General features: G+C 54.0%; 59 protein-coding genes, 2 pseudogenes and 1 CRISPR repeat array (1 of these 62 running past the window's edge). Of the genes and pseudogenes, 36 read left to right on the forward strand and 25 right to left on the reverse strand.

Annotated features, from left to right (window positions below; all coding sequences use genetic code 11):
* Positions 1 to 53: 53 nt before the first annotated feature.
* A CRISPR array of direct repeats spans positions 54 to 449; the repeat unit is 36 nt; unit sequence GTTTCCATTGATTCGGCTGGGAGCAAGTCCCAGCAC.
* A gap of 277 nt (positions 450 to 726) precedes the next feature.
* From ACK4HN_RS03755 to tyrS, 4 genes are all read right to left on the reverse strand, one after another.
* Positions 727 to 1,449: a cytochrome c biogenesis protein CcdA gene (locus ACK4HN_RS03755; RefSeq protein ID WP_409877256.1), complete on the reverse strand. Its 723-nt coding sequence runs from the start codon at positions 1,447 to 1,449 to the stop codon at positions 727 to 729.
* 4 nt (positions 1,450 to 1,453) lie between these two features.
* Positions 1,454 to 4,138: a M16 family metallopeptidase gene (locus ACK4HN_RS03760; protein WP_409877257.1), complete on the reverse strand. Its 2,685-nt coding sequence runs from the start codon at positions 4,136 to 4,138 to the stop codon at positions 1,454 to 1,456.
* 62 nt (positions 4,139 to 4,200) lie between these two features.
* Positions 4,201 to 4,530, reverse strand: a complete 330-nt coding sequence (locus tag ACK4HN_RS03765) for a hypothetical protein (protein ID WP_409869051.1) — start codon at positions 4,528 to 4,530, stop codon at positions 4,201 to 4,203.
* A 67-nt stretch (positions 4,531 to 4,597) separates the two neighbouring features.
* Positions 4,598 to 5,824: a tyrosine--tRNA ligase gene (gene tyrS, locus ACK4HN_RS03770; RefSeq protein WP_409869056.1), complete on the reverse strand. Its 1,227-nt coding sequence runs from the start codon at positions 5,822 to 5,824 to the stop codon at positions 4,598 to 4,600.
* A gap of 162 nt (positions 5,825 to 5,986) precedes the next feature.
* On the opposite strand from tyrS, the gene ACK4HN_RS03775 reads away from it, so the two are divergent.
* The 6 genes from ACK4HN_RS03775 to gap all read left to right on the forward strand — a co-directional run bounded on the left by ACK4HN_RS03775 (position 5,987) and on the right by gap (position 12,646).
* Positions 5,987 to 7,918 carry a transglycosylase domain-containing protein gene (locus tag ACK4HN_RS03775; RefSeq protein ID WP_409869050.1) on the forward strand — a complete coding sequence of 644 codons (1,932 nt, stop codon included), beginning with the start codon at positions 5,987 to 5,989 and terminating at the stop codon, positions 7,916 to 7,918.
* Between the two features lie 199 nt (positions 7,919 to 8,117).
* A complete protein-coding gene (locus tag ACK4HN_RS03780; RefSeq protein ID WP_409851608.1) occupies positions 8,118 to 8,645 on the forward strand; it encodes a transcriptional repressor in 528 nt (175 codons plus the stop codon).
* The gene (locus ACK4HN_RS03785; protein ID WP_409869049.1) at positions 8,642 to 9,538 is read left to right on the forward strand and encodes an LD-carboxypeptidase; all 897 of its coding nucleotides are present in this window, start codon (positions 8,642 to 8,644) and stop codon (positions 9,536 to 9,538) included. Before ACK4HN_RS03780 ends, ACK4HN_RS03785 begins: the two co-directional genes overlap by 4 nt.
* A gap of 126 nt (positions 9,539 to 9,664) precedes the next feature.
* On the forward strand, positions 9,665 to 11,212 hold the full coding sequence (locus ACK4HN_RS03790) for an NAD(P)H-quinone oxidoreductase subunit N (protein ID WP_409869048.1): 1,548 nt from the start codon (positions 9,665 to 9,667) through the stop codon (positions 11,210 to 11,212).
* Between the two features lie 52 nt (positions 11,213 to 11,264).
* Complete coding sequence (locus ACK4HN_RS03795) at positions 11,265 to 11,600, forward strand: rhodanese-like domain-containing protein (protein ID WP_409869047.1); 336 nt, start codon at positions 11,265 to 11,267, stop codon at positions 11,598 to 11,600.
* A 23-nt stretch (positions 11,601 to 11,623) separates the two neighbouring features.
* Positions 11,624 to 12,646 carry a type I glyceraldehyde-3-phosphate dehydrogenase gene (gene gap, locus ACK4HN_RS03800; RefSeq protein WP_409869046.1) on the forward strand — a complete coding sequence of 341 codons (1,023 nt, stop codon included), beginning with the start codon at positions 11,624 to 11,626 and terminating at the stop codon, positions 12,644 to 12,646.
* Here gap and ACK4HN_RS03805 read toward each other — a convergent pair.
* Entirely contained in the window at positions 12,643 to 13,278 is a 636-nt protein-coding gene (locus tag ACK4HN_RS03805; protein ID WP_409869045.1) for a lysophospholipid acyltransferase family protein, read from the reverse strand. The genes gap and ACK4HN_RS03805 overlap by 4 nt on opposite strands.
* Positions 13,275 to 14,165, reverse strand: a complete 891-nt coding sequence (gene fabD, locus ACK4HN_RS03810) for an ACP S-malonyltransferase (protein ID WP_409869044.1) — start codon at positions 14,163 to 14,165, stop codon at positions 13,275 to 13,277. Before fabD ends, ACK4HN_RS03805 begins: the two co-directional genes overlap by 4 nt.
* 106 nt (positions 14,166 to 14,271) lie before the next feature.
* On the opposite strand from fabD, the gene rpsP reads away from it, so the two are divergent.
* The 4 genes from rpsP to ACK4HN_RS03830 are packed head-to-tail and all read left to right on the forward strand — an operon-like array spanning position 14,272 to position 16,107.
* A complete protein-coding gene (gene rpsP / locus ACK4HN_RS03815; RefSeq protein ID WP_149819178.1) occupies positions 14,272 to 14,523 on the forward strand; it encodes a 30S ribosomal protein S16 in 252 nt (83 codons plus the stop codon).
* 3 nt (positions 14,524 to 14,526) lie between these two features.
* Positions 14,527 to 14,898 carry a KH domain-containing protein gene (locus ACK4HN_RS03820; protein WP_409869043.1) on the forward strand — a complete coding sequence of 124 codons (372 nt, stop codon included), beginning with the start codon at positions 14,527 to 14,529 and terminating at the stop codon, positions 14,896 to 14,898.
* Positions 14,899 to 14,901: 3 nt separating this feature from the next.
* On the forward strand, positions 14,902 to 15,075 hold the full coding sequence (gene rpsU, locus ACK4HN_RS03825; RefSeq protein ID WP_011055893.1) for a 30S ribosomal protein S21: 174 nt from the start codon (positions 14,902 to 14,904) through the stop codon (positions 15,073 to 15,075).
* A gap of 9 nt (positions 15,076 to 15,084) precedes the next feature.
* On the forward strand, positions 15,085 to 16,107 hold the full coding sequence (locus ACK4HN_RS03830) for a PhoH family protein (RefSeq protein WP_409851586.1): 1,023 nt from the start codon (positions 15,085 to 15,087) through the stop codon (positions 16,105 to 16,107).
* Here ACK4HN_RS03830 and ACK4HN_RS03835 read toward each other — a convergent pair.
* Positions 16,052 to 16,774, reverse strand: coding sequence for a superoxide dismutase (locus ACK4HN_RS03835; RefSeq protein ID WP_409869042.1), 723 nt, complete (start codon positions 16,772 to 16,774; stop codon positions 16,052 to 16,054). The genes ACK4HN_RS03830 and ACK4HN_RS03835 overlap by 56 nt on opposite strands.
* Before the next feature lie 538 nt (positions 16,775 to 17,312).
* Positions 17,313 to 17,498 carry an NblA/ycf18 family protein gene (locus ACK4HN_RS03840; protein WP_297051737.1) on the reverse strand — a complete coding sequence of 62 codons (186 nt, stop codon included), beginning with the start codon at positions 17,496 to 17,498 and terminating at the stop codon, positions 17,313 to 17,315.
* 205 nt (positions 17,499 to 17,703) lie between these two features.
* Between ACK4HN_RS03840 and lpxD the strand changes: the two genes are divergently transcribed.
* On the forward strand, positions 17,704 to 18,720 hold the full coding sequence (gene lpxD / locus ACK4HN_RS03845; RefSeq protein WP_409869041.1) for a UDP-3-O-(3-hydroxymyristoyl)glucosamine N-acyltransferase: 1,017 nt from the start codon (positions 17,704 to 17,706) through the stop codon (positions 18,718 to 18,720).
* Between the two features lie 111 nt (positions 18,721 to 18,831).
* Complete coding sequence (locus ACK4HN_RS03850; RefSeq protein WP_409877258.1) at positions 18,832 to 19,791, forward strand: hypothetical protein; 960 nt, start codon at positions 18,832 to 18,834, stop codon at positions 19,789 to 19,791.
* Here the strand turns inward: ACK4HN_RS03850 and ACK4HN_RS03855 are convergent.
* The 3 genes from ACK4HN_RS03855 to ACK4HN_RS03865 all read right to left on the reverse strand — a co-directional run bounded on the left by ACK4HN_RS03855 (position 19,788) and on the right by ACK4HN_RS03865 (position 22,345).
* A complete protein-coding gene (locus tag ACK4HN_RS03855) occupies positions 19,788 to 20,930 on the reverse strand; it encodes a histidine kinase (protein WP_409877259.1) in 1,143 nt (380 codons plus the stop codon). The two genes, ACK4HN_RS03850 and ACK4HN_RS03855, sit on opposite strands and share 4 nt — an antisense overlap.
* Positions 20,931 to 21,044: 114 nt before the next feature.
* Entirely contained in the window at positions 21,045 to 21,371 is a 327-nt protein-coding gene (locus tag ACK4HN_RS03860) for a hypothetical protein (RefSeq protein WP_181494769.1), read from the reverse strand.
* Positions 21,368 to 22,345 carry a hypothetical protein gene (locus tag ACK4HN_RS03865; RefSeq protein WP_409877260.1) on the reverse strand — a complete coding sequence of 326 codons (978 nt, stop codon included), beginning with the start codon at positions 22,343 to 22,345 and terminating at the stop codon, positions 21,368 to 21,370. The genes ACK4HN_RS03860 and ACK4HN_RS03865 overlap by 4 nt, the downstream gene beginning before the upstream one ends.
* Before the next feature lie 162 nt (positions 22,346 to 22,507).
* Between ACK4HN_RS03865 and ACK4HN_RS03870 the strand changes: the two genes are divergently transcribed.
* The 8 genes from ACK4HN_RS03870 (at position 22,508) to ACK4HN_RS03905 (ending at position 27,190) form a co-directional block, all read left to right on the forward strand.
* Positions 22,508 to 22,801, forward strand: coding sequence for a TMEM165/GDT1 family protein (locus ACK4HN_RS03870; RefSeq protein ID WP_409869037.1), 294 nt, complete (start codon positions 22,508 to 22,510; stop codon positions 22,799 to 22,801).
* A 155-nt stretch (positions 22,802 to 22,956) separates the two neighbouring features.
* On the forward strand, positions 22,957 to 23,418 hold the full coding sequence (locus ACK4HN_RS03875) for a Fur family transcriptional regulator (RefSeq protein WP_409869036.1): 462 nt from the start codon (positions 22,957 to 22,959) through the stop codon (positions 23,416 to 23,418).
* Between the two features lie 5 nt (positions 23,419 to 23,423).
* On the forward strand, positions 23,424 to 24,068 hold the full coding sequence (locus ACK4HN_RS03880) for a pentapeptide repeat-containing protein (RefSeq protein ID WP_409851991.1): 645 nt from the start codon (positions 23,424 to 23,426) through the stop codon (positions 24,066 to 24,068).
* A gap of 113 nt (positions 24,069 to 24,181) precedes the next feature.
* Positions 24,182 to 24,343 carry a DUF454 family protein gene (locus ACK4HN_RS03885; RefSeq protein WP_409869035.1) on the forward strand — a complete coding sequence of 54 codons (162 nt, stop codon included), beginning with the start codon at positions 24,182 to 24,184 and terminating at the stop codon, positions 24,341 to 24,343.
* Positions 24,340 to 24,675 carry a hypothetical protein gene (locus ACK4HN_RS03890; RefSeq protein WP_409869034.1) on the forward strand — a complete coding sequence of 112 codons (336 nt, stop codon included), beginning with the start codon at positions 24,340 to 24,342 and terminating at the stop codon, positions 24,673 to 24,675. Before ACK4HN_RS03885 ends, ACK4HN_RS03890 begins: the two co-directional genes overlap by 4 nt.
* Positions 24,676 to 24,834: 159 nt before the next feature.
* Entirely contained in the window at positions 24,835 to 25,755 is a 921-nt protein-coding gene (gene folD / locus ACK4HN_RS03895; RefSeq protein WP_409869033.1) for a bifunctional methylenetetrahydrofolate dehydrogenase/methenyltetrahydrofolate cyclohydrolase FolD, read from the forward strand.
* A 10-nt stretch (positions 25,756 to 25,765) separates the two neighbouring features.
* A complete protein-coding gene (gene crtE, locus ACK4HN_RS03900; protein WP_409869032.1) occupies positions 25,766 to 26,689 on the forward strand; it encodes a geranylgeranyl diphosphate synthase CrtE in 924 nt (307 codons plus the stop codon).
* A gap of 54 nt (positions 26,690 to 26,743) precedes the next feature.
* Entirely contained in the window at positions 26,744 to 27,190 is a 447-nt protein-coding gene (locus ACK4HN_RS03905) for a divergent PAP2 family protein (protein ID WP_409869055.1), read from the forward strand.
* Between the two features lie 13 nt (positions 27,191 to 27,203).
* On the opposite strand, the gene ACK4HN_RS03910 is transcribed toward ACK4HN_RS03905, so the two are convergent.
* Positions 27,204 to 28,634, reverse strand: a complete 1,431-nt coding sequence (locus ACK4HN_RS03910; protein WP_409869031.1) for a mannose-1-phosphate guanylyltransferase/mannose-6-phosphate isomerase — start codon at positions 28,632 to 28,634, stop codon at positions 27,204 to 27,206.
* Between the two features lie 115 nt (positions 28,635 to 28,749).
* Here ACK4HN_RS03910 and ndhO point away from each other — a divergent pair, with 115 nt between their 5' ends.
* The 5 genes from ndhO (at position 28,750) to ACK4HN_RS03935 (ending at position 33,597) form a co-directional block, all read left to right on the forward strand.
* Positions 28,750 to 28,962 (forward strand): photosynthetic/respiratory NAD(P)H-quinone oxidoreductase subunit O, encoded by a 213-nt coding sequence (gene ndhO, locus ACK4HN_RS03915; RefSeq protein WP_409869030.1) that lies wholly within the window; start codon positions 28,750 to 28,752, stop codon positions 28,960 to 28,962.
* A 111-nt stretch (positions 28,963 to 29,073) separates the two neighbouring features.
* Positions 29,074 to 30,429, forward strand: a complete 1,356-nt coding sequence (locus tag ACK4HN_RS03920; RefSeq protein ID WP_409869029.1) for a folate/biopterin family MFS transporter — start codon at positions 29,074 to 29,076, stop codon at positions 30,427 to 30,429.
* On the forward strand, positions 30,426 to 31,892 hold the full coding sequence (locus ACK4HN_RS03925; protein ID WP_409877261.1) for a carotenoid oxygenase family protein: 1,467 nt from the start codon (positions 30,426 to 30,428) through the stop codon (positions 31,890 to 31,892). The genes ACK4HN_RS03920 and ACK4HN_RS03925 overlap by 4 nt, the downstream gene beginning before the upstream one ends.
* A 3-nt stretch (positions 31,893 to 31,895) precedes the next feature.
* Positions 31,896 to 32,369 (forward strand): CYTH domain-containing protein, encoded by a 474-nt coding sequence (locus ACK4HN_RS03930; protein ID WP_409869027.1) that lies wholly within the window; start codon positions 31,896 to 31,898, stop codon positions 32,367 to 32,369.
* Positions 32,370 to 32,415: 46 nt separating this feature from the next.
* Entirely contained in the window at positions 32,416 to 33,597 is a 1,182-nt protein-coding gene (locus ACK4HN_RS03935) for a M20 family metallopeptidase (protein ID WP_409869026.1), read from the forward strand.
* Here the strand turns inward: ACK4HN_RS03935 and ACK4HN_RS03940 are convergent.
* From ACK4HN_RS03940 to ACK4HN_RS03955, 4 genes are all read right to left on the reverse strand, one after another.
* The gene (locus tag ACK4HN_RS03940; protein ID WP_409877262.1) at positions 33,594 to 34,733 is read right to left on the reverse strand and encodes an LptF/LptG family permease; all 1,140 of its coding nucleotides are present in this window, start codon (positions 34,731 to 34,733) and stop codon (positions 33,594 to 33,596) included. The two genes, ACK4HN_RS03935 and ACK4HN_RS03940, sit on opposite strands and share 4 nt — an antisense overlap.
* A gap of 3 nt (positions 34,734 to 34,736) precedes the next feature.
* Positions 34,737 to 35,147 (reverse strand): hypothetical protein, encoded by a 411-nt coding sequence (locus ACK4HN_RS03945; protein WP_409869024.1) that lies wholly within the window; start codon positions 35,145 to 35,147, stop codon positions 34,737 to 34,739.
* Entirely contained in the window at positions 35,147 to 36,169 is a 1,023-nt protein-coding gene (locus ACK4HN_RS03950) for an ATP-binding cassette domain-containing protein (RefSeq protein WP_409869054.1), read from the reverse strand. Before ACK4HN_RS03950 ends, ACK4HN_RS03945 begins: the two co-directional genes overlap by 1 nt.
* 87 nt (positions 36,170 to 36,256) lie before the next feature.
* On the reverse strand, positions 36,257 to 36,427 hold the full coding sequence (locus ACK4HN_RS03955; protein ID WP_409869023.1) for a hypothetical protein: 171 nt from the start codon (positions 36,425 to 36,427) through the stop codon (positions 36,257 to 36,259).
* A gap of 43 nt (positions 36,428 to 36,470) precedes the next feature.
* Here ACK4HN_RS03955 and ACK4HN_RS03960 point away from each other — a divergent pair, with 43 nt between their 5' ends.
* The 3 genes from ACK4HN_RS03960 to ACK4HN_RS03970 are packed head-to-tail and all read left to right on the forward strand — an operon-like array spanning position 36,471 to position 40,100.
* Positions 36,471 to 36,740: a hypothetical protein gene (locus ACK4HN_RS03960; protein WP_409869022.1), complete on the forward strand. Its 270-nt coding sequence runs from the start codon at positions 36,471 to 36,473 to the stop codon at positions 36,738 to 36,740.
* A 38-nt stretch (positions 36,741 to 36,778) separates the two neighbouring features.
* Positions 36,779 to 37,858 (forward strand): PIN/TRAM domain-containing protein, encoded by a 1,080-nt coding sequence (locus ACK4HN_RS03965; protein ID WP_409869021.1) that lies wholly within the window; start codon positions 36,779 to 36,781, stop codon positions 37,856 to 37,858.
* Positions 37,859 to 37,892: 34 nt separating this feature from the next.
* Complete coding sequence (locus ACK4HN_RS03970; protein WP_409877263.1) at positions 37,893 to 40,100, forward strand: glycosyltransferase; 2,208 nt, start codon at positions 37,893 to 37,895, stop codon at positions 40,098 to 40,100.
* Between the two features lie 9 nt (positions 40,101 to 40,109).
* On the opposite strand, the gene ACK4HN_RS03975 is transcribed toward ACK4HN_RS03970, so the two are convergent.
* A complete protein-coding gene (locus ACK4HN_RS03975) occupies positions 40,110 to 40,355 on the reverse strand; it encodes a Uma2 family endonuclease (RefSeq protein WP_409869019.1) in 246 nt (81 codons plus the stop codon).
* A 259-nt stretch (positions 40,356 to 40,614) separates the two neighbouring features.
* Here ACK4HN_RS03975 and ACK4HN_RS03980 point away from each other — a divergent pair, with 259 nt between their 5' ends.
* Positions 40,615 to 41,193 (forward strand): DnaJ domain-containing protein, encoded by a 579-nt coding sequence (locus tag ACK4HN_RS03980; RefSeq protein WP_409869018.1) that lies wholly within the window; start codon positions 40,615 to 40,617, stop codon positions 41,191 to 41,193.
* Positions 41,194 to 41,200: 7 nt separating this feature from the next.
* Here the strand turns inward: ACK4HN_RS03980 and ACK4HN_RS03985 are convergent, their stop codons facing one another.
* From ACK4HN_RS03985 to ACK4HN_RS03995, 3 genes are read right to left on the reverse strand one after another with little or no spacing between them, the layout of a single operon-like run.
* Complete coding sequence (locus ACK4HN_RS03985; protein WP_409853451.1) at positions 41,201 to 41,695, reverse strand: hypothetical protein; 495 nt, start codon at positions 41,693 to 41,695, stop codon at positions 41,201 to 41,203.
* Between the two features lie 3 nt (positions 41,696 to 41,698).
* Positions 41,699 to 43,417: an urease subunit alpha gene (ureC, locus tag ACK4HN_RS03990; RefSeq protein ID WP_409869017.1), complete on the reverse strand. Its 1,719-nt coding sequence runs from the start codon at positions 43,415 to 43,417 to the stop codon at positions 41,699 to 41,701.
* Between the two features lie 52 nt (positions 43,418 to 43,469).
* Complete coding sequence (locus ACK4HN_RS03995) at positions 43,470 to 43,655, reverse strand: hypothetical protein (RefSeq protein WP_409869016.1); 186 nt, start codon at positions 43,653 to 43,655, stop codon at positions 43,470 to 43,472.
* Positions 43,656 to 43,729: 74 nt separating this feature from the next.
* On the opposite strand from ACK4HN_RS03995, the gene ACK4HN_RS04000 reads away from it, so the two are divergent.
* On the forward strand, positions 43,730 to 44,881 hold the full coding sequence (locus tag ACK4HN_RS04000) for a trypsin-like peptidase domain-containing protein (RefSeq protein ID WP_409869015.1): 1,152 nt from the start codon (positions 43,730 to 43,732) through the stop codon (positions 44,879 to 44,881).
* Between the two features lie 197 nt (positions 44,882 to 45,078).
* Here the strand turns inward: ACK4HN_RS04000 and ACK4HN_RS04005 are convergent, their stop codons facing one another.
* A complete protein-coding gene (locus ACK4HN_RS04005) occupies positions 45,079 to 46,092 on the reverse strand; it encodes a zinc-dependent alcohol dehydrogenase family protein (protein WP_409869014.1) in 1,014 nt (337 codons plus the stop codon).
* Positions 46,093 to 46,189: 97 nt separating this feature from the next.
* Between ACK4HN_RS04005 and ACK4HN_RS04010 the strand changes: the two genes are divergently transcribed.
* Entirely contained in the window at positions 46,190 to 46,912 is a 723-nt protein-coding gene (locus ACK4HN_RS04010; RefSeq protein WP_409869013.1) for an ABC transporter ATP-binding protein, read from the forward strand.
* On the opposite strand, the gene gmk is transcribed toward ACK4HN_RS04010, so the two are convergent.
* A complete protein-coding gene (gene gmk / locus ACK4HN_RS04015) occupies positions 46,909 to 47,484 on the reverse strand; it encodes a guanylate kinase (RefSeq protein ID WP_409877264.1) in 576 nt (191 codons plus the stop codon). The genes ACK4HN_RS04010 and gmk overlap by 4 nt on opposite strands.
* Before the next feature lie 76 nt (positions 47,485 to 47,560).
* Here gmk and ACK4HN_RS04020 point away from each other — a divergent pair, with 76 nt between their 5' ends.
* Genes ACK4HN_RS04020 through ureG form a run of 3 tightly spaced genes read left to right on the forward strand, consistent with a single transcriptional unit; the run spans position 47,561 to position 49,598 of the window.
* Positions 47,561 to 48,058, forward strand: coding sequence for an ExbD/TolR family protein (locus ACK4HN_RS04020; RefSeq protein ID WP_409870434.1), 498 nt, complete (start codon positions 47,561 to 47,563; stop codon positions 48,056 to 48,058).
* A gap of 9 nt (positions 48,059 to 48,067) precedes the next feature.
* Complete coding sequence (gene era / locus ACK4HN_RS04025; RefSeq protein ID WP_409870432.1) at positions 48,068 to 48,991, forward strand: GTPase Era; 924 nt, start codon at positions 48,068 to 48,070, stop codon at positions 48,989 to 48,991.
* 4 nt (positions 48,992 to 48,995) lie between these two features.
* Entirely contained in the window at positions 48,996 to 49,598 is a 603-nt protein-coding gene (gene ureG / locus ACK4HN_RS04030) for an urease accessory protein UreG (RefSeq protein ID WP_409870430.1), read from the forward strand.
* 92 nt (positions 49,599 to 49,690) lie between these two features.
* Here the strand turns inward: ureG and ACK4HN_RS04035 are convergent.
* Together ACK4HN_RS04035 and ACK4HN_RS04040 are read right to left on the reverse strand one after the other, a co-directional pair.
* A pseudogene (locus ACK4HN_RS04035) lies at positions 49,691 to 50,038 on the reverse strand (zinc ribbon domain-containing protein); the annotation flags it as partial.
* 242 nt (positions 50,039 to 50,280) lie between these two features.
* Positions 50,281 to 51,579 (reverse strand): annotated as a pseudogene (locus tag ACK4HN_RS04040) (4Fe-4S binding protein); the annotation flags it as partial.
* 209 nt (positions 51,580 to 51,788) lie between these two features.
* Between ACK4HN_RS04040 and typA the strand changes: the two are divergent.
* Both typA and ACK4HN_RS04050 read left to right on the forward strand, forming a co-directional pair.
* Positions 51,789 to 53,579 carry a translational GTPase TypA gene (gene typA, locus ACK4HN_RS04045; protein ID WP_409877266.1) on the forward strand — a complete coding sequence of 597 codons (1,791 nt, stop codon included), beginning with the start codon at positions 51,789 to 51,791 and terminating at the stop codon, positions 53,577 to 53,579.
* Complete coding sequence (locus ACK4HN_RS04050; protein ID WP_409849633.1) at positions 53,579 to 53,860, forward strand: DUF3593 domain-containing protein; 282 nt, start codon at positions 53,579 to 53,581, stop codon at positions 53,858 to 53,860. Before typA ends, ACK4HN_RS04050 begins: the two co-directional genes overlap by 1 nt.
* A gap of 5 nt (positions 53,861 to 53,865) precedes the next feature.
* Here the strand turns inward: ACK4HN_RS04050 and ACK4HN_RS04055 are convergent, their stop codons facing one another.
* Positions 53,866 to 54,830, reverse strand: partial view of an ABC1 kinase family protein gene (locus ACK4HN_RS04055; protein ID WP_409868277.1) — the 3' portion only. It continues 679 nt past the right edge of the window; the window shows 965 of its 1,644 coding nt (coding positions 680-1,644); the start codon falls outside the window, past its right edge — the gene reads right to left on this strand; its stop codon occupies positions 53,866 to 53,868.

Here is a 54,830-nt window from a genome sequence, read left to right on the forward strand (position 1 = left end):
GGAGCAAGTCCCAGCACGCACGCAGTAAGTATGAGTTTGTCGGCATCTATGAAGTTTCCATTGATTCGGCTGGGAGCAAGTCCCAGCACAAGTGTTGGACATCTGGATGCGATCCTTCATTGATAGTTTCCATTGATTCGGCTGGGAGCAAGTCCCAGCACGGGTTCTTTTGCCAGAACCCCATCCGTTTCTAAAGCGGTTTCCATTGATTCGGCTGGGAGCAAGTCCCAGCACTTCGCGGGTCGACGGCCGAATATTTCGTTCTGGGGCCGTTTCCATTGATTCGGCTGGGAGCAAGTCCCAGCACTCTAATATCAAGAATAAGGATCTGATCGTTTCTGCGTTTCCATTGATTCGGCTGGGAGCAAGTCCCAGCACTCGGAACTTAAAGCACTTGTTTAGCGATTACAGGTGTTTCCATTGATTCGGCTGGGAGCAAGTCCCAGCACTCCGCCCCTCTAAAAGGTGCTCTAGAAGCACTATAGCACAGATCATTTTCAAGCACCTAGAGGAGATGATTTTTTTGTTTGTGTAAAATTTTTAGATCGGCGGTGGTATGGTTGGCCAAACTCTCTTTGGAAGCCTGTTTCGGGAAAATTCAAGCACCTCTAAATCTGTTAGAAATTCCTCAAAGCCTTGAGGAGAGAAGATTTGAGAAAATTGCCAAGCTGAGAGAATATTTTTGTCCAGAGGTGCTTGCAAAAAAAATCCGAAGGCGCGCGATCGCTACAACCGAATGGCCAACGCAATGACCCCAAAGGCAATCAGAAACACGCCGCTCAACGTCGTGATCCAGCGTGACCACCGCCGCAGCGCCAGTAGCTTTTGCAATGCCCCACTAAACACCCCCACCAAGATCAGGGGCACCACGTAGCCTGTGGTGTAGGCCAAAAGCAATCCTGCCCCTACCCCTAGCTTTTGGGTGGTTGCCACCCACGCCAACAGAGTTGCCAGCACCGGCGTGCTACAGGGAGCAGCCACCAAGCCAAAGGTAGCCCCCAAGGTATAGGCCTGCACGCCCGCCGGGACACGATGCGGCAATTCCTCTAAGAAGCGACTGCGGGGAAATGTCAGCGGTAGGGCATTGAGCAAGTTTAAGCCCATGAGAATTGCCACGACACTGACAATCATCGTCAACCCCCACCCCACTTGACCGTAAATGCGACCCGCAACGGCAGCCACCATGCCCAGAACTGTGAGGGTACAAGCCAGCCCCAAGGCAAACCAAAGGGATTGACGCAGGACGGAGCTATTTTGCTTGGCCGCGTAGCCGGCAATGTAACCCACGGTTATCGGCAGCATCGAGAGGGTGCAGGGCGTCAGACTGGTGAGGAGTCCGGCAAGAAAGACAATCCCCACACTGAGGATGGTCAAATCATTCAGTTGAGCCGTCACCCATTGGTTGGCCCACTGTTCCAGTTGGTAGAGTCCTAGGCTGAGGCTGGCCATGGTTTTAGGGGCGATAGGAAACGGTGGAACCGGCAGTGACAATTACAAGGCGGTCTGGATCAATCAGGTCTTGCAGGGCTTGATTCACTTGATCCAATGTAACGGCCTGCAGGCGATCGCTAAACTGTTGTAGCTCCTCTGGCGGTAAGTCCACACTGGCATTTCCCAACAGCGTTCGTGCCACTACATCGACATTTGCCAACTCCACCATGTAGGTATTGCCGAGGCTGCGCTTGGCGGCATCGAGTTCAGCAGCGGTCAAGCCCTGATGGCGAGCTTCGCGCAGCAGTTGCCGGGTGGCGTCAATGGCCTTGGCAGTGTCCTCAGGGGCTGTTTGCAGTTGGATGACAAAAGGCCCGGCCTGGCGACCGGCACTAAAGAAGCTATAGATGCCGTAGGTTAACCCCTGGCGATCGCGAATCTCGGTGCCCAAGCGACTGGCAAGCGTATCTCCTCCCAAAATATGATTCATGAGCATTGCGGCATAGAAGCGGGGATCGCGGCGATCAATCCCCGGTGTGCCCAGATAGGTTATCGCTTGGCTTTTACCAGGAATTACCGCATTCTTAAAGAGGGTGTGAGCCGGGGGCGAGACCGGCGGAAACGACAGGGAGAGGGGATCCCCTTGGGATTGCCATGAACCCAAAATTGCATTGAGGCGCGATCGCACCTCCTGTGGGTCAAAATCTCCCACCAGCGTCAAAATCGTGTGATCTGGCCTGTAGGCAGCACGATAAAAGTTCAACAGGTCTTGGCGTTGAATCGCCTGTACGGAGTCAGGAGTGGCAAAGGGATGCAGCGGATGATTGGCGGGATAGAGGGTTTCTTGCAGGACACGGCGCCCCCAGCGCACCGGATCATCCGCCTCAAGACCTAGGGCCGTGAGATAGCGTTGTTGGCTCAGCTTGAACTCCGCTTCTGGAAAGGTGGCTTCTTGAAGGACTTCACCAAGGGTTTGCAAGAGGGTGGGCAGTTCACTAGCCAAGGCATAGCCCTCAATGTCCACGCCATCGCGAAAGGCACTGAATTCTAGACTAATGCCCCGATCCTCAAGGGTCTGGGCCAAGGTCAGGGCGGATTTATGGCAGGTGCCATTGAGGAGATTGGCAGCAGTGAGGTTAGCCACCCCCGGTTGTGTTAGCAGATCGTAGGCGGTTCCTGCATCAATGCGTCCTGCCAGTGTCACCGTTGGCGTACTGCGATCCACCAGTAGGAGCACCCGCAGGCCATTTGGCAGTGTGAAGGTTTCTACGCCATGATCCTTGACCTCTGGGGTAACCTGCCCACTCCCTTGGGGTAAATAGGCAGCAATGGTTTGCGGATCCACTGGCTCACCCACAAGATGATGCGCCGTGGTTTGGGCAGGAGGGCGGCCTGAGAGTTCCACATCGGCAAATTCACTGGGAATAAACTCCCCCACAATCCAGCGATCGCGCCCAAAGTAGGTTTGCACGACTCGTTGAATATCCGCAGCGGTGACCTTTGCAATGGCGGCAAGGTGGCGATCGCTAAAGCGGTAATCTCCCGTTAGGGTCTCATCGTTAGCCAGTTGACTGGCTTGGGCATCAATGTCGCGATTGCGGAGAACAAAATTCGCCCTAAGCTGCTGTTTGGCCCGTTGCAATTCACCTGTGGTCAGAGGACGCTGCCCGAGTTGGCTAAGAATCTGGCCAATGGTTTGTTCAATCGTCGCAAGGGATTGCTCTGGAGCGGCGATCGCCCCAATCTCAAACCAGCCCCCCGCCTGCAACGCCGCCACATAGGAGTAGGCCGAACTGGCTTGACCCGTTTCCATGAGTTCCTGATAGAGATAGGAACTGCGGCCACCGCTGAGGAGCATATCCAGCACATCCAAGGCTGCCTGATCGGCATGGGTGATTGCTGGAATGGGCACCACCAGTTGCAATAGGGGGGCACTCCCCGGTTCGGTGAGGCGAATTCGCTGGGATGAACCTGCCGTTGGGGGCGACAACGCGGCAGACTTTAGGGGGTCAGTTGGCCGGGGAATCTGGCCAAAGGTTCCCTTAACCAGTTCCAATGCCCTTGGCGGACGGACATCGCCAGCAATGACCACAACCGCATTATCCGGCCGATAGTACTGGTGATAAAAATGCTTCACCGCTGGCAGCGTAAACTGCTCCACATCCTCGGCTGTTCCCCCCACTGGCAGGCCATAGGGATGATCGGGATAGAGGGCGGCCATCACCGCCCGACTGAGGCGATATTCAGGACTATTTTCATAGCCTTGCAGCTCTGAGATTACCACCCGCTTTTCACTCTCAAGGGCATCGGCGGTCATCAGGGTATTGCGCAGGCGATCAGCTTCAAGGATCAGCAGTGATTCCAGCTGGTCAGCGGACACCGTGTGGTGGTAGGCAGTCATGTCATAGCTGGTAAAAGCATTGGAAGAACTGCCAAGGGCATAAAACAACTGACCAAACTGGACGGGACGGCTCTTGGTGCCCTTAAACATCAAATGCTCCAGTTGGTGAGCAATGCCGTTTTCTCCCTTGGGTTCATGGCGAGAACCGACGCGATACCACACCTGTAAACTCACAACGGGTGCTGTGGGAATCTCTTTAATCAGCACCGTGAGGCCATTGTCTAAAACCGTTTTGCTGACACCAGTACTGAGGCCCTCTGCCGTATTCAAGGGAAAAGTCACCGCCAAACTCGTACTCAAGAGCATGAAGCCAATAAGTAAAGAAATCCTAACAAATTTTGCACTTTGTGTGCAGGGGAGCATACGGATTAATTCCCTTGGGGGGCGATCGCGCTCAGCAGCGTCGTAATGGCGGGCGAAAGACTCGACAGAACCACCACTGAGGCTGCGGCAATAATAATTGTGGTTGTCATCCGCACCATGGCCTCGGTGCCCCGCTGATAGACCTCAAACTTGTACCCTTGATTTTTCACCTGAGTGGCTAACTGATTCACATTCCCTTGGAGCTTGGTGACATCCCCTTGAAGTTTGTGAACATCCGTCTGGAGTTTTTCAAGATCGGTGCCCAGTTTCTCCACATCTGTGGGCAGTGCCTGTAACTCACTGAGTACCTTGGCTTGAAATTCCTGCTCACTCATCGGCTCCCTTCCCTGACTGTTCTATCTCTATCTTGAATGAATCCTGGCAAAGAAGGTGAAAAAACGCCTAGGGCACAAAACGCAGGAATTTTTTCTTGCCCACCTGCAGCACTTGGTTGATATAGGGTTCCGGTGCGGTGAGGGTAAAGTCCACATCGGTAATTTTTTCGCCGTTAAGCCGCACGCCACCCCCTTGGATTTGCCGCCGTGCTTCGCTGCTACTGGGGCAGAGCTTGGTGTGACTAAGTACATAGGTCAGCTTCACAGGAAACTGAAACGCCCCTAGGGAATACTCTGGAATGGATCCCGCCTGTGCCGTTTGCCCTTGGGTGACGATCGCGGCTAGTTCTGCTTGGGTTTGCAGGGCGAGATCCCGCCCGTGGTATTGACTGACAACTTCCAAAGCCAGTAACTTCTGGCGATCGCGGGGATTGGTAGGTAAACTCTCCAATGGCAAATCCGTGAGCAACTCAATGTATTGGTTCACCAAGGCATCGGGAATTTTCTCCAGCTTGGAGTACATACTCGCCGCCGACTCTGTGAGCGCCACATAGTTGCCAAGGGACTTGGACATTTTCTGCACCCCATCCGTGCCCACGAGGATGGGCATCAGCAGGCCAAACTGCACCGTTGGCAGGCCAAAGTGACGCTGTAAATCGCGACCCACAGCAATATTGAACTTTTGATCCGTCCCCCCTAATTCCACATCGGCGGCCACCGCCACGGAATCATAGCCCTGCATCAATGGATAGAGAAACTCATGGAGAAAAATCGGCGTTTCCTTGGCGTAGCGTTCGGCAAACCCCTCCTTGGCCAGCATTTGGCCGACAGTCATCGTGCTCAGTAGCTCGAGAATTTTCCGCAAATCTAGTTTGGCGAGCCACTCCGAGTTGTAGCGAATTTCCAGGCGGCCGGGGGTCTCAAAATCCAAAATAGGCTTCACCTGCTCAAGGTAGGTTTGCACATTGGCTGCCACCTCCTCAGGGGTGAGTTGTTTGCGTACCTCTGACTTGCCGCTGGGATCGCCAATTTGAGCCGTAAAGTCACCAATAATCAGTACGGCACAGTGCCCCGCATCCTGAAACTGGCGTAACTTGCGCAGGACAATGCTATGACCGAGGTGAATTTCGCTGCCGGTGGGGTCAATGCCAAACTTAATCCGCAGTGGACGCTCTGTTTGCCGTAGATAGACCCAGAGATTTTCTTCGGGCTTGGTGGAATCAGGGACATGGGGAAAGGTTTCGACAACGCCGCGCTGGAGCCGCGCAATTGTGGCCTCAAGGTCTGAAGACATCACTTGATTGGGCATTGGATTGGGCAAGGACATTTTTTAATCTAGGATGGCTATCATAGCAATCAATTGCGATCGCGCGGCAATTTTGCCATCTCCTACTCTTATTCCAATAAAAAAATCATATACGAAGCAAAAAATAATTGGCGTGAGGAAGCGACTGTCGTGTCCACCACTACCCTTGGCAAACACCCCTCTCAAACCTGCCCTCAAGATGAAAACTTCTGGCGTGGGGTACTGCGAATTGCTAACCGTACCTTCCTTGTGGGGATGACCTTTGGCTGTGCGGCTATCGGGGGTGGTCTGCTGGGCTTGGCGATTAGCTTTCGGAATCTGCCGGATGTGCGATCGCTGCGGGGCTACATTCCCAGTGAAACCACGCATATTTACGACGCCAAGGGCACCCTACTGGTGAGCCTGCACGATGAAGAAAACCGCGAAGTTGTTCCCCTCAACGAAATTTCGCCCAATCTGAAGCTGGCGGTGATGGCGATCGAAGACAGCAGTTTTTACCAGCATCGCGGTATTAATCCCATTGGCATCTGCCGTGCCTTGATAGTCAACCTCACCTCTGGGCGTACCGTGCAGGGGGGATCTACCCTGACGATGCAATTGGTAAAGAATCTCTTTCTCTCTCAAGATCGCTCCATTAGCCGTAAAGTGGCTGAGGCGGTGCTGGCCATGCGCCTTGAGCAGATCTTCAGCAAAGATGAAATTTTGGAGATGTACCTCAATCAAGTCTATTGGGGACACAATACCTACGGTGTACAAACCGCAGCCCAAAGCTACTTCAAAAAAAATGCCGCAGATCTCACGCTTGCCGAAGCCGCCATGATGGCAGGGATTATTCAAGCCCCAGAGGCCTATAGCCCCTTTGTGGATTTTGACCTCGCCAAAGAACGGCAGCAACTAGTACTGGATCGGATGGTGGAGTTGGGTTGGGTTACCCCCCAAGAGGCGGCTGCCGCTGCCCAAGAACCCCTCAAGCTGGGAGAAATTACCTCCTTCCAGCGCAGTCGTAGCCCTTGGATTACGGATGCTGTGTTGCAGGAGTTAACCCGTCAATTTGGCCGTGAAGCGGTCATCCGTGGCGGAATGCGGGTACAAAGTAGCCTCGATGTCAAGCTACAAAAAATCGCCGAAGAGGCAATCCAACGCGGCTATGCGACCCTACGGGGCAGTGGTGTGCGGGCAGATCAGCTGGCTCTAGCGGCGGTGGATCCGCGTACCCACTATGTCAAAGCCCTTGTGGGCGGGGTGGACTACAACCGTAGCCAGTTTAATCGCGCCACGCAGGCAATGCGGCAACCAGGGTCTGCCTTTAAGCCCTTTGTCTTTTATGCTGCCTACGCCAGTGGCAAATACACGCCCGATTCTGGCATTAGTGACTCTCCTGTGCGTTACCGCGATGGCGATGGCTGGTATGTGCCGCGCAATTACGATGGCTCCTTTATGGGTGGCATGTCCATGCGCATGGCCCTAGCGCTGTCTCGCAACATTCCCGCCATTGTTCTGGGTCAGGAGGTGGGCATTGAGCGCGTCATTGAAATTTGCCGTACCCTTGGCATTACCAGTCCCATGCTTCCTGTCGTTTCCCTGCCGTTGGGAGCGGTAGATCTCACGCCCTTGGAAATGGCCGCTGCCTATGCCACCTTTGCCAACAATGGCTGGCAATCCCCCACCACGACGATTATTCAAGTTACCGATAACAATGGCCACTTACTGCTAGATCACACGCCGCGGCCCAAACTCGTGCTTGATCCTTGGGCTGCTGCTGCCCTCAACAACACCCTGCAGAGTGTGATCACCAGTGGCACAGGAACTGCCGCCAACATTGGCCGACCCGCCGCCGGCAAAACCGGCACCACCTCTTCTGAGCGGGATATTTGGTTTGTGGGTTATGTGCCGCAACTCTCAGCCGCTGTTTGGGCGGGGAATGACAACTATGCGCCCTTGGGGCAGGGGGCAACGGGAGGTGGCTTTATGGCACCCATTTGGCGGGATTTCATGAGTCAGGCGCTCAAGGATGTGCCCGTCGAAGACTTTACCCCAATGTCGAAGTTCCAGCGACCCAAGCCGCAACGGCAAACAAATTAGGGATTGTTTTTTGAGCGTGGTTCCAGACCATTCAACTCAACCCATTGATGATTGCTTGGATTGTATTTGGGCGTTGCAACTAATTTGCAGAAAGTTCAGTAAAACTACTGTAATCATTCTCAATAAGTTGCGGTTGTTGCAAATGAACTGCTTGTCGGCTATCATGCAAACCAATATCGGCAGATCAAGCGAATCTCCTATGCCACTTTATACAGCAGCAGCCTTAAAGGCGGAACTAAACGAGAAAGGCTGGCGGTTGACGCCACAGCGAGAAACCATTCTCAATATTTTCCAGAATCTGCCTAAGGGCAACCACCTAAGCGCTGAAGACCTGCACCATGAGTTGCGCAAACAGGGGCACTCCATTAGTTTATCCACCGTGTACCGCACTGTGAAGTTGATGTCACGGATGGGTATCTTGCGGGAGTTGGAACTGGCTGAGGGACACAAGCACTACGAACTTAATACAATGTCTCCGCACCACCATCACCACATGGTGTGTGTGCAATGCAACCGCACAATGGAGTTTGACAACGATTCCATTCTCAAGCAGGCCCTGAAGCAAACGGAGAAATACGGGCTGCAACTGATTGATTGCCAACTGACGATCTATACCATTTGCCCGGAGGCGCTGCGGCGCGGTTACCCTGGCCTGCCAGAAAACTGGGTCTGTAGTAGCGCGATCGCCCAAGGGGCAAAACCCTCTGCCCGCAGTAAATCAACGTGACCCTCTCTGCAACCTTACCCCCTCCCCTGCAGGCGGGCGATCGCCTTGCCGTTGCCTTTCCTAGTGGTGTTCTTCGCCAAAGGGAACCTTTTTGGCAAGGAGTGGCCTGTTGGCAAGCCCAAGGCTATGAGGTAATTGTGGATGAGGCTGCTTTTGCAGGTTGGGGCTACCTTGCGGGTTCCGATCAACAGCGGCGCGATCGCCTGCGGCACTTATTGCAAGATGATTCTATTAAGGGGATTCTCTGCGGGCGGGGCGGGTTTGGGGCAACGCGTCTTTTAGAGCAGTGGCAGTGGCCAGTGGTGTCGCCGAAATGGCTCATTGGCTTTTCGGATATTACGGCGCTGCTGTGGAGCTATGCTGCCCAAGGGGTGGCCGGTGTCCATGGCCCAGTACTCACCACCCTAGCGGCAGAACCCCTGTGGAGTCAGCAGCGGCTTTTTGATCTCGTGCGGGGCAAACCCCTAGAGCCGCTCTTGGGAACCGGTTGGGGGGGCGGTGTGGTGCAGGGGCGTCTCTTGGTGGGGAATTTAACAGTTGCGACTCATCTACTGGCCACGCCTGATTGTCCACCTTTTGAGAATGTGATCTTAGCCCTAGAGGATGTGGGTGAAGCCCCCTATCGCATTGACCGCATGCTGACGCAGTGGCGCCGCAGTGGCGTGTTGCATCAGATCAAGGGGATTGCCCTAGGGCGTTTTAGTCGCTGTGAGGATCCCACCACCCAACCCAATTTTCGCGTGATGGAGGTTTTGGGCGATCGCTTGGGGGATTTGGGAATTCCCATTGTCAGTGACTTGCCCTTTGGCCATGAGGGGGTCAATGCTGCCTTACCCGTCGGGGTAGCAGCGGAGCTAGATGGCGATCGCGGCTCTTTGCACATTCTCCCCTGAGAAACAAGCCAGACCTCACCTCGCTGCCTAATTCCCCCTGTAGGCGCAAGCCGATTGCCAGCGGGCAGTGAAATGAAAATCTGAGTGATAAGATATGGGGGACTCCCTCAAGGCGCGGAAAGAGTTATGGATTTGGTGACACTAGCCGGGCAGTTGAATGCCGCTACCATTTTGCCGGAAACCATTGTGATTGTGACGTTACTGGTCGTTCTTTTGGCGGATTTGATTCAGGGACGGCAAGCTGATCGCTGGACCCCCTACTTTGCCATTATCGGTTTAGGGGGAGCGATCGCCACGATGATTCCGCTGTGGACTCAGCCCGACACTGTCAGTTTCTTTGGCAGCTTTATTTCCGATCACCTCAGTCTCTTCTTCCGAGGACTCATTGCCCTTTCAGCTTTGGGCACCATTCTCATGTCCATTCGCTATGTGGAACAAACTGGCAGTTCCCTCGGTGAATTTATGACCATTCTGCTGACGGCCACCGTGGGGGGCATGTTGGTTGCCGCTGCCCAAGAACTGGTCTTTATCTTTGTGGCGCTAGAAACCCTGAGTATTGCCTCCTATTTGCTCACCGGCTACACCAAGCGGGATAGCCGCTCTAACGAAGCTGCCCTGAAATATCTGCTGATAGGCGCAGCCAGCTCAGCCATTTTCCTCTATGGCTGCTCCCTGTTGTATGGCCTCTCTGGAGGGTACACCCAACTGCCGCAAATCGCCCAAGCGCTGTCCTCAGAATCCCTGGGGCTTGTCATTGCTCTTGTCTTTGTGATTGCTGGCATTAGTTTCAAAATTTCCGCGGTGCCCTTTCACCAATGGACGCCCGATGTCTATGAGGGTGCTCCTACACCTGTGGTTGCCTTTCTCTCCGTTGGTTCCAAAGCGGCGGGTTTTGCCCTTGCCATTCGCTTTCTAACCTTGGCTTTCCCCGTGGTGACCGCTCAGTGGCAACTCATCTTTACGGTGCTGGCCATCTTGAGCATGATTCTCGGCAATGTGGTTGCCCTTGCCCAAACGAGCATGAAGCGGATGCTGGCCTATTCCTCCATTGGTCAGGCGGGGTTTGTGATGATTGGCCTAGTGGTGGGAACAGAGGCTGGCTATGCCAGTATGCTTTTTTATCTCTTGGTGTATCTCTTTATGAACCTCGGTGCCTTCACTTGTGTGATTCTCTTTTCGCTGCGCACGGGTACCGATCAAATCAGTGAGTATGCGGGTCTCTATCAAAAAGACCCTCTGCTTACCCTCGGCCTAAGCCTATGTCTGCTTTCTTTAGGGGGGATTCCTCCCTTGGCGGGCTTTTTTGGCAAGATTTATCTCTTCTGGGCCGGCTGGCAAGCGGGCGCCTATGGCTTGGTGTTGCTGGGTCTATTGACGAGTGTGATCTCCATTTACTACTACATCCGCGTCGTCAAGATGATGGTGGTCAAGGAACCCCAAGAAATGTCCCAGGCAGTGCAAAACTACCCGGAGGTGTCTTGGTCAAGCTTTGGTATGCGTCCTTTGCAGGTGGGTTTAGTGATGATGGTGATTGCCACCTCCTTGGCGGGTATCTTGGCCAATCCCCTCTTTAACTTGGTGAATACGGCAGTGCTAGATGTGCCCCAAGTGGCGCATCAACCGACGGTTATTGAGGTCGCTTACCAGACCTTACCGCCGGCAGGTGAATCTTAAGGATGATTTCAATACGATCCCCAATCTGTCCTCCTAGAATCAAGGGGAAACGATGCTAGGACAAATCACAGTGGTGGAACTGGCGCAACGCCTAGCCACAGAGGCGGAAACCTTGCAACTCATTGATGTGCGGGAACCTGAGGAGTGGGCGATCGCCCACCTGCCTCATTTCACATTGTTGCCCTTGAGTACGTTTCCCCAGTGGTCACCCCACATTTGCCAGCGCTTTGATCCAAAGCGGGAAACTTTGGTGCTCTGCCACCATGGGGTGCGATCGGCGCAAGTGGGCCATTGGTTGATTCAGCAGGGGTTCTGCAATGTGAAAAACATTGTGGGGGGCATTGATGCCTATGCTGCGGCAGTGGATCCAACCCTACCCCGTTATTAGTTGATTACCTTGGGAGAGTGTTCATGACCCTCAAAGTTGGCATTAATGGCTTTGGTCGCATTGGCCGCCTAGTGTTACGGGCAGGTCTTGCCCAAGACAACATCGAGTTTGTGGGCATCAATGATCTGGTGCCGGCGGATAACTTGGCCTACCTCTTCAAGTACGATTCCACCCATGGCATCTACCCAGGGATGGTCAAGGCCACGGCGGAGGGGATTGAAGTGGATGGCAAGTTTATTCCCTGTACCTCCATTCGCAATCCGGCAGAACTGCCCTGGGGAGCGGTTGGCGCCGACTACGTGGTTGAGTCCACGGGCTTATTTACTGGCTACGATGGCGCAGCTCAGCATTTACAAGCGGGTGCTAAACGGGTGGTGATTTCAGCCCCCACCAAGGATGCCGATAAGGTGAAAACCATTGTCGTCGGGGTCAATGATGCGGCCTTTGATCCGGCAGTGGATGTGATTGTCTCCAATGCCAGTTGCACCACCAATTGCTTGGCACCCGTGGCGAAGGTTCTCCATCAAACCTTTGGACTGGCGGAGGGCTTAATGACTACGGTGCACTCTGTTACCGCAACCCAACCGACGGTAGATGGCCCTAGTAAGAAGGATTGGCGCGGCGGCCGGGGCGCTGGACAAAATATCATTCCCGCCTCCACTGGGGCTGCTAAAGCAGTGACGCTGGTCTTGCCTGAACTCAAGGGTAAACTTACCGGCATGGCCTTTCGCGTGCCCACGCCCGATGTCTCGGTGGTGGATTTGACCTTCAAAACGGAGAAGGCCACCAGCTACGACGAGATTTGTGCGGCAATGAAGGCAGCGGCTGAGGGGGAACTCAAGGGGATTCTCGGCTATACCGAAGAGGCCGTTGTCTCCAGTGATTTTATTGGTGATGGCCGCTCCAGTATCTTTGATGCCACAGCGGGGATTCAACTCAATCCTCATTTCTTTAAGGTGGTGGCTTGGTATGACAATGAGTGGGGCTATTCCTGCCGTGTGGTGGATCTACTCAAACTGATGGCCGCTAAGGATGGTCTAATCTAGCGACCCAAGTTGTGGAGGCTGTGGATCACGTCACAGCAGTGGTGAGTGACTGCTTCTAGGACAGCGCGATCGCCAGAAGCTGGCGGCGGAATGGGAGCACCAATGCGCACCGTAATGGGAACGGGACGTGGTAAGGCGCCTTGTTTGAGAATTTCCTGTGTCCCCCAAAGGCACACAGGTAAAAGAGGAGCTTGAGCTTTGGCCGCAATGAGTGCTGCTCCCAATTTCGGATCATAGATACGGCCATCCTTGGTGCGCGTGCCCTCTAAAAAGACCCCCACCGCCCATCCCTGTTCGAGGGCTTTAAGGGCGGCTTGCAACGCTCGACGATCGCCTGCTCCCCGCTTCACAGGATAGGCACCATACCACCGAATCAATGTCCGAAAAATGGGAATCTGGAACAATTCCTCCTTGGCCATCCAAGCCACGGGGCGGCGCACACAGTTGGAGATCAAGGGAGGATCAAAATAACTCGCATGATTGGCCACCACCACCAGTGGTCCCCGCAGCGGCACCTGATGGGCACCATAGATGCGCCCTCGGAAATAGGTGTGCAGGAGAGGACTCACCACCGACCACTTGAAGAGATGGTACAGAAGCAGGCTCATCAGCGGCTCGCGATCGCGGCTCACAGGAGGCTCTCCAAACTGGCAATTGTGGCAACGCTAGTAACCGCGATCTCTGGGGTGGTGCGCTTCACCAACCCTGCCAAGACATTGCCGGGGCCAATTTCCAGGGCGTGGGTCACCCCCGCTGCCGCAAGGGCATGACAAGTCTCCACCCACCGCACAGAACCGGTCATCTGGGATTGCAACCGTGCCTTGATCACCGCTGCATCCCTTGTCGGTTCGGGTTCAACATTGTTCAAAACGGGAAAGATCGCCTCGTGGAAGGTGCACTCCTCCAGCAGCGTGGTAAAGGTGGCTGCGGCCTCCGCCATAAAGGGGGAATGAAACGCCCCACTCACATTCAAGGGAACTGCTCGCTTCACTTTAATTTTGCCGAGTACTGCGTCCACCGCTTGCGGCAGCCCCGAAATCACCACCTGCCCCGGATGGTTATCATTGGCGAGAACCACATTGGGCGTACTGGCGATCGCCCCTTGCAACTGCTCGCGGTCAAAGCCAATCAAGGCCACCATCTTGCCCCCACCCGCAGCATTCATCAATTCCGCTCGCCGCTGCACTAGCCTCAGTCCCGTTGCAAAATCAAAGACCTCTGCTGCATAGAGAGCAACATACTCGCCAAGACTGTGTCCCGCGACAAAGTCCGCTTTTGCCCCCCGTTTCTTGAGAGCATCCACCAGCAGGCTCTCCACCAGAAATAAACTGGGCTGGGTATAGAGGGTTTGATCTAAATTGCCGATGCGGCCTGCACAGCAGTCAATCACCGACCACCCCAAAATGGCTGCTGCTTGTTCGCACCGCTCCTTAGCCGGGGGATAGGCCGTCAGCAAATCCGCCATCATGTCCGGGTGTTGCGACCCTTGGCCGGGAAATAACCATGCTGTCTTTGTCATCGGCAGTGCTCAACTCGAACCGCAATCTACTTTACCCGATTTGAGATGTCCGTTATATTAGAAAATTGTCGAGAAAAACCTGCCCCTTTTATCTCCATAGGCTGACATGATTAAACTGCGTCTCAAACGCTACGGCAAAAAACGGAACGCCACCTATCGGATTGTGGCCATGAATAATACGGATCGCCGCGATGGGCGTGCCCTCGAAGAATTGGGCTTCTACGATCCGATCCGCGATGAAGTGCGCCTCAAGGAAGAGGCTATCAAGCGGCGTTTGGCGCAGGGCGCACAACCCACAGATACCGTGCGGCGGCTGTTTGTCAAAGCGAATCTTCTCCCTGAAACTGCCAAAAAATAGGCAATGACCGAGTCGGCTGCCCCCAACTACGCTGCCTTGATTCGCTTCCTGCTTGAACCTTTTATGGAAGCACCAGAAACCCTGCGGCTCCATGCGGAATTTTCCCCCGCTAATTCTCGTATTTGGGTACGTCTTGCCTTTGCGGGCGAGGATAAGGGGCGCGTCTATGGTCGTGGGGGGCGCAATCTCCATGCCATTCGAGCGGTTTTACAGGCGGCTGCCCAAGCTGCCGGTCAGCAGGTTTACTTAGATGTCTATGACGAGGCCAAGCATATTCCCAAAACCAAAAGTACGCCTAAAATAGATCATCAAGGGAGCGATCGCCCTCGGCGCTCCCGTCGTCGTTCTTATCCATCATCAAGGAGGCAAAGTTAGCGCGTGGCTGAAGTGCGTTTAGGTGAAAACGAATCCATTGAATCCGCTCTGCGGCGATTTAAGAAAAAAATCCAAAAAGCGGGTATTCTTTCGGAAGTCAAGCGGCGTGAACGTTACGAAAAACCCAGCCTGCGCCGCAAACGCAAACAGGAGGCCGCCCGCAAGCGCAATCGCTAAGCCTTGGGTATGACCACGAGGGAAAGCCTCACGATTGACCTCCTCAGCACAGAAAGTGCGATCGCCCTTGTCGGTGAGCAAGAAGCCAATCTGCGCATCTTTGCCGCCCAAACAGGGGCGACCCTTGTTTTAAGGGGGCGGGATCTCTGCATTACTGGCACCCCTGCCCAAATTCAACTCTGCCAGCAACTGATTCAAGACCTCGGTACCCTTTGGCGCGAGGGACGTCCTGTGTCCGGGGTGGATATTCTCACCGTCCGCCATGCCTACGATACCCAACAGCGGGAAGCCCTCCAAGAGCTGCAACGGGACATTCTGGCTCGCACCCGGCGCGGCGACATTATTCGCGCCAAAACCTTTCGCCAGCGCCAATACATCCAAGCGATTCGCAGCCACACACTCACCTTTGGCATTGGGCCAGCGGGCACCGGCAAAACCTTCTTGGCTACTGTTCTAGCCGTCCAAGCACTGCTGTCCGGTACCTATGAGCGGTTGATTTTGACGCGGCCTGCGGTGGAAGCAGGGGAACGGCTCGGCTTTTTGCCAGGAGATTTGCAGCAAAAAATTGATCCCTACTTGCGCCCCCTCTACGATGCCCTCTACGAGTTAGTGGAGCCAGAGAAAATTAGCAACCTGATGGAGCGGGGGGTGATTGAAGTGGCACCCTTAGCCTATATGCGGGGGCGTACCCTGAATAATGCCTTTGTCATCCTCGATGAGGCACAGAACACTACCCCTGCCCAGATGAAAATGGTGTTGACCCGCATTGGTTTTAACTCCTGCTTGGTGGTAACAGGGGACTTGACGCAAACGGATTTACCAGAACACCAAACCTCGGGCCTCAGTGTGGCCACGAAAATTCTCAAAGATGTCGAAGGGATCGCGTTTTGTTATTTAACCAAGGGGGATGTGATTCGTCATCCCCTTGTGGAGCGAATTATTGATGCCTACGATCGCCATGAGCAAGACTTGCTCACTAAGCCAAAAGAGCGCGCATCTGGACGTAGCGATCGCTCAGCCAAGGCCAATTAACCACCTGCCACCAAGCCTCTAGGTACTGATCGCGACGATTGCGATAGGTCAGGTAGTAGGCATGCTCCCACAAATCATTACCCAAGATCGGCACTTGCCCTTCCATCAGCGGAGAATCTTGGTTCAGTGTGGTGGTAATGGCCAGAGTCCCTTGGGGGGTGAGCACAAGCCAGACCCAGCCACTGCCAAAGTGCTTGAGGCCTGCCTGCTGAAACTGGGTTTGAAACTCTGCGAATGAGCCAAAGGTGGCTGCAATTGCTGTGGCCAACTCCCCCGTGGGTTCACCGCCACCATTGGGTGCCATACTTTGCCAAAAAAGGGAATGGTTGGCATGGCCGCCGCCATGGTTGCGCACGGTCTGTTGGATGGCAGTGGGTAGTTGGCGAATGTGGCCTAGCAGGTCTTCAATAGCTAGCCCATGCCATTGGCGGTAGGGTGTCAGCGCTTTGTTCAGTGTCTTCACGTAGGCCGCATGGTGTTTATCGTGGTGTAGATGCATCGTCTCCGCATCAATCACCGGCTCTAGGGCATCGTAGGCATAGGGCAAGGGGGGCAGCCTATAAATTTCTGATAGCTCACCTTCAGCCCTAGCTGGGCGCGATCGCACCCACAGGGTAGCGGCACTGCCAACAAGGAGGCCGAGGGTTTGACGACGGGTTAGGGGCATAATGAGTACGTGAGATGTTTCCGCTAATAGTTTAAGCCCCTCAGGGTTGCAGTGTCGTACTGGCCTCACGGCGGTCTTGAAAACGCCACTGATTTTGCCAAAGGCGGCTGATTTCTGAAGCGTTAAGCCAGTGGTTGAGGAAATGGGGTTAAAGAGGGAGGACAGGGGGCCGCCAACGTGGTGACGGGATAACCTATCGCCCGATCACGCTCACCAGCAGTGGACGGTTCGTACTTAGTGCCTCTTAGAAGCGATTTAGGAGCGATCGCAAGGGGAAGTCTTCCCTAGTTTTTCGGTTTGAGACTGCCTTTAGGTGAAGTGCGACGGATGTACCCTTGAAACGTTGTCAATGAATGAGACCTCAGAAAAATAGTGACGGGTGTGATTCATCGATGCAAAACTTTTTCTATTTTTGTAATGTTTTTTTGTGACGTTCAGGACTCTTGGGCAGCAAAATTGTGGTGCAGCCCCATATCCCCTACTTGATTCGACCGAGGAAGCAAGGTGGAGAAAGAGGTCCGTCCCACACATTTGTGACCTAGGCAGCGCGTTTGACCAAGGAGCGAATGACGTTGTCTTTCATCATCAAGAGGCGAGAGGCTTGCAACAGTAGCTCACGAGCTTCCTGAAGGCTCATGGTACTCACTTGCTCCTCCATCACCCGCATTTGAAACTCCTGTTCAAAGCTGAGGTCAACATTCAGTTCGGGGAAGCGTTGCTCCATAGAACGTACTCCTTACTCCATGTGATAGGGCATGCGTGTTAAAAAATATAACAAACACATTGACAAAGTTGTCACTCAATGAATATCACCCGTGCAAGGGATAAAATGTTCGGCATGAACGATTTCACTAAATTCTTGATTCGGTTCTACAAACGAGACCTGATAGACTGAGCTAAAACGCAAATTCAATGATGAGGACGGCAAGATGCGGTTGGCAGAGGTAGCTGAACGGTTTGGGGCAACCCTCGACTGTCCAGAGCAGGGCGATCGCCCAATTTTAGGGGTAGCCCCCTTAGAAGCCGCCACAGCCACGGATATTTCTTTTCTGGCCAATCCGAAGTACACTGCCCTGTTACAAACTACGGAAGCGGCGGCTGTATTTGTGCGCCCCGATTTTCAAGGGGAGGCGGCCTGTCCTCTACTGCGGGTGCCCCATCCCTACCTTGCCTTTGCCCAATGTATTGAATGGTTTTATCCGCAACCTACACCCCCTGCCAAGATTCACCCCACGGCTATTTTGGGAGCTGATGTCGTCTTGGGAGCTGAGGTGACCATTGGTGCCTATACCGTGATTGGCGATCGCGTGCGGATTGGCGATCGCACGGTCATTGATAGTCATTGTACGCTCTACGACGATGTGGTGGTTGGCGCCGATTGCCGTATCTATAGCCACTGTGCCCTGCGGGAGCGGGTACGACTGGGGGATCGCGTTATCCTGCAAAATAGTGTCGTCCTAGGGAGTGATGGCTTTGGCTATGTGCCGCTGCCCGATGGTCGCCACTATAAAATTCCCCAAGTAGGCACCGTGGTCATTGGCAATGACGTGGAAATTGGTGCTGGCACCACGATTGATCGCGCTACCCTTGGGGAGACCACTGTGGCAAATGGGACGAAAATTGACAACCTGACGATGGTGGCTCACAACTGCACCATTGGTGAAAATGCCATTCTGTGTGCGCAAGTGGGCTTAGCCGGTTCGACCCACATTGGTAATCAGGTCGTTCTAGCTGGCCAAGTGGGGGCGGCCGGTCATTTGACCATTGGCGATCGCACCATTGTCTCCGCTAAATCGGGCATTAGTAGCTCCGTCCCACCCGATAGTCGCATGGGGGGGATTCCAGCGATGGATCAAACCCTTTACCTAAAAGCCTCTGCTGCCCTGAGGCAATTGCCGCAGTTACTCAAGCGGGTTCGCAAGTTGGAGGCAAAGGTGGGGGAATAGCATAGATCCTCCAGCCACCCTCTATAGTGGAATTAAAAGCTAGCGTTGCTTTTTTAGCATTCATCATCGGGTGAGGGGCAATGGATTCCCTGAATCAGCGGCACTAAGCTTATGACTCCTCCAGCAGCGATTCGATTACTGCCCAGTGATCAAGAACTGTTCCAAGCGCTCCTTGGCTACCATGAACTAACGACCAAGGCAGAAAAACAGGCGGCCTTGCTCTCCTTGCTCCAGCGCGATCGCGCCCAAGTCATTGTCAAAAGTCTTGCCCAAGCTGCCTTTCCCCAAACGGCCTTTAACGTCGCTCTCTGGATGCTCAACCATGATTTGGTGACGCTAGATTGGCTCTACGACATCACCTACCGCATTTCGACCCAAGGCTGCCAAGAAACGATTGATCTGCGCTTGCTCTACAGTAGCCTCAAACACCTCAGTGCGGGGGATGAGGCCATTGTTTTGGGGCAAACCGATGCCGCTCTTAAGGCCATTCGTCTTGATGACTTGGATTTAGCAACCTTGATTACGGCCTTGGAACCGGGGGTTGCCATTAGTTTGCTTTCTTGGTTTGTCACATTCAAGAAAATCACGACGGTGGATCTGGAATATATCAGCCAAATTGTCCAAAAGGTGAAACCCACCGCCGAACCGCCTCAAGAAACCACTGAGATTCACTCCCAGCCCCTCGTTCCTGAACCCCACATCATTGAACTCACCCTTGAAGACAAATTGCTGGAGCTAAATTTGCAATTGGGGGGCACAGAAACAGAGATTTTACCCAAGGTCTTGGATCGCTTTTTATTTCGACGTACCCGTGAAGATAAGGTGGTTTATCGTCCCAATACGCAGGTCGTCCGCTTAGTCTGCGTCGGTGACGAATGCCGCGACATTCCGGTGCCGGTACGCAGTGCCAAAACATGGCCACCGGGGGTCTATGTGATCTATCGCGAGCAGGAGTCCCTCCAACTGATGCGCTTGCCAGATAATGAGTTTTACGAAATTTTGCCCTTTGGGCCGGATCCCTATCTGCGCGCCGAAACCATCGCCCGCATGGTCAAGGAAGGACAGCGCTAGCTATAAACGGGTAGTGTGAAGTGAAAACAACTACCTTTTCCCGGTTGAGAGTCCACCCAAATCTGGCCGTAGTGCATACGAATAATCTGACGGCAAAGGGCAAGGCCAATGCCATAGCCTTCAATGGTGCGATCGCGATCGAGGCGAACTGTCTCACCAAAAATTTTCTCCTGCTGCTCAATGGGAATGCCGGGGCCAGTGTCACAGACGGTAACTTGTACTTTTTGAGTCATGCGGTGAAAGGCACTCAGGTGAATTTTGCCCCCTTCGGGCGTGTACTTACAGGCATTGTCCAGCAGATTGACAAGCACCTGACGAATGCGATCGCCATCGCCGTAAACCAAGGGTAGATCTAATGGAATATCGGTGGTCAAGTGCTGCTTTTTACGTTCAAAATTCAGGTGCATATCCTCAGCCGTTTCTTGGCACAGTTGTCGCAAATCTAGTTGCCGTGCCATGATTTGCAGCTTGTCTTGGGGACCGCGCGCCGCCAAGAGTAAATCTGTAATCAACTGTCCCATCACCTGAGTCTGACTGCGGGCATGGTGAAATAGGCGTTGGATGTCCTCAATAGGGAGTTGCTGACTAGTTTTATCTTGAAGGTTGGATTCTAGGGTTTCCAAGGCAATGCCGACAGCGGTGAGGGGGTTACGCAACTCATGGGCCAGCAAGCCAATAATTCGATCTTTGAATTGCAGTTGTTCGGCAAGGCGATCGCGCTCTTGGCGCAGTTGAAACAGCTCATCCTTGAGGCGGCTCAGTTCCATAGAGCAATCTGACTGCTCTGCCGCTGACTTTTGCATATCGGCCTGTAGGCCAAGGGCCACTTCTCGCTGCCAGCGCGGCCACCAATAGTCCACCTTTTGCAGGAGCTTGCGACCAGCGAGGGTTTGACGCGGTTCAGGGCGAACTTTGATCAAGGCAGGGGTAGCAACCAGTTTGTACTCCTCTAGGAGGTAGGGCTGCTCACCAATGGGCACCACTTTTAACTCAAAGCCAAAGTTGGAGGGCAGTTGCTGAATGTGGGCTTGAATAGCAGCGGTTTCCTCTTCATCGCCCGGCCGATTGGCAACAAACAGGAGCAAACTGAGCGGCGGTGTCGTTTCTTGGGTAGAACTGGCCTCCGCAGACGCTTTCATTGAATCACCAGTGAGTATTCTCAAGGGCAATGAATGGCGCTTCCTGCACAGGAAACACTAAAGCGCAACCAAAAGATTAACTAAATGTTAGCCGATTCTCCCGCGCAACCCAACCTACGATTGCTGGCCATCCCGTCGCCCAAGTTCGTAGATGGCGCCGCCAATGGTTGCCATCAGGCCCAAGCTCAAAGCCCAACTTTGCCCCAAGCCTAGGCTACAGAGAATAAAGCAGCCGGTTCCCACCAGAATAAAGGGAATTAGCCCCACCATCCCTGCCCAGAATTCGGCACTTTGGTTGGCTTCACCCCCTAGCCAGGTCACTAAACGTTGCATGAAGGCTTGCCCCGTGGGATAAAAGCCCCAGTAGAGGGCGATCGCCCACAGACCAGATCCCGCAATAGCAATGGGGGACAGAGAAACCTGCTGCAAATTAGGAATCATAGGAGGCCTTGAAAAATCTTGGGATCAAACATTTCTCGCACAGAGAGATAGTAGGGGGTAAGAACACTTGTATCATAGCCAGCGGCACGGGTTTGTATTTCCTTACCCAAAAGGTGCACCATTTGAAACACCAGCTCCCATGTCACATTCAAGGCAGGATAGAGCATCAAACACAGGGGAAAGAGTTCCCGTTGTAAGGCTTGAAGGCTTTGCTCCAAAAGACAGACCCAGAGGTAGATTTGAAACATTTCCACATCGCGAATACTGGAAACACGCACACTGGGGTGGGTCAAAGGGCCACTAAAACAGCGGTGCTGGGGGTTGAGTTCGGCAACACGGTCACAAATAGTAGTGGCGATCGCTGTGCTCTGGGGCAATAGATGGCGCACTAAGGCTAGGGCAGGGGCATGGTAGTCGTAGTTGGCTGCTGCGTTGTAGGCACGGTGCAGGGGCATGTAGAGGTGGTCGTCAATCACCTTAAAGAAACTGCTGAGGATCGGGCGTTGGCTGGCTGGGGCAACTTCTAGCAACAACACTCCCGTGTGGTGAAACTGCATACTCACAAAGCCAATTAGCCGCGGATCGACGGCTGTATAGCGGTTGCGAATCTCACCAATGGCACTGGCCACCTTGGTAGTCATTTGTTGAATGCCGCTGCCTGCTGCGTAAAGCTTGAGCGTGCGCTGATAAATGTCGTGAATGTCTTTGGAGATGCTCCAAGGATCCACCAGTTCTGCTGGGATGCCATGGCGAATTATCTCCCCGGCCAAAAACCCTTCGGTGCGCTGCCAAGCCTTGACACTGGCATTCCGCAGTTCGGCCAAAAGCCGCGGGGCAACCACTGCTGGATCATCCTCGGCAAGGGCGGTAGTGTTGAGGTTGGTGATGTAGCGCTTTGCCCAAGCCTGTGCCAGACTGCTCAAAGAGGTGATTTGCGGTGGGATCGCCCTCGATCCATCAGTAGTATTGAACATGAGCACCTCCGCTGTCTTCAACAGGGGTATAAACAGCATTCATGTTAAGAATTGTAACTTGCTTTAAGCTAATTCGGCCACACTGAGCCACGAGCGATTGTTGACCGCAACTGCCCATACCGTTAATCTGCCCTATAGCAGCAACCTCTTTGGAGAAATTGGATGGACTGGCAATCCTTTGCCGTGAGTTTTGGGATTGTTTTCTTGTCGGAACTGGGGGACAAGAGTCAATTGGTGGCGATTACCTTAGGGAGTAATGCCCGCTCCGCTATCGCTGTGTTTCTAGGCGTGGCCTCTGGCTTGGTGTGTACGACGTTTCTAGGTGTACTTTTAGGCAGCGGGATTGCCACATTGCTGCCGGTGAAGGTGGTCAAGGCGATCGCCGCCATGATGTTTGCCTTTCTGGGGTTTTATTTGCTCTCTCAAACACCGGCCGACAGCCTTGACAATGAGTGACAATAAGCAAATTTGATTATCACGAAAGGATTGATTATCATCATAGTGGCTACAGGTTAGCAAGGGTATAATCATAAAACTACGATTTAACCGCAATCGGCCACTCAAAATAACCAAAATCTACTGTTTGAATTTTATTTTTGTAGGATAGCGCCGTGTCCACGTCTCCTGCGCCCAGTTCCCTACCCCCGATTCGTTCCCTAGAGGATGCGATTGATCGCTGTCAGCGCCTTGGGTTGCGCCTCAGTCGGCAGCGCCGTGCCATTCTCGAACTGCTCTGGGATGCCAAGGATCACCTCTCAGCGCGGCAGATCTACGATCGCCTGAATCAAGCCGGCAAAGACATCGGCCATACCTCTGTGTACCAAAATCTCGAAGCCCTTTCCGAGCATGGCATTATCGAGTGCGTTGAACGTGCCGACGGGCGCCTTTACGGCAATATCAGTGATAGCCACAGCCATGTCAATTGCCTTGACACCCAAAAAATTATTGACGTTCACGTGGAGTTACCCCCCTCCCTCATTGCTGAGATTGAAGCAAAAACTGGCGTGAAAATTATTGACTATCGCATTGATTTTTACGGTTATCAAAACAGTGAGCCGAGTGCCCAAGGATAACTGCCGTGGCCAATCCCCAACATCTCCAGCTTCTTAGGCAGGGGGTTACCGCTTGGAATCAATGGCGGGAACAAAACAGCGATATTCGCCCTGATTTAGGACAGGCAGACCTCACTGGTGCCAATCTAGAGCTGTACAACTTGGCGAATGCGAATCTAGATCAGGCTATCTTGGCTGGCGCTGATTTGCGCAACGCTTTGCTCACGGATGCCTACATGGTGGGAGCAAACCTGTACATGAGTGACCTGATTGAGGCGGATTTGCAGGGTGCCTGTTTACAGCGGGCTACCCTAGCGGGTGCCGATCTCTACAAGTCAAATATTGCCATGGCCGATCTGCGCCAAGCCAACTTGGTGGGCACGCTACTGCGGCGGGTGAGCCTAGTTGAAGCAACCCTTGCCTATGCCAATCTCACCCGTGCTAATCTCTTTCAGGCCAACCTGCACTTGGCCGATCTCAAAAGCGCAATTTTGCAAGAGGCGATTCTCGAGAGCGCTAGTCTCATTGAGGCGAACTTTGAATATGCAGTTCTCATCGCTGCCAAGATGTCGAAGGCCAATGCCCGTCGTGCCAACTTTAAGGGAGCCAACCTCTACAAAGCAGAAATGGACGGCATGGATTTGCGAGATGCGATTCTCGATAAAGCTTAGCACCAGCAACTTGTGAAAAGGCAAGGTTCAGGCTACGGTAGAGGTGAATTATCCTTGCCTATGGGAACTTAAAAGGAATGCCTGTGACTAAAAGCATCCGTAGGACAGCACGTATGGTTCTTGGTGTAATTTTTGGGATCATTGGGGTGCTGGGCTTTATTTTACCCCTTGTGCCAAGAACACCTTTTTTGCTGATCGCGGCGGCTTGTTTTAATTCCATGGAACCCGAGGAGACCGCCAGTGCCCAAGGGAATGAATTGCCACTTGGGGCATGAAATACTTTTTCCTCACTGAGGGGTGGCAGATTGGCCGTGTGTGGGAACCCCAAGGCCTCTGGAATGAGCAAGCGTGGCGGCGATCGCCCGTGATTACCCGCACCTGTCTCTACATCCTAGAGGGAGAGGAAAAGCTCTGGCTGTACCAAGTGGAAGATGTCGTGCTGATGGTGGAAGTCAAGCCGAGTCATCCTGATCCCGCTTCTACGATTGGTCAAGTGGTGCTCAAGCGCCTGATGAGTGCGGAGGATGTGCTGACGTACCTGTGTACCACTCCTGCCATTGCCAAAATTCAAGTGGAGCAAACCTCTCCTCCCAGCGATCGCCCCTAGGGAGTGTTAAGCTCCTTGGTACAACTGCTTAAAGAACTTGAGCAAAGCTGGCGCCCGTGATCTCCATTTGGGGTAAACTAGTTCGATGTTGTTGCCAACCGCTGGAAACGCATTCGGCAACTCAACCCTAGACTTTCGTGATTAGTCTTAAGGTGTCCTTTGGTTGCAAACTCCGCTGCCTGCCTTGATGGCAAATCCTTAGCCCAGTCCATTGAACGCCAGTTGGCTGACCATGTGCGGACGTTTCAAGCCCAGTGGGGGCGATCGCCGGGGTTAGCCGTATTGCGGGTTGGGGATGACCCCGCCAGTGCAGTGTATGTCCGTGCCAAAGAACAAGCCTGTGGCCGCATCGGGGTTCAATCCTTTGGTGCCCATTTACCGGCCACCATTACAGAAGCGGATTTATTGGCCAGAATTACTGAGCTAAATCAGGACGAACGGGTGGATGGCATTCTGCTGCAATTGCCCCTGCCGCCCCACCTTGATCCCCGTCCCCTGCTATACGCGATTCATCCGGATAAAGATGTGGATGGCCTGCATCCCGAAAACTTGGGTCGGCTAGTGCGCGATGAACCGGGACTGCGCAGTTGTACGCCGGCGGGGGTGATGCAGCTTTTGGCTGCCTATGGTATTGATGTCGCAGGTCGCTCGGCAGTGGTCGTGGGCCGCAGTATTTTGGTGGGAAAGCCCCTTGCTCTCATGTTGCTTACCGCCAATGCCACGGTGACGATCGCCCACTCGCGCACCCGTGATCTCGCCAGTGTCACTCGGAGTGCCGAGATTTTAGTCACAGCGATGGGACAGCCGCGGCGGATTACTGCCGACATGATTCGGCCGGGAGCCGTGGTCATTGATGTTGGCATTAATCGCATTCAACGCCCCGACGGCAAATCGAGTCTCTGGGGCGATGTGGACTATGAGGCTGCCTGTGCTGTGGCTAGTTACATTACCCCCGTTCCGGGGGGCGTCGGTCCGATGACCGTTGCCATGTTGTTGCACAATACTGTATGGAGCTACTGTCGCCGCCACAACTGGCACAAGCCTCTCTTGTCCCTGACTGCTATGCCGCCTGCACGCTGAGGAGATGTCCATGATTTCCGCTGATCCCCCCCAAATCCAGCCCACCATCACCTTTGACCTCAAGGCCTACCTCAGAGAACGTCAAGCCCTTGTGGAACAGGCGCTGGAAGCGGCGATTCCTGTGGCCTACCCAGAGAAAATCTACGAGGCGATGCGCTATTCCCTGATGGCCGGGGGCAAGCGGCTGCGCCCAATTCTCTGTTTGGCCACCTGTGAGCTGATGGGGGGCACTGTGGAAATGGCCATGCCCACCGCCTGTGCCCTAGAGATGATCCACACCATGTCGCTGATCCACGATGATCTGCCGGCCATGGACAACGACGACTACCGTCGTGGCAAGCCCACAAATCACAAAGTCTATGGCGAAGATATTGCCATTCTGGCGGGGGATGGCTTACTGGCCTATGCCTTTGAACATGTCGTGGAGCAGACGAAAAACGTCCCCGCAGAGTCGCTGCTCAAAATTGTGGCGCGCTTGGGGCATGCGGTGGCAGCGACGGGCTTGGTGGGCGGTCAAGTGGTGGACTTAGAGTGTGAAGGGCGCTCTGACATTGATCTAGAGACACTGCATTTTATTCACTCCCACAAAACAGGGGCACTCTTGGAGGCTTCCGTAGTCTGCGGTGCACTCCTTGCTGGAGCGGAGGACGCTGATGTGGTACGCCTGTCGCGCTATGCGGCAAACATTGGCTTGGCGTTCCAGATTGTGGATGACATTTTGGACATAACTTCCACCCGCGATGTTTTGGGGAAAACTGTTGGCAAGGATGTGGCCGCCCAAAAAATGACCTACCCCCGCCTGTGGGGTCTGGAAAAATCCCGCCAAGAGGCGGAACGCTTGGTGGCAGAGGCAAAGGCGGAGTTGGCAATGTATGGAGCAGCCGCCCTTCCTTTGCAGGCGATCGCTGACTACATTACTAGCCGCAGTCATTAATGATCCCGAAGTGGGTTAGGATGGGCGCAGAGTTTGTCCTTCTCCGTAACCATCATGGACGGTCTGCGTGAACTACTGGCCAATCATGTTCTTTGGGTTGCCTTCGCCGCCAGTGCGATCGCCCAAATGCTGAAGTTACTGATTGACATTGCCAAGCACCGCAAGCTCAATTTCCGCGTGCTGGTGGAAACCGGGGGGATGCCCAGTTCCCATTCGGCGCTGGTGACGGCCTTGGCGACGGGGGTGGGTCTGCAGCGGGGTTGGGATAGCATCGAGTTTGCGATCGCCGTGGTCTTTGCCTGTATTGTCATGTACGATGCCGCCGGGGTACGCCAAGCCGCCGGTAAACAAGCCCGCATTCTCAATCAAATTGTCAATGAATTTTTCCAAGATGGGCATGAACTAGCAGAAGCCCGCCTCAAGGAGCTATTGGGGCACACCCCCATTCAAGTTATTGTCGGTTCTGCCCTGGGGGTAGCGATCGCCTGGATCGCCATCTAGGCTGGGGGTCCTGCTATTCTGGGGTCTGTCGTCCATAGGCATCCTCGAAACGAACAATATCATCCTCCCCCAGGTAGGCTCCCGACTGCACCTCAATTATTTCTAGGGGAATCTTCCCCGGATTGGCCAAGCGGTGCACGGCGCCCACTGGAATATAGGTGGACTCATTCTCCGTCAGCAAAAACGTCTTACCATTGCAGGTGACCTCCGCCGTACCACTGACAACAATCCAATGCTCTGCACGGTGATGGTGCTGTTGCAGCGATAGACTCGCCCCCGGTTTGACCGTAATCCGCTTTACCTGAAAGCGATGCCCCGTGTCAATGGAGTCATAGTGTCCCCACGGGCGATAGACCACGCGATGATTGTAGGCCTCCCTACGCTGTTGGGCTTGCAGTTGCGCCACTACTTGTTTCACCTGTTGGGTTGCTTCCCGATGGGCCACAAGAACGGCATCGGCAGTTTCAACAACAACCAAGTTTTCCACGCCGAGCAAGGCCACCAAGCGGTGCTGACTGTGGGCAAAGCAATTTTTTGTGTGCGCGGTCAGGACATCGCCCCGGCAACTGTTGCCAAATTCATCCTTGGGGGTCACCTCCCAGAGACTCGACCAAGAGCCGACATCACTCCAGCCGCACTCTAGGGGCACGACCGCTGCCTTCTGGGTTTTCTCCATCACCCCATAGTCTACCGATAGACTAGGACACTGGCGGAAAGGATCGTTGGCCACGCGGATAAAGTCCAGATCCTCGCGAGCCTCCCGCAGTGCTAAGCGGCAATGGTGCAAAATGTCTGGCTGCTGCTGCGCCAATTCCGCCAAAAAGCTCTGGGCACGGAAGAGAAACATGCCGCTATTCCAGAGGTAATGACCCTCCGCTAGGTAGCTCTCTGCTGTGGCTAAATCGGGTTTTTCCACAAATGCGGCCACGCGGTAGGTGTGGGGATCACTGAGCGCTTCCCCTTGGCGAATGTAGCCATAGCCGGTATGGGCAGAGGTAGGGGCAATGCCAAAGGTGACTAACCAATCCTTGGCGGCGGGTGCCAGTGCCCGTTGTAGCCCTTGTTGAAAGGCGGCCACATCCTGAATCCAATGATCGGCTGGTAGCACCAAAAGAATGGCATCAGTGGCGAGCACTTCTGTGACATAAAGAGCAGCAAGGGTAATCGCAGGAGCCGTATTGCGCCCCAAGGGTTCGAGCAAAATCCGCGTTGGTGTCACCCCTAGCTCTTGAAATTGTTCCGCCACAAGGAAGCGATGGGCTTCATTGGCCACAACGACGGGGGGCTGAAGTGCGGGGAACCCCTGCAAGCGCTGCCAAGTTTGTTGCAGCAACGTCGGTCCTTCGGGGGTTAGGCGCATAAACTGCTTGGGATGGGCTTGGCGGGATAATGGCCAGAGGCGACTTCCTGCCCCCCCCGATAAAATCACTGGAATACACGCCATGGCAAAACTTCCTGCGGTGCACCGTTTAAGCGTAGTTTAGCGGCAAGCTGCCCCTTGTGATTCAACCGCAGGAGGGAATCTCCTACAATGAGGGACGATTTCTGTGGAGGTGGTTATGGCAATTAAAAAGGGAGATTTCGTGAAGGTCATTGCAGAAAAGTTGGCCAATAGTGTGGAGGCTTTGGCCAGTGATCATCGCTATCCCCCCTATCTCTTCGAGGGACGCGGTGAAGTGGTGGAGATTCGCGGTGACTATGCACAGATTAAATTTCCTGTGCCTACCCCTACAGTTTGGCTGCGCCTTGATCAACTGGAGGTCGCCAAATAACTGCCATCAGTGTCTCTTACTAGCGTAGAAGCCAGTCGAAGAGTACCAGTGTTAGCAATTTTCAGCGTGGCTGGATATGATGGAGGCAATGCTGTTGCTTAACATTTGGTAATGTTAGTTCAACCTTCGCAACCTCAACGCTGGTTTCAGTGGTTCAAGGAGACGCTCCTTTTTGGGCAAGAACCCAGTGGCGAACTTTTAGCCATTTTACTGGTGTATTTTGTCCAAGGGGTTCTGGGTCTAGCACGGCTGGCCATTAGCTTTTTCTTTAAGGATGAGTTGGGACTGTCACCGGCGGAAGTGGCGGCATTGATGGGGGTGGCTGCGCTGCCTTGGGTGATTAAGCCGGTGTTTGGCCTAGTTTCCGATAGCGTGCCGCTCTTGGGATTTCGTCGCCGCTCCTATCTTGTCCTGTCGGGCTTATTGGGCTGTGGGGCATGGTTGAGCTTGGGGACGTGGGTAGCTACCCCTTGGCAGGCAACGGCAGCGATGCTAGCGGCCTCGATCGCCATCGCCCTCAGTGATGTGATTGTTGATTCACTCGTCGTTGAACGGGCACGCCAAGAATCCACTGCCGAAACGGGAACCCTGCAATCCCTGAGCTGGGCGGCGACGGCTTTGGGGGGGATTCTCACCGCTTACTTTAGTGGCCAACTGTTGCAGTGGTTTAGTCCGCGTACCGTGTTTCAAATTACGGCGGTGTTCCCCTTGCTGGTGTCGGGGGTGGCAGGGGCGATCGCCGAAGCACGGGTTACAGCTCGACCTCAACTTAGTCAGACTTGGGAACACATTAACCGTGTGCGCCAAGCAATGATGCAAAAACGCATTTGGTTGCCGGTGGCGTTTCTTTTTCTTTGGCAGGCGACCCCCGGCTCCGAATCTGCCTTCTTTTTCTTCACCACCAATGAATTGGGCTTTGAGGCAGAGTTTTTGGGACGGGTGCGGCTTGCCACCAGCGTTGCCTCCCTCTTGGGGGTGTGGGTTTTTCAGCGCTACCTGAAAACGCTGCCCCTGCGGACGATTTTCTTCTGGAGTACGATTCTCTCAGCGCTCTTGGGACTCTCTAGCTTGATTTTGGTGACCCACCTCAATCGCCAGTGGGGAATTAGTGATCAGTGGTTTAGCTTGGGGGATAGCCTGATTTTGGCCGTCATGGGGCAAATTGCCTTTATGCCGGTACTCGTTTTAGCAGCCCGGCTGTGTCCGCCGGGAATTGAGGCGACCCTCTTTGCACTGCTGATGTCCATTAGTAACCTTGCCAATCTGGTGTCCCATGAGTTGGGGGCACTCCTCACCCATTGGCTGGGGATTACTGAGCACAACTTCGATCGCCTGTGGTTGCTGGTGCTCATTACCAACCTAAGTACGCTACTGCCGCTACCCCTCCTGAACTGGTTGCCACCCCAGGTACCAGCGCCGCACTCTCAAGCCTCTGTCACAGTTGAATTGGAACCAAGTGTCTCATGACTGAAGTGATAGATCGCCCCTACACAATGGCCGATTGGCGGGGGGGTACCGAATCCCTCACCCAAGAGTATGACTACTGGATTGATGACGATGTCGAAGGTACGGTGCCCACGGATTTGGTGGGGACGCTCTACCGCAATGGCCCCGGCCTCTTGGAGCGTGGCGGCGTGCCCTTAGCCCACCCCTTTGACGGCGACGGCATGATCTGTGCCTTTCGTTTTGAGAATGGACGGGTGCATTTTCGCAATCGCTATGTGCGTACCGCCGGATTTTTGGCGGAGGAAAAGGCCAATCGCCTTCTGTATCGCGGTGTCTTTGGCACCCAAAAGCCGGGGGGATGGCTAGCTAATTTCCTCGATACCCGGGTCAAAAACATTGCCAATACCCATGTGATCTATTGGGGGGGCAAATTACTGGCGCTCTGGGAAGCGAGTCTGCCCCACCGTCTTGACCCGGTAACTCTAGAAACCATTGGCCTCGATAACTTAGACGGTCTGCTCAAGGAGAGTGATGCCTTTGCTGCGCACCCTCGCTTTGATCCCCAGACGCAGCGGCTGGTGAATTTTGGTGTCAAGCCGGGCCTCAGTACCCGCATTACCCTCTATGAATTTGATGCCAGTGGTCAGTGTGTCTCGCAGCCCGTGTTTCAGATTCCGGGGTTTGCCTTTATCCACGACTTTGCCCTCACCCCCAACTACGCCATTGTTTTCCAAAATCCGGTGCAGCTCAATCCCCTGCCCTATCTGCTGGGACTGCGGGGGGCTGCCCAGTGCATTCAATTCAATGCCAAGGAACCGACACGGGTTTGGCTGCTGCCTCGTCGGGGTGGTACTCCCCAGATGCTGACGATGCCCGCCTGTTTTGTCTTTCACCATGCCAATGCCTACGAAGCTGGGGATGAAATTCATGTGGAGTCCATTGCCTACAGCCACTTTCCTAATCTGGAACCGGGCATGGATTTTCGGGCAGTGAATTTTGCGGCCCTGCCTGCTAGCCTGCTGTGGCGGATTCGCTTGAACCTGAAAACCAAAGCAGTAGATTGGCAAGTGGCGAGCGATCGCCCCTGTGAATTTCCGGTGGTGCATCCAGCGAAGGTGGGGCAACCCTATCGCTACACCTATTTGGCAGCGGGGCATGATCCGAAAACCAATGCGCCTCTCCAGGCTCTGTGGCGCTACGATCGCCAGACGGGCGAGGAACAGTTTTGGTCAGCAGCCCCCCGAGGATTTGTCGGTGAACCCATTTTCGTCCCCCACGGCTTGCAAAAAGGGGACTTCCTCTGGCAGGGTGCCCAAGGGGAAGAGGATGGCTGGCTCTTGCAAGTGGTCTATGATGCCAGTTGCCACAAATCGCAGTTACTCATTTTTGATGCGGCAGCCATTAGCGCCGGCCCCGTGGCACGATTGCGCTTGAAACACCACATTCCCTATGGTCTCCACGGTTCCTTCACCACAGCGGTCTAGGCAATGGGCATCGAAATTGAGCGCAAGTTCTTGGTCACAAGCGAAGAGTGGCGACCCCTAGCCACCAGTGTCTCCCAATTTGCCCAAGGCTACCTGTCCACAGTTCCTGAGCGCACTGTGCGTGTGCGTCTTGCGGGTGACCAAGCATGGATCACGATCAAGGGCAAAGCCAGCGGTGGCCAACGCCGTGAGTATGAGTATGCTATCCCCGTTGCTCATGCAAAGGAACTCCTCGAGGAATTGTGCCTACAACCCATCATCCAGAAAAACCGCTATCGCATCCCAGTGGGTGATCTGTGTTGGGAAGTGGATGAATTTACTGGCGCCTGTACTGGCCTAATTTTGGCAGAAATTGAACTGCCCCGTGCTGACTATCCCCTGACTTTACCCCCTTGGATCGGCCTTGAGGTAACCGATGACCCCCGCTATACCAATGCCTACTTAGCGGAGCATCCCTATCAAGAATGGTCAACCTGAATTCCTGAGATTCGATAGGATACAAAAATATCGCCACGCCTTCCCTATGCTTGCTCGGATTCGCCAGATTACCCAAACCCTCACCCCCCGTCTCATTGAAATTCGTCGCCATCTGCACCGCTACCCTGAGTTGAGTGGCCAAGAACACCAAACTGCTGCCTACGTGGCGGGGGTGCTCTCCTCCGCAGGCTTGACCGTACAGCAGAATGTGGGCAAAGTGGGGGTGATTGCGGAACTGGCAGGGAACCCCAAGGAGCAGCGGCTCTTGGCCATTCGCACCGATATGGATGCCCTACCGATTCAAGAGCGTACAGGCCTAGAGTTTAGCTCGAAACATACTGGGGTGATGCATGCCTGCGGTCACGATGTCCACACGACAGTGGGTCTGGGCACAGCAATGGTGTTAGCGGCCCTTAAGGCGGACTTCCCTGGCCGTGTGCGGTTTATTTTTCAGCCTGCGGAAGAAATTGCCCAAGGGGCGAGCTGGATGATTGCCGATGGCGCTATGAAAGCGGTGAGTGCCATTTTGTCACTGCATGTGTTCCCCAATCTGCCAGCGGGGGAAGTGGCGGTGCGCTATGGAGCCTTGACGGCGGCTGCCGATGACCTTGAATTAACGATTTTGGGCGAATCCGGCCACGGCGCTCGTCCCCATGAGGCCGTAGATGCGATTTGGATTGCTGCTCAAGTGATTAGCGCCCTGCAACAGGCCATTAGCCGCACGCAGAATCCCCTGCGACCCGTGGTGGTCACCTTTGGCAAAATTCAAGGGGGACGGGCTGCCAATGTGATTGCCGATCAGGTGACACTTCAGGGAACCGTGCGATCGCTCCATCCGGAAACCCGTGCTACACTGCCGACGTGGATTGAGCAAATTGTGGCTAATGTCTGCCATGCCTACGGTGCCCGTTACAAACTCCACTATCGGCGGGGCATACCGGGGGTGGAAAATACGCCCTACCTGTCGCAACTGCTGGCGGAGGCGGCGACTGATGTGGTGGGGGCGCCCCATGTGCATATTTTGCCCGAACCATCCCTTGGGGCAGAGGATTTTGCCCTCTACCTCGAGCATGCTCCCGGTGCCATGTTTCGCCTTGGGGTGGGGTTTCGCGATCGCCCCAACTATCCCCTGCATCACCCAGAATTTGATGTGGATGAACAGGCCATTCCCGTGGGCGTGATGACCCTTGCCCATGCCGCCTGTCGCTATTGGCAGATTCCCTACTAATGACAATTGGCATGGTAGAGCATCCCGAGGGCGATCGCCCCCACCACAACCTTAGGCAACCAACTGGCCACTACAGGCGACACTGCTCCCCCCTCGCCAAAGGCGGTAAAAATAAAGGCAGCAACATAGTAGCCAAAAATAATCGCTACACTGAGACCAAAGGCACGCCCCTGTCCTTGGCGAGGAGAACTGATGCCCAAGACAGCACCAACAACGGCAAAACTGAGGCACAAAAAGGGGAGGGAGAGCTTTTCCTGCAACTGCACCCGCCACTGCCGCAGGCGTTTGGCATCGCCACTTTCCGCCAAAACTTGCAAGTAATGATAGATTTCGCGGCTGGTCATAAACTCTGGCGCCCGCGTTTCCATCGCCAACTCTAGGGGAGTGCGGGGATAGGCAAAGGTGCGTTCTGCAAAGGTCTCGGCCACGTCATAGTGGAGACTGCTCCTCAGGTGGTGGTAGGTGCCCTGCCGAAAGAGCCACGCCGTGCCCTGCCATTCAGCCTGTTTGGCCGTAATGATCTCCCGCACTTGCCCCTGCGCAAAGTTCACCACCGTCACTTGCTCCATCACGCGGCCATCAAACCGATGGGCAAAAAAGAGTTGCTGAAGCTGTCCATGGGCAAAGCGGCGGTAGAAGATATTGCGGGTCTGAAACGGGGGTTGGGGGCGTTGAATCGCCACTTCCAAGGTCTGGATGGCGCGGTAGGCCAAGGGGGGCGCCACCAGTTCATTGAGGGCAAAGGTAAAAACCAAGGCCGCAAACCCTGCCACTACTGCCGGCCGCACCAGACGCACGGGGCTAATCCCACAGCTTTTACAGGCAATCAGTTCACTGCGGCGGGAGAGCTGACTATAGGCAAGCAGCGAACCAAAGAGCATTGCCATGGGAATGCCCAGCACTGCAAAAGTGGGCAAACGTAGAAAAAAGACTTGAATGGCACTGAGAATGCCAAGGTTGTGCTCCACCATATTGCGAATGAGGTAGAACACCGTACCAATCACGGCAGCGATCGCCGTAAAAATGCCAAAACCAAAGATAAAGGGGCGAATCATCTCCCCCAAGATGTAGCGATCCAACAGGGAGACTCGCGGTTGCCAAGGCATCTTCTGTAGGGGTCGGGCGATCGCCAGCATTCTTTACAATCCCAAGCGGGGTTTGGCCAACTTCCAATAGCGAAAGAATCGCTTCAAATCAGCATCGGCAGGTAATGTGACGAAGGGTTCTGGCTCTAGAATCTCCAGCGGATAGGCCAGTTGCTGACAAATGGCGCGAAAACGAGGACTCGGACTGGCCATTGTGACCACGCGATCGCCACCGTGAACTTCGACAAAAGCATTCACCAAGGGCGCCACTTCGCCCCGATACATCTCCACCGGCAAGTCCAACAAGCACTCATAGAGAAACACCAAGCGCTTGAGACTGATCCGCCAAGCCTTGAGCAACTCAACGTCCCAAACAAAAATTGCCGGGGCATTGGGATAGCGCTTAAAAATCGGTGCCTGGGGGTCGAGGCAGTCTCCATGAACCCAAAGAATTGGCTGCCCCATTAGCGTTGCATGGCCTCTTTTTTCAACTGTTTGCTGTCCCGCTGCGCTGCTGCTGCCAAGTCCGCATCCAAGAGGGTTTGCCCCGTCGCCGCCAAATAGACATCATCTAGGCTGGGGCGGGATTGCGCCAAGCTAAAGAGGGGGAGTCCTGCTTCCTCTAGGGTCGTTCTAATGGTGGCGATCGCCACCGCCACATCGGTGACCACAAGATTCAAAGAGTTGCCTTGATGGGTGTTAATAATGACCGATTTCACGCAGTCCAATTGACTTAAGAGGGCCTGCGCCATTTGCGCCTCTTGACGGGGGGTAAATTCCCGCACCCGCAACGTGACGCGATCGCCACCGATATTGGCCTTGAGTTCCTCTGGCGAACCGCTAGCAATCACCCGCCCCCGATCCAGAATCACCAAGCGATCGCTCAGGAGATCCACTTCCTCAAGGTAGTGGCTAGTCAAGATAATCGTTAGTCCTTGGGCCTTGAGATCCCGCAGCACCTCCCAAATCACTTGGCGACTTTCAATGTCGAGACCGACGGTGGGTTCATCTAAGACCAGCACTTGTGGTTGGTGGAGTAGCCCCGCCGCCAGATCAAAGCGTTTGCGAATGCCACCAGAATAGGTACCACACGGGCGATCGCGCCATTCTAGGAGATCCAAGCGTGCCAACACCGCCTCAATGCGCTCTGGAATCAGGGCACGGGGAATGTGGTACAGGGCCGCCTGCAATTCCAGAAATTCCTGACCCGTGAGGATTTTATCAAGCGCCACCTCCTGAGCCACATAGCCTAATTTTTGGCGCACTAAACGGGGTTGGTGGAGTACCGAAAGACCACAGACTTCCAACGCCCCAGCATCTGGTCGCGAGAGGGTACATAGACAGCGCAGTGTTGTCGTTTTCCCTGAGCCATTCGGCCCTAGCACCCCAAAAATTTCCCCTTGATGGGCGCAAAAGGAGACATCGGCCACTGCTGTAATGGCACCGTAGGACTTCTTAAGATGTTCGACCTTTACCGTGGCTGTCATGGTCATTCACTCTGCGTGTGATTCCCTTAACATTTTGACAGATATTGCTTCTTGCTGTGGTGCACGTGCTACAACAGCAACTAGAGCCTATTGGGTAGGTTTCCCATGGCCACTGCCAAAACTGCGCCGATTGCCGAAGTTATGCACCTCACGGGCGATCGCCTGCGATTGCGGATTCAAGAACTGAAAACAGATGCCGCCTTTCGCGATCTCCTGAGTGCTTACCTGAAAGCCCTCCAAGGTATTAAATCTGTTCACGTTCTGTTCACGTTAACCCCCTTGCCGCATGGTTGGTTCGCAGTTGGGAGAAGATCTCGGGCGACAGTTGGCAGCACCCTCCCCTGAGGAACCTCGTTCCCCATCCCTGCATCTAGAGTGGTGGGTGAAAACTAGTCAAGCCTTTACCAAAGAAACGCTATTGGCGACCCTCGGGGGCATGGTGGCACGGGCAATTCTGGGGCCTCAAGCTGAAGTTGAGGGCATCCGAGCCGGTACCCGCATGAGTCGTCATCTCGATAGGCAACCGTCCAACACCGCAGTCAAAGAGAAAAAAAGTATAATCCTAAAGTAATGGCCTGTGGAAATGTCCAGCGCGACAGGAGCCAAGTAATGCTCGATACAATTTTACTCCTCATTGTCGTCCTAATGGGAATTGCCGTTGGCTTCAACAGCATTGACCTACTCCCAGAAACGGTTCTTGCTCAAGTCGCCAATGTGCGGGGATTGCAGTGGGTCATGGCTGGCTTTGGTGCCATCGTTGGCATTGCCCTTGGTTTACTGTTGCAGTCCCTTTACCATCGTCTCGAGCGCAGTATCCGCCAATTGCCCCCAGAAACGCTCTTGTCGCGGGCTGTGGGTCTGGTGGTGGGGTTGCTCTTGGCCAACTTGATGCTGGCACCGATTTTCCTGTTGCCCATTCCCAAAGATTTTTCCTTTATTAAACCCCTGATTGCTGTTCTCACCAGCATTCTCTTTGCCTACTCGGGAACCACCTTGGCTGATAGCCATGGCCCTGCGCTGCTGCGGTTAATTAACCCGAATGCCGTTGCTAGTAGCCTCTTAGCCGAAGGGATGCTTAAGCCTGCCCGTGCGAAGGTACTGGATACGAGTTGCATTATTGATGGTCGCATTGAGGCGCTGTTGAATTTAGGGGTACTTGAAGGGCAAATCATTGTGCCCCAATTTGTGCTTCAGGAGTTGCAACTGATTGCCGATGCGGGGAATGAGCAAAAACGGATTCGCGGTCGGCGGGGTCTCGATGTTCTCAATCGTCTCCAAGCCAGTTTGGGCGATCGCATTGTCATTCACTCCGCCGACTATCCAGAATTAACGACAGTGGATGCCAAGCTTGTGCGCCTCTGCCAAGAGATTCATGGAACCCTTGTCACTAATGACTTGAATCTAAACAAAGTTGCCCGCTTCCAAAAAGTGGATGTCTTTAACGTCAACGAGTTAGCCCAAGCCCTGCGCCCCATCTATTTGCCCGGCGATACCCTAGAGCTGAAAATTCTCAAGGAAGGGAAAGAACCGGCTCAAGGGGTGGGCTACCTTGAGGATGGCACGATGGTGGTCGTCGAAGAGGGCGTCGATCACATTGGCGATCAGTTGTCGGTGGTCGTCACCAGTGCCCTGCAAACCTCGGCAGGCCGCATGATTTTCGCCCGTCTGCAAATGCCAACGATGGCCTAAATTGCCTCTCCCTTGATCCCTAGGGAGGGTACCTATGACCCAGCCGCCCAAGTCTGCATCACCACCGCAACTTGTTTCCTCATGGGTATGGGGATTTTTTGTGTTCAGCCTCCTATTCCTCTTTGCGGTGCTATTGGCAACGGTGTGGCGACCGACACTTTTTCCCATTGATCTAGTCAATCCCGATGAGTTGAGGCCGCTCCCAGATGTCCTACAACTGCCCGGAGATGACTTAAATGTCTGGTGGCCAGTGGTTTTTGCGGGAGTGCTGGCCGTTGCCCTCAATTTTATTCCCAGCAATAATGTCACCCGCCTGATTGTGCGCGCCATTGTGATTCTCTTTGGTTTTCGCTATGTGGTGTGGCGGGGCTGGGTCACCCTGAATAATGCCCACTGGCTGAGCTTTGTGGCCAGTCTTGGCTTCTATCTTCTGGAGGTGATCTACTTTTTCACCTACGTGCTCTATGTTTATCAGACGGCATGGCTAACCACGGAATGGCGATCGCGACAAGCCGACTATTATCAACAGGCGGTTCTCAGTGGTGAATACTGTCCCAGTGTGGACATTTTCATTCCCACCTACAATGAATCCCCCTATATTTTGCGGCGCACGATTGTCGCCTGTCAGGCCATCAACTATAGCAATAAAACCATCTACGTCCTTGACGATGGCCGCCGCCCCGAAATTGCGGATCTCTGCCAAAAGCTAGGGGTCAAGTATATCACCCGCCCCACCAATGAGCACCGCAAAGCTGGCAACCTCAACCATGCTCTGAAACACACTAGTGGTGAACTGATTGCTGTTTTTGATGCCGACTTTATTCCCTTTCAAAACTTCCTCACCCGCACCGTAGGCTTCTTTCAAGATGAGCAGATATCCATGGTACAGACCCCCCAGCACTTTTTTAACCCCGACTACCACGCCCAAAACTTGGGCATTGAGTTTATGATGCCGGGCGATATGGAGTACTTTTTTGGCTTTATTCAACCGGGGCGAGACTTTGGCAACGCCATCATCTGCTGCGGGACTTCCTATGTGGTGCGCCGCCGGGATCTTGAGGCTGTAGGGGGCTACTACACCCGCTGTGTGGTCGAGGATTTCCAAACCGGAACCAGAATGCAGATCGCTGGCTACCGCCTCGTTTACCTCAATGAAATCCTGAGCATGGGGGAGTCGCCTCGCAACTTCCAAGATCATTTAGAGCAACGGCTGCGGTGGCTACAGGGAAATATGCAAATTTACTTCTGTGGTGACGATCTGCCCATCTGGTCAAAGTTATCGTGGTTTCAGCGCAGTTGCCACCTTTCTTTGATATTGTACAATATCAATCCTTTCATCCGTACCTGCTTTCTAATTGGTCCTTTTCTGAGTATGATGACGGGCATTTCCCTGACGGTGGCCACGTTTAGTGAGTATCTCTTTTATGCTCTGCCCTATACACTGCTGACGATCGCCACCTTTAGCTGGGCAACAGAAGGCCGGTATTTTTCCGTCTGGGGGGAGGTCTATGAGGTGTCCTCTGCCTTTCCAGCGATGGTGCAACTGATTAAAATCCTCCGCAATCCCTTTGGCAAAATTGGCAGTATTGTCACTAACAAGGGCACTGTCTCCAATCGCAAGCGGTTGAATTTACGTTATACATGGCCATTGGTAGTCTTTGTGATTGCAGTGGGAGTAGGCATCTTTATCCGCTATGGGGGTTACTGGCTCCATATCTGGCCACCGATGGAGTATGAACGGGCGGGGTTAGAGTTGATGTTGGCTTGGACGCTCTACAATGCCTTTATTGCCTTGATTGCGATTTTGTCCTCCATTGATCAGCCCACTCGCCGCCAGAGCGATCGTTTTCCCGTTTGCACCGTGTGTCGTTTCCAATTGGGGGATCAAACCTACTGGGGCTATACCCGCGATGTGTCGGAGACTGGGGCTGCCCTCTTGCTGACGGCAGGGCGTTTTATCGCAGCCCAAAGAGAGACCGTCGGCACGTTGACCTTTTTGGAACAGGACTTTAGCGTGACCGCGGCCGTGGTGCGTACCCGCACTGAAGAGGAGCGGTGCTGTGTTTATCTGCGATTTTTAGAGGTCAGTGATGAGGCTGAGCGGGGCCTTGTACAACTGCTCTACGGTGGCCTCACATGGTGGCACAAACCGAAAGCACCTAATGGGATAGATGCCTTTTGGCCAATGTTGATTCGTCTCTTTGATTTTCAATCGCTCTTTAGCCTCTATAGCAATAACTGACCGACAGGCTCACGACTCAAAAATTTGCCCTAGCGGACAATGCAAGTTCGGCAATAGGGGAGACGTTAACGTATCCTCTCGATAAAGGGTGAGAGCAAGTTTGAGCAGTCCCGCTTCACGGCGAAAGATTTCCACAGTTTGGCGTCGCCGATCAGCAATCCAGTACTCCAATACTCCTTGACTAGAGTAGAGTTTGAGTTTGATCTGGCGATCGCGCCGTTCATTTTCTGCGCCCGAAGACAAAACCTCAATCACAAGGTCTGGTGCCCCCGGACATGACCCGCGTCATCAATCAAGGCCGTATATTTTTCCATGCTTAGCCAGACGACATCTGGAATCACATCATTGCTGTCACTAAGAAAGGTGCTATACACTATTCTTGTGGTAAAGTGTGTTCAAGTCTCAGGATCACTGTGTTACGGTGATAAATCTTGATGCTTTGGCACCACCAATCAGCCATCCAACAATTTTTTAGATTCCGAGTTTTTTGCGAATTTTTCTGCGAATTTTTCTAATGACTGAGCATCGACTCATTGAAAGTTATCGCCGCCTCGGGCTTTCTATCGGCGCTTCCCTAGAAGAGATTAAAACAGCCTACCGTCAATTAGCGCGGCAATATCATCCCGATATCAATCCTGAAGTGCATCAAGATCAATTTGTCGCAGTACATGAGGCCTACCGCTATTTGCTTGAACATTGGCAAGATACAGATAACGGTGACGTGGCCAAGGATACTTCTACTCCAGCGGTTAGTGTAACAGTCAAAAGGAATCATGGATCCCCTTTGACCCCTGAACAGGAGCAGTTAAAACGTCAGGCGCGCAAGCAGTGGCAGCTTTTTTTAGCAGAAGAACGATTTCCACGGGCGATTGCCCTTTTGGAAAATTTAGAACGACAACTGCCTGCGGACGAAGAAGTGTTTGCTTGGCAAGCAGAAACCTACTACCAGTGGGCTGTCAAATTGATTGATCAACGCAAGTCGTCATCGGCGCGAACCTACCTCAAGAAAGCCCTACGACTGGACCCCCATAATCAGCGCCTGTGGCGAGAGATCAATCGTCAGTTCGCTCGTCTCGAGCAAAGGTCACTATAAAAGGTCACTATAACCAAGCGGCCAAGAGTGTGACCGCGCCCAAGCCCGTGAGGGCAAGCCAGATGAAGGCATTCGGTAAAGGCGTCGCAGGGGGCGGTGGTTCTTGGGGTTTTGGGGTGGCAGCCGATGGCTTTTTCAAGGAATGGCTGTAGGGGGATGTGTAGGCGCGATCGCCCACATGGGATAGGTCGGGAATTTCGCTGTACCATTCCGGACGGCGTTTGAGTTGGGGAGCCTCCAAAATCGCCAGCAAGCGACGACTTTCCTGCCGCGTGTGATGATCCGGGTGCCGTTGGAGTTGACGGCAGAGGCTGACGGCTGCCCCTTGATCGCCAGCAGCACTATAGGCCGTGACTAACCAGAGGCTAATTTCCCCCGATCGCACCGCATTTCCCTCCGCCAGCGCTGCCGCTTGTCCCAATAGGGCAATGGATTGCTGGTAGTTTCCCCGCTCGAAGGCCTGTTGCCCCTGCTGAAAGAGGACAGCCACTGCATCCGTCATCGCTTAAAAGAGAAAGTAACGTTGGGCAAGGGGCAAAACCGTCGCCGGTTCACAGGTAAGCAATTCGCCATCCGCCCGTACCTCATAGGTTTCGGGATCCACCTCAATGTGGGGTAAGTAGTCATTGAGCTTGAGATCTGCTTTGCGCAGTTGGCGGATGTGGCGCACCGGTAGCAGCGTTTTTTGCAACCCCAATTGTGCTGGAATATTGTTGGCAATGCCCGCTTGGGACATAAAGGTTACCGATGTGGCGGTTCGGCAGCCCCCATAGCTAGCAAACATGGGTTGCATGTGCACTGGTTGCGGTGTGGGAATGCTGGCATTGGCATCCCCCATTTGAGCGTAGGCAATCATTCCTCCCTTGATCACCAGTTCCGGCTTAACGCCAAAAAAGGCAGGCTTCCAGAGACACAGATCAGCGATTTTACCCACCTCCACGGATCCCACATACTCAGCAATGCCGTGGGTAATGGCGGGATTAATCGTGTACTTGGCGACGTAGCGGCGGGCGCGAAAGTTGTCATGATTGGCTCCTGGCTGCTGGGGATCCCTGAGATGTCCCCGCTGTACCTTCATTTTGTGGGCGGTTTGCCACGTGCGAATAATGCTCTCCCCCACCCGTCCCATGGCTTGCGAGTCCGAGGAGATAATACTAAACGCCCCGAGGTCGTGGAGAATATCTTCGGCGGCAATGGTTTCTCTGCGAATCCGCGACTCGGCAAAGGCGACATCTTCGGGAATACTGGGGTCGAGGTGGTGGCACACCATCAACATATCCAAGTGCTCATCAAGGGTATTGACGGTGTAGGGGCGAGTGGGATTGGTGGAAGAGGGCAACACATTGGCTTGACCGCAGAGCTTGATGATGTCCGGGGCGTGTCCGCCGCCGGCGCCCTCGGTGTGATAGGCGTGAATGGTGCGGTTTTTGAAGGCGGCAATGGTATCCTCGACAAAGCCCGATTCATTGAGGGTATCAGTGTGGATGGCCACCTGAATATCGTAGTCTTCAGCCACACTCAAACAGGTGTCAATGGCAGCAGGGGTAGTGCCCCAGTCTTCGTGGAGTTTGAGACCCACAACCCCGGCTTGCACTTGCTCAATCAGTCCTTGGGGTTGGCTACTATTGCCCTTGCCCAAAAAGCCTAAATTCACGGGAAAGGCATCGGCAGCTTGCAGCATGCGGTAGATGTTCCAAGGTCCTGGCGTACAGGTGGTGGCATTGGTACCCGTGGCCGGCCCCGTTCCGCCGCCAATCATTGTTGTAATGCCCGAGGCAATGGCAGTGGCAATCTGCTGTGGACAGATAAAGTGAATGTGGGCGTCAATCCCGCCAGCGGTGAGGATCATCCCTTCGCCGGCGATCGCCTCTGTGCCGGGGCCAATGATAATATCTACCCCCTCTTGGGTGTAGGGGTTTCCCGCTTTGCCAATTTTGTAGATTTTGCCCTCTTTGATGCCGACATCGGCCTTGACGATGCCCCACCAGTCGAGAATCACGGCATTGGTGATCACGACATCCACCGCGCCTTCTGTATTGGCAATGGGGGATTGTCCCATCCCATCGCGGATCACTTTGCCACCGCCAAACTTGACCTCATCACCGTAGTGGGTGTAGTCGTGCTCAATTTCGATAATGAGGTCAGTATCCGCAAGTCGCAGGCGATCGCCCACTGTGGGACCATAGGTTTCGGCATAGGCTTGGCGATCAATGCGGTAGCTCATGGCGGCCTAAACAGGTCAGGTGGGAGAGCAGCTTGGCACTCTCAGTCTAAATTTAGCCCAATTCTTCGACCACAACCAGTCCCTTTTTGATCAAGGCTTGCAGGTCAGCATTGTGGGTTTTGCAGTTGCGCCAGCGGCGCTCATCGACATTTTCATTGCGACCGGGCTGAAGGGTCATAGGCCCAAAGAAACTATCAAAGGTGATGGGTTGTTCAAGGTGGCTAATCACAGTCAGCATGGCAGCAGACGTTCGACAAACTCACTATTTTCAGGATAAGGCTAGAGTGGATCTGATGCCGAGTTGGGTTGAGTATGGTTCGCACACGGTTGAGTCTCGTTGGGATGGCGATCGCCCTTGTGACCCTGACGGGCTGTCCCTTGCGTTTGCCGCATCGCAGTCCCCCCACAGCCAATAGCGGTGCCTCTCTCCCTCCCCTTGCCCCCACGGATCAACCTAATGCGGGCGGAAATTTCATTGCCAAGGTGGTGGCTGAGGCAGGGCCAGCAGTGGTCAGTATTGATACCCTAAGGGTACTTCGCAGTGAAGAGGATAGTTTTCTCAATCCGTTTCCAGTGCCAGAGGTGCCAGTGCGCCAAGGTCAGGGGTCAGGGTTTATATTTACCCCCGATGGCAAGATTATGACCAATGCCCACGTGGTGGAGGGTGCCAGTGCCGTGCGTGTCACGCTTCCCGATGGTCGTCAATTCGATGGCAAAGTAGTGGGTGCTGATCCCCTGACGGATGTGGCGGTGGTGCAAATCGAGGCTGAAAAGTTACCCACCGTACAACTGGGGAATTCCGATGCCCTGGTCCCCGGTGAGTGGGCGATCGCCATCGGCAACCCCTTGGGGCTAAGTAACACCGTCACCGCTGGCATCATTAGTGCCACAGGGCGTGCCAGTAATGAAATTGGCGCTGCTGACAAGCGGGTGAGCTTTATCCAAACGGATGCAGCCATCAATCCGGGGAATTCTGGAGGCCCCCTTCTGAATGCCGCTGGTCAAGTGGTGGGGGTCAATACCGCTGTAATCTCCCAAGCGCAGGGTCTAGGGTTTGCCATTCCCATTAATACGGCCTATCGCATTGCTGAGCAGATTATTACCACGGGTCGCGCCCAGCATCTCTATTTGGGGATTCGCATGGTGCAGTTGACGCCAGAACTAGCCGCTCAAATCCGTCAAGATCAGCCCAACTGGCCACTCAACCAAACCCAAGGCACGCTGATCATTGGCGTTGCCCCCAATTCGCCGGCGGCTAAGGCGGGTCTGCAAGCGGGAGATTGGATCGCCAAAATTAACGAGATCAACCAACCCAGTCCCCAACAGGTGCAAAATGTTGTCGAGCGAACAAAACTCGGCGAGACAATTACCCTAGAAATTCAGCGGGGCGATCGCCGGCAAACCGTGAGCCTGCAACCAGAGCCAATGCCACCGGAATTGTATCCCTCCTCGCAGCCAGAATAAGTTGGCGCCGAGGCTCCGGCAACACCGTTTCCCCCGTGAACCAGCGGCCACAATAGCTAAGGCGCCCGTTAAAAATGCGGCAAACCCGATAAACATCACTGCGGGGCGTCTGGCTGAGCAATGTCGGCACCCTTTGCGCTTGTTCCAGCCCTATGACAAGGGCGGCAAGGATCTGAGCAACCATCAAAAATCCCCCATTATGGGACGAGTACCACCTTACCCTGCACCAAGCGTTGGCTGAGATAGCGATGGGCATCCGCTGCCGCCCCGAGGGGAAAGGTTTTATCCACAACAACCTGTAGCTCGCCGCGATCCACAAGGGTCGCCACCTGCTCAAGGATGTTGCCCTGATGGGCAAGGGCATCCCTCAGCCCCATGAGTTGCGGCGTCAACATGAGGGTGAGTTGAATCAAGAGGTTGCGTTGGCGAGCAATTTTCCAAGGCGTATCGGCAGCGGGTTCCAAGAGGGTGGCAAGGGTGCCATAGGGACGCACCGCTTTGAAGGTTTCACTAAAGGTGGTGCCGCCCACGGTGTCAAGGGCAAAATCAACCCCTTTGCCCCCTGTCCAGTCTAGGACTGCCTGCACCCAATCACGGGTGGTGTAGTTAATGGCAAGGGTAGCGCCAAGACTTTCGGTAAAACGGGCTTTGGCTGCGGAACCAATGGTAGTGGCAACCGCTGCGCCCGATCGCCGTGCTAATTGAATAGCCAGATGCCCCACCCCGCCCGCCCCGGCATGAATGAGAACGGTTTTGGCGGTGGAGAGGACGTTCAAAGGCGGGACTGCCCCGCGATCGCCCAAGGCTTCCCAAGCGGTAATCACGGCTAAGGGCAAAGCAGCCGCCTGAATAAACGAGAGGGACTTGGGTTTGTGGGCAACAGCGATTTCCGGGACAACGGTATATTCCGCATAACAGCCGCCGCGATCGCCCAACCCCCCATAGCAAAAATAAACTTCATCCCCTACACGAAACCGCTGCACCGCTGTCCCCACCGCCACGACCACCCCCGCTCCATCACAGCCGAGAATGGCGGGTCGGCGATCGGGAAAAAACGTGCCCCGCTGTCGCAACTTGGTGTCAATGGGGTTGACGCTGGCGGCGCGCAGTTGAATTTTTAGTTCATCGGCGGCTTGAATTTCGGGTTCTGGCACCTCCCGCAGCACCAAAACCTCAGGGTCACCAAATTCCGTAATGGCGATCGCTTTCATGGTGTTTCCAGCCGTTTCTCTAGTACCACAATAGCGGTTTAGGCAAAGCCTCTATACTAAGCTAAGATATCAACCCTCTGGCGATGTCTTTTGCACCATGAGCTTGCTCCACGTTGCTGATGTCTATGCTGGCTATATTCCCGATGTGGATATTCTACGGGGCGTTAATTTTCGTCTTGAAGCCGGTGAGCTAGTGGCGGTTATTGGTCCCAATGGAGCCGGAAAATCCACCTTGGCAAAGACGATCGCCGGCTTACTGACGCCGCGCCTCGGCACAATTACCCTCTCAGGAGAGGATATTACTCACCTGCGTCCCCACCAAATTGTCAAAAAGGGAATCGGTTACGTGCCGCAGATTGCCAATGTCTTTCGCTCCTTAACTATTGAGGAAAATCTGGAGATGGGAGCCTTTACCAGAAGCGGCAACCTGAAGGCGCTCAAGGAACGGGTCTATGATACCTTTCCCCGCTTAGCGGAGCGACGCCAGCAACGGGCAGGGATCCTTTCGGGGGGAGAACGACAAATGCTGGCCATGGGACGCGCCATGATGCTGGAGCCACAAATTATGGTCTTGGATGAACCCTCTGCGGCCCTCTCCCCAGCGCTGGTCAATGATGTCTTTGCCAAAATTAAGGAAATTAATGCCCAAGGCACCGCAATTATTCTGGTGGAGCAAAATGCCCGTAAAGCCCTTGCCATGAGCGATCGCGGGTATGTCTTGGAAATGGGCAAAGACCGCTATGAAGGACTGGGCAGCGAATTGCTCAATGACCCCAAAGTGGGGGAACTCTACTTGGGAGTGGTACGGGCACAGCCTTAGGGGGCAGGGCTAAAAATTGCCGTTTCAAGGGCAATCAGGCTTTTTTCGAGATCATCATTGACAATTTGCACATCAAATTCTGTAGCCGCAGCAATTTCGGTTTCCGCTTGCGCTAAACGGCGGGCGATCGCCTCCTCACTGTCTTGGCCACGGCTGCGCAGGCGGTGTTCCAGTTCCGCCAAAGAGGGGGGCAGAATGAAAATGTGACGCGCTTGGGGATAGGATTGGCGAACTTGGCGCGCCCCTTGCAGTTCAATTTCAAGGATCACCGTTTTTCCTTGGGCAATAAGTTGCAGCAGGGGATCCCGTGGGGTGCCGTAGTAGTGACCGGCAAACTCTGCCCATTCCAAAAGTTTGCCAGCAGCAATCATGGCTTGAAAATCTTCCACGGACACAAAATAGTAATCTATGCCTTCTACTTCTGTGGGGCGTGGTGGGCGGGTCGTTGCCGAAACCGAAAGTGCCAGTTCGGGATGTCGCTGCCGCAGTTGGCGTAGGAGTGTCCCTTTGCCGACCCCACTAGGGCCAGTAATCACAATGAGTTGTCCAGGCTGGGGCGTTGCAGTGGTCATCGTTGCATGGGTGGGAAACTTTTTGATCCTACTGTGTTTGCTTAGCGTTTTATCATTGAGGCAGCGTGGTTGAGGAATGGCCGTGAAGATCCATTTGCCCAGTGAGAGTGAAAATGTCCGCATTGAGATGCTCCCCCTGATTGATGTGGTCTTTTGTATTCTCACGTTCTTTATTTTGGCGGCGGTGAGTCTGACGCGGCAGCAGGCCATTACCTTGAACCTGCCCAAGGCGAGCACTAGTCAAGCCCAGTCACAAAAGATGCTGGTGGTGAGTATTGATCCGGCGGGGCAACTCTTTGTGGATAAGGACCCTGTCAACCGCAGTGAACTCTATGAACGCTTGGCCACCTATCTGAAAACAAACCCACAGGGCATGGTCATTTTGCGAGCATCGCAGGTGGTGAGCTACAACGAAGTCATCCAAGTCCTGGATCTCCTGCGATCGCTAGGGGGCAATCGTGTGGCATTGGCCACGCAACCCGTTGCACAGCCGGTGCTGAGTACGCCGACTAGCCCTAACCCGCTGCCTTCACCGCCAGCCAGCGATCATCAATCCACGTCCTCCAATCCCTAGGGAGTCACGGTGGAACCGATTGCCAGCATTCCTGTTGCCCCGAAGGGCTTTCGCTCTGGCTTTGTCGCCTTAGTGGGGCGTCCCAATGTCGGCAAGTCCACCCTCTTTAACCATCTGCTGGGGCAAAAGGTGGCCATTACTTCGCCTGTGGCACAAACGACCCGCAATCGCCTACGGGGCATCCTGACAACGGCAACGGCGCAATTTATCTTTGTGGATACCCCCGGCATCCATAAGCCCCACCATCGCTTGGGGGAGGTGCTGGTGCACAATGCGAAGGGCATTCTCAATCGGGTGGATGTGATTGTCTTTGTGGTGGATGCCACCAGTCCGCCCGGTCGGGGCGATCGCTACGTGGCGGATCTGCTGACAACGACTCAATCTCCGGTTCTTGTGGCCATCAATAAAATTGACTTGCTGCCGGCAGAGGAGCGAGAACAACGGCAACAGGACTATCAAACCCTTGGTCCTTGGCCGACCTATCCTTGCTCAGCGCTCACGGGAGAGGGGGTTGGTTTATTGCAATCGGCGATCGCAGCGCAGTTACCCCTTGGTCCGTATTACTATCCACCAGAGATGGTCACCGATCAGCCGGAGCGATTCATCATGGCGGAATTAATCCGCGAGCAAATTTTGCACCATACCCGCGAGGAGGTTCCCCATTCGGTGGCGGTGACGATTGAACAGGTGCAGCAGGATCGCCACCTGACTCGTGTCCACGCTGTAATTTATGTGGAGCGTCCAACCCAAAAGGCCATCATTATCGGCCAAGGAGGTCAGTTGCTCAAACAAATTGGCACCGCTGCCCGCCAAGAAATTGAAACCCTCATTGGTGGCAAGATTTATCTAGAACTGTTTGTGAAGGTGCGCCCCCGCTGGCGACAGGATCGGTTGCGCTTGGCGGAGTTGGGCTATCGCATTGAGAAGGATTGAGGTGATGGAGACAGCATTGCGAGTGGGTGTGGCAGGACCTGTGGGGTCAGGTAAAACCGCCCTTGTAGATGCCCTTTGTAAAGCTTTGCGCGATCGCTATCGCCTAGCGGTTGTCACCAATGATATTTACACCCAAGAGGATGCCCAGTTTTTGGTGCGCTCCCAAGCCCTGCCCCCAGAGCGAATTCTTGGCGTTGAAACGGGGGGGTGTCCCCACACCGCTATTCGGGAAGATGCTTCTCTCAATCTGGCGGCTATTCAACAGTTGGAGGCGGCTCTGCAACCCTTGGATCTGATTTTTGTCGAGAGTGGTGGCGACAATTTGGCTGCAACCTTTAGCCCAGAGCTGGTGGATTTAAGGATTTACGTGACTGATGTGGCCGCCGGCGATAAAATTCCCCGCAAAGGCGGGCCGGGGATTACCAAGCCGGATTTACTGGTGATTAATAAAATTGACCTTGCCCCCTATGTGGGTGCTGATTTAGAGGTAATGAAACGGGACACCCTAAAAATGCGGGGCGATCGCCCCTATGTAATGACGAATCTGAAAACTGGCTTTGGGCTAGATCAAGTCACTGCCTTTCTCACATCCCATTTGGCAGCCTAAATGTAAGGGTACGGAAGTTGACCCAAGACACAAAAAAAAGACACAAAAAATCACTGATCACCATCACTCGCAGTAAACTACCCGACGCTGAGCTAAGCTACAGCGCGGGCTTTCAGTAGCCCTGCAGTTATCTGGCAAGACAACCAAGGACCGCCAAGACGGTTTACAAGCGCCCCCATAGCTGCAATATTTTTCGCACCGTTGAAATCTGCATCCCCCTGCCAACCGCAATGCCCGCACTTAAACTGCTTGCCGCTCCGATAGGACTGATCCGGGTCGGGATGGATGTGCAGGCATGGGTGACAGGTCTGGCTCGTATAGGCCGGGTTCACCAAAATCACCTTCACCCCAGCCCTCAAGGCTTTGTAGCCGATAAACAGTCTCAGTTGGTAAAACGCCCAACTGTTGCTGCGTCTGCGTTCCGTTTTGGAACGTGGTTGATTGCGCCTTTTGACTACAGTAAAAAGGCGGAAAGTTCTGGTTCACCCAGTTCAACGCTTGCCCAAAAGCATCCAGAGTTGCATCCAATTTTGCGGCTTGCGACTCGGAAACCTTGAGTTTGCAGGAGATAGTCAGGACTTGGTTCATAATCTTACTGTATTTCATCAGAGAAAAGATTGCCAGAGCGCGGGGCTCCTGCTGTCTGAGCTGAACCTTGTCGTTGCATCTGATGCCAACCCCATGCCAAGAGTCCCGGCAGAGCTAGGGCTACCACCGCAATCATCCCCTGTAACCAAAAATGAGCTTCTGTCAGTCCCAACCATGCCAAAAGCAGGGGTAAACGGTGTAGCACCACCGCTCCCAAAAGCAAAAACAGCAGGCAAACTTCCGCCGCCGTGGCTTCATGACTAGTCCAGAGATCAATGGCCGGCGGACGCAGATTCACTTCCACCGAGCGATGGGGGCAAGCCTTGAGACAGGTCATACACAAAACGCAGTTGCGGTTATCTGTCAGTTGAGCCGGATGGGAGTAGACGGGACAGCCCCCCGTTTCTTGACCTTCGCCAAGGGCAGGACCGCCTTTGTAGCATTGGTAGGTCTGGCAACTGGCAGCACACACCCCCCGCTGTGCCCGCAATTCAAGAATGGAGAGTTTGCCAAAGAGGCCATTCATGCCACCAATGGGGCAGAGATAGCGACACCAAAAGCGGCGTTCATAGAGCTGGGAAAAAATCACGGCTCCCGCTGTAATCAAGATCAGCAGCCAACTGGATAGATAGGCGGTATTGGGTAAATCCCATAATTCCTCCCACAGGAGAATCACCCCAAAGAGGCCAAAGAGCCCCCAGCCTCCCCAGCGTTCAGCTAGTTGACGCGGCCAAGGCCGCAGCTTCCGAGGCCAGATCTTCAGGGACAGCCTTTGCAGGACTTCGCCGTAGATCATAAAAGGGCAAACCGCACACCAAATGCGCCCCAAAAAGGGAAAAATTAGCAATGAGACCGGCCACCACCACGCCCAAAAGAGGTTCAGGGTAAAGTTGTGTGGGCGATCTTGCGGCCCCCAGAGACTAATAGCGACAATCAGGGGAAAGAGCCAAAGGGTCAGGCTATAGTTGAGGCGATCGAGCCACCACGGACTGCGTAGAAAGGCACCCAATTGGGGATAGGCATTGAGTAGGTTCCAACGAAATCGTCGTTGGCGCGATCGCTCTGGCCAAAAGACCTCTTCCGTGAGCAACTCCGCCCCGTCTGCTTGCACAAGGGCACACTCCACTAGACTCGCCAACTCCCGCAGATTGCCGGGAAAATCATAACTTTGCATCCGTCGTAGGGCTTCGGGGGTGATTCGAGGCTTAGGAATGCCCCGTTGCCGGCAGTAGAGGGCAATATAGTAATTCACCAAGGCTTCAATGTCCGCCTTTGTCACCCGCAGCGGTGGTACTTTAATTTGGTGGTGCACTAGGTCTTGGCAATCGCAGCCTTTCTTTTCGGCAATCAGGATCAATCGCCCCGGAAAGCGGCGGGGGGTGCGGGGGGTCGGCGACTGGTTCATACAAAGAAAGCGATCTGAAGGGAGTATGGATTTGCAGCCAACTCAGGCGATCGATCATCGAGGGCACCCTCCAACAAAATTAGTGATGAGGAAACACCTCACTGCCTATGGCTCAGTTCCCCTACCAAACTGCGCTAGGATTGTAAAGGGTTGTCACACTCCTCAACGCGCTATTCCAAAACCCCTAGGAAGTTACTATGAGTCTGCCGATTCGTAATGTTGCCATTATCGCCCACGTTGACCACGGGAAGACTACCCTAGTGGATGCCCTCCTGCGCCAAGCTGGCACGTTTCGGGAAGGGGAAGACATTCCGGAGTGCGTGATGGACTCCAATGATCTGGAGCGGGAGCGCGGCATTACGATTCTGGCCAAGAATACAGCGGTGCGCTACAAAGACTTGACGATTAACATTGTGGATACCCCCGGCCACGCCGATTTTGGCGGTGAAGTGGAGCGTGTACTTGGCATGGTGGAGGGCTGTCTGCTGATTGTGGATGCCAACGAAGGGCCGATGCCGCAGACGCGGTTTGTCCTCAAAAAGGCTCTTGAAAAAGGTCTGCGCCCCATTGTGGTAGTGAACAAAATTGACCGGCCTCAGGCCGAACCCTACAAGGCCATTGATAAGGTCTTGGACTTATTTATTGAACTGGGGGCGGATGACGATCAGTGTGAGTTTCCCTATCTGTTTGCTTCGGGCTTGGCGGGCTACGCAAAAACGGATCTAGACGAAGAGGGCAAGGACATGCAGCCCCTCTTTGAGGCTATTGTCCGCCATATTCCACCGCCAGTGGGCAGTCCCGATGCGCCGCTGCAACTTCAGGTCACAACCTTGGATTACTCGGAGTACCTCGGGCGAATTGTCATTGGCAAAATCCACAATGGTACCGTGCAAGTCGGGCAGCAGGCGGCCCTAGTCAAGGACAATGGCCAAATTGTCAAGGCAAAGATTACCAAACTCTTGGGCTTTGAGGGACTGAAGCGGATTGAATTGGAAACGGCGAGTGCCGGCAATATTGTCGCGATCGCCGGCTTTAGTGATGCCAACATTGGCGAAACCATCACTGACCCCAACAACCCTCAAGCCCTGCCCCTGATCAAGGTGGATGAACCAACCCTGCAAATGACCTTTGCGGTCAATGACTCCCCCTTTGCAGGTCAGGAGGGAACCTTTGTCACCTCGCGGCAATTGCGCGATCGCCTCTTTCGGGAACTGGAAACCAATGTGGCGCTGCGGGTCGAAGAAACCGACTCCCCCGATCGCTTTGCCGTTTCTGGTCGGGGTGAATTGCACCTTGGCATTCTCATTGAAACGATGCGCCGCGAAGGCTATGAATTCCAAGTGTCTCAGCCACAGGTGATCTACCGTGAAGTGAATGGTCAGCCCTGCGAACCCTATGAATGCTTAGTGCTGGACGTTCCCGATGAAGCTGTTGGTGGCTGTATTGAGCGTTTAGGCCAGCGACGCGGCGAAATGCAGGATATGCAGGTGGGGAGCAATGGTCGGACGCAACTGGAGTTTGTCATTCCAGCGCGGGGTCTGATTGGTTTTCGTGGCGAATTTATGCGCCTAACCCGCGGCGAAGGGATTATGAACCACAGCTTTTTGGACTATCGTCCCTTGGCAGGTGAAATTAGCACCCGTCGCAATGGCGTCTTAATTGCCTTTGAGGAGGGCACGGCCACCTTCTATGCCCTGAAAAATGCCGAAGATCGTGGTGTCTTTTTCATTACCCCTGGTACCAAAGTTTATAAAGGCATGATTGTTGGCGAACACAACCGCCCCCAAGACCTCGAAATCAATGTCTGCAAAGCCAAACAACTCACCAACTTCCGCTCCTCAACGGGGGATGAACTGGTGCAACTGCAAGCACCCGTGGAAATGAGCCTAGAACGGGCACTAGAGTACATCGGCCCCGACGAACTGGTGGAGGTAACGCCTAAATCCATCCGACTACGGAAAATGAGTAAGAAGCTCGTACGGCGCTAATGCTGACGAATGCCTTTTTTGCCCTCTCGCTGTTTCCCTATTTGGGGTTTTTGTACTTCATGACCCGCAACCCCAACACCCCCCGTCTAGCCCTCATTGGCTTCTATGGGACACTGGTCTTTGTCGCGGTCACGATTCCAGCGGGACTCTATGCCCAAAAGGTCTATGGAACAAGCTTAGCTAATGTGGATGCCTTACACGGGGGAGCAGAATTTTTTCTGACGTTGGCCAATATCCTCATTGCCCTAGGCTTTCGCCGCGCCCTCCAGCAATCCTCCTAGGTCACTTATTGCCAGCGGCGTAACCAAAGAAAGCGGAGCCAACTGCGCAGAAAGGCCAGCCCCGCTAGCGCTGCCACTGTAAAAAGGGCGATCGCCCCCCCCAAGGCTTTGGCTGACCATAACATCGCTCCTGCCAAAAGGGTAAAACCAGCCAACCCTAAATAGACTAGGCAAATCAACAAACTCTCAATTCGCCGCAGTTGCCGCTCCGTTGTCGGATTGTGCACTGAAAGTTGCAGTTCGCCACGCGCCAACCGTTCCTCTAACTGTTGCAGCCGCACTTCAACTCGACTGGGCTGCTGGAGCCGTTGGTGGATTAGGGTTTGAGTCTGCCGAATCAGGTCTCGCCAGCTTCCCCGTGAATGTCTCATCAACTGCCTGACAAAGGGTTGGGCTGCTGCACTGAGGTTGTACTCAGGGTCTAAACTGCGGGCAATGCCATCGAGGGTGGTCAGTGACTTGAGAATATAGGTCATCTTTGCGGGTAGGCGAAAGGGTTGCTGCTCAAAAAGGGCATACACATCCTGTTGCAATTCCTTAAAGGCGGTTAAATCCACAGGCCGTTCGGTAAATCGATCTAGAATCAATTGCATAATCCGTTGCAGGGGTACTCTGTCGGTGACAGGTATCAATAGCCCCAGTTCAATCAAAGCAGCAATCACGCGATCGCTATCCTTTTGCAGCACGGCAAGAAAGGTCTGCACCATCCGCTGCTGATTGAGGGCAGGGATTTCCGTCATCATGCCGTAGTCATAGAAGATGAGATCGCCCTCTTTTGTGACTGCCAAATTCCCCGGATGGGGGTCAGCATGGAAAAAACCATCAATCAATAACTGTTTGAGATAGCAACAAATCCCCCGTTGATTGATCTCTTGGGGATTCAAGCCAAAGGCCTCAATCGCAGCTCGATTGTCAATGCGAATGCCGGGAAGATACTCCATCGTCAGGATATAGCGGCAGGTGTGTGTCC

The organism is Thermosynechococcus sp., assembly GCF_046299655.1.
Classification (GTDB): Bacteria; Cyanobacteriota; Cyanobacteriia; order Thermosynechococcales; family Thermosynechococcaceae; genus Thermosynechococcus.

Bases quoted from the DNA above. Each gene is read 5' to 3' on its own strand.
- ACK4HN_RS03755 (WP_409877256.1), bottom strand. From the start codon at position 1,449: ATGGCCAGCCTCAGCCTAGGACTCTACCAACTGGAACAGTGGGCCAAC.
- ACK4HN_RS03760 (WP_409877257.1), bottom strand. From the start codon at position 4,138: ATGCTCTTGAGTACGAGTTTGGCGGTGACTTTTCCCTTGAATACGGCA.
- ACK4HN_RS03765 (WP_409869051.1), bottom strand. From the start codon at position 4,530: ATGAGTGAGCAGGAATTTCAAGCCAAGGTACTCAGTGAGTTACAGGCA.
- tyrS (WP_409869056.1), bottom strand. From the start codon at position 5,824: ATGTCTTCAGACCTTGAGGCCACAATTGCGCGGCTCCAGCGCGGCGTT.
- ACK4HN_RS03780 (WP_409851608.1), top strand. From the start codon at position 8,118: ATGCCACTTTATACAGCAGCAGCCTTAAAGGCGGAACTAAACGAGAAA.
- ACK4HN_RS03790 (WP_409869048.1), top strand. From the start codon at position 9,665: ATGGATTTGGTGACACTAGCCGGGCAGTTGAATGCCGCTACCATTTTG.
- ACK4HN_RS03795 (WP_409869047.1), top strand. From the start codon at position 11,265: ATGCTAGGACAAATCACAGTGGTGGAACTGGCGCAACGCCTAGCCACA.
- gap (WP_409869046.1), top strand. From the start codon at position 11,624: ATGACCCTCAAAGTTGGCATTAATGGCTTTGGTCGCATTGGCCGCCTA.
- fabD (WP_409869044.1), bottom strand. From the start codon at position 14,165: ATGACAAAGACAGCATGGTTATTTCCCGGCCAAGGGTCGCAACACCCG.
- rpsP (WP_149819178.1), top strand. From the start codon at position 14,272: ATGATTAAACTGCGTCTCAAACGCTACGGCAAAAAACGGAACGCCACC.
- ACK4HN_RS03820 (WP_409869043.1), top strand. From the start codon at position 14,527: ATGACCGAGTCGGCTGCCCCCAACTACGCTGCCTTGATTCGCTTCCTG.
- ACK4HN_RS03830 (WP_409851586.1), top strand. From the start codon at position 15,085: ATGACCACGAGGGAAAGCCTCACGATTGACCTCCTCAGCACAGAAAGT.
- ACK4HN_RS03835 (WP_409869042.1), bottom strand. From the start codon at position 16,774: ATGCCCCTAACCCGTCGTCAAACCCTCGGCCTCCTTGTTGGCAGTGCC.
- ACK4HN_RS03840 (WP_297051737.1), bottom strand. From the start codon at position 17,498: ATGGAGCAACGCTTCCCCGAACTGAATGTTGACCTCAGCTTTGAACAG.
- lpxD (WP_409869041.1), top strand. From the start codon at position 17,704: ATGCGGTTGGCAGAGGTAGCTGAACGGTTTGGGGCAACCCTCGACTGT.
- ACK4HN_RS03850 (WP_409877258.1), top strand. From the start codon at position 18,832: ATGACTCCTCCAGCAGCGATTCGATTACTGCCCAGTGATCAAGAACTG.
- ACK4HN_RS03855 (WP_409877259.1), bottom strand. From the start codon at position 20,930: ATGAAAGCGTCTGCGGAGGCCAGTTCTACCCAAGAAACGACACCGCCG.
- ACK4HN_RS03860 (WP_181494769.1), bottom strand. From the start codon at position 21,371: ATGATTCCTAATTTGCAGCAGGTTTCTCTGTCCCCCATTGCTATTGCG.
- ACK4HN_RS03865 (WP_409877260.1), bottom strand. From the start codon at position 22,345: ATGTTCAATACTACTGATGGATCGAGGGCGATCCCACCGCAAATCACC.
- ACK4HN_RS03870 (WP_409869037.1), top strand. From the start codon at position 22,508: ATGGACTGGCAATCCTTTGCCGTGAGTTTTGGGATTGTTTTCTTGTCG.
- ACK4HN_RS03885 (WP_409869035.1), top strand. From the start codon at position 24,182: ATGGTTCTTGGTGTAATTTTTGGGATCATTGGGGTGCTGGGCTTTATT.
- ACK4HN_RS03890 (WP_409869034.1), top strand. From the start codon at position 24,340: ATGAAATACTTTTTCCTCACTGAGGGGTGGCAGATTGGCCGTGTGTGG.
- crtE (WP_409869032.1), top strand. From the start codon at position 25,766: ATGATTTCCGCTGATCCCCCCCAAATCCAGCCCACCATCACCTTTGAC.
- ACK4HN_RS03905 (WP_409869055.1), top strand. From the start codon at position 26,744: ATGGACGGTCTGCGTGAACTACTGGCCAATCATGTTCTTTGGGTTGCC.
- ACK4HN_RS03910 (WP_409869031.1), bottom strand. From the start codon at position 28,634: ATGGCGTGTATTCCAGTGATTTTATCGGGGGGGGCAGGAAGTCGCCTC.
- ndhO (WP_409869030.1), top strand. From the start codon at position 28,750: ATGGCAATTAAAAAGGGAGATTTCGTGAAGGTCATTGCAGAAAAGTTG.
- ACK4HN_RS03920 (WP_409869029.1), top strand. From the start codon at position 29,074: ATGTTAGTTCAACCTTCGCAACCTCAACGCTGGTTTCAGTGGTTCAAG.
- ACK4HN_RS03925 (WP_409877261.1), top strand. From the start codon at position 30,426: ATGACTGAAGTGATAGATCGCCCCTACACAATGGCCGATTGGCGGGGG.
- ACK4HN_RS03930 (WP_409869027.1), top strand. From the start codon at position 31,896: ATGGGCATCGAAATTGAGCGCAAGTTCTTGGTCACAAGCGAAGAGTGG.
- ACK4HN_RS03935 (WP_409869026.1), top strand. From the start codon at position 32,416: ATGCTTGCTCGGATTCGCCAGATTACCCAAACCCTCACCCCCCGTCTC.
- ACK4HN_RS03940 (WP_409877262.1), bottom strand. From the start codon at position 34,733: ATGCTGGCGATCGCCCGACCCCTACAGAAGATGCCTTGGCAACCGCGA.
- ACK4HN_RS03945 (WP_409869024.1), bottom strand. From the start codon at position 35,147: ATGGGGCAGCCAATTCTTTGGGTTCATGGAGACTGCCTCGACCCCCAG.
- ACK4HN_RS03950 (WP_409869054.1), bottom strand. From the start codon at position 36,169: ATGACAGCCACGGTAAAGGTCGAACATCTTAAGAAGTCCTACGGTGCC.
- ACK4HN_RS03965 (WP_409869021.1), top strand. From the start codon at position 36,779: ATGCTCGATACAATTTTACTCCTCATTGTCGTCCTAATGGGAATTGCC.
- ACK4HN_RS03970 (WP_409877263.1), top strand. From the start codon at position 37,893: ATGACCCAGCCGCCCAAGTCTGCATCACCACCGCAACTTGTTTCCTCA.
- ACK4HN_RS03980 (WP_409869018.1), top strand. From the start codon at position 40,615: ATGACTGAGCATCGACTCATTGAAAGTTATCGCCGCCTCGGGCTTTCT.
- ACK4HN_RS03985 (WP_409853451.1), bottom strand. From the start codon at position 41,695: ATGACGGATGCAGTGGCTGTCCTCTTTCAGCAGGGGCAACAGGCCTTC.
- ureC (WP_409869017.1), bottom strand. From the start codon at position 43,417: ATGAGCTACCGCATTGATCGCCAAGCCTATGCCGAAACCTATGGTCCC.
- ACK4HN_RS03995 (WP_409869016.1), bottom strand. From the start codon at position 43,655: ATGCTGACTGTGATTAGCCACCTTGAACAACCCATCACCTTTGATAGT.
- ACK4HN_RS04000 (WP_409869015.1), top strand. From the start codon at position 43,730: ATGGTTCGCACACGGTTGAGTCTCGTTGGGATGGCGATCGCCCTTGTG.
- ACK4HN_RS04005 (WP_409869014.1), bottom strand. From the start codon at position 46,092: ATGAAAGCGATCGCCATTACGGAATTTGGTGACCCTGAGGTTTTGGTG.
- ACK4HN_RS04010 (WP_409869013.1), top strand. From the start codon at position 46,190: ATGAGCTTGCTCCACGTTGCTGATGTCTATGCTGGCTATATTCCCGAT.
- gmk (WP_409877264.1), bottom strand. From the start codon at position 47,484: ATGACCACTGCAACGCCCCAGCCTGGACAACTCATTGTGATTACTGGC.
- ACK4HN_RS04020 (WP_409870434.1), top strand. From the start codon at position 47,561: ATGGCCGTGAAGATCCATTTGCCCAGTGAGAGTGAAAATGTCCGCATT.
- ureG (WP_409870430.1), top strand. From the start codon at position 48,996: ATGGAGACAGCATTGCGAGTGGGTGTGGCAGGACCTGTGGGGTCAGGT.
- typA (WP_409877266.1), top strand. From the start codon at position 51,789: ATGAGTCTGCCGATTCGTAATGTTGCCATTATCGCCCACGTTGACCAC.
- ACK4HN_RS04050 (WP_409849633.1), top strand. From the start codon at position 53,579: ATGCTGACGAATGCCTTTTTTGCCCTCTCGCTGTTTCCCTATTTGGGG.